General features: G+C 63.7%; 51 protein-coding genes and 1 riboswitch (2 of these 52 only partly in view). Of the genes, 35 read left to right on the top strand and 16 right to left on the bottom strand.

The features are described from left to right. From NKJ57_RS13970 to NKJ57_RS13950, 5 genes are all read left to right on the top strand, one after another. Positions 1–683 carry the 3' portion of an ABC transporter ATP-binding protein gene (locus NKJ57_RS13970; protein WP_023671390.1) on the top strand. 973 nt of this gene lie to the left of the window's left edge, so 683 of the gene's 1,656 nt are visible here — the last part of the coding sequence; its start codon lies beyond the left edge, outside the window; the stop codon is at positions 681–683. 64 nt (positions 684–747) lie between these two features. Next, a complete protein-coding gene (locus NKJ57_RS13965; protein WP_352511126.1) occupies positions 748–1,587 on the top strand; it encodes an alkaline phosphatase family protein in 840 nt (279 codons plus the stop codon). A gap of 287 nt (positions 1,588–1,874) precedes the next feature. Then, positions 1,875–2,441 (top strand): sigma-70 family RNA polymerase sigma factor, encoded by a 567-nt coding sequence (locus NKJ57_RS13960; RefSeq protein ID WP_352511124.1) that lies wholly within the window; start codon positions 1,875–1,877, stop codon positions 2,439–2,441. 14 nt (positions 2,442–2,455) lie between these two features. Further along, positions 2,456–3,124, top strand: a complete 669-nt coding sequence (locus tag NKJ57_RS13955) for an anti-sigma factor (RefSeq protein ID WP_352511136.1) — start codon at positions 2,456–2,458, stop codon at positions 3,122–3,124. After that, complete coding sequence (locus NKJ57_RS13950; RefSeq protein ID WP_352511123.1) at positions 3,114–4,529, top strand: S8 family serine peptidase; 1,416 nt, start codon at positions 3,114–3,116, stop codon at positions 4,527–4,529. The genes NKJ57_RS13955 and NKJ57_RS13950 overlap by 11 nt, the downstream gene beginning before the upstream one ends. A 25-nt stretch (positions 4,530–4,554) precedes the next feature. Here NKJ57_RS13950 and NKJ57_RS13945 read toward each other — a convergent pair whose 3' ends face one another. Beyond that, positions 4,555–5,901 carry an NAD(P)/FAD-dependent oxidoreductase gene (locus NKJ57_RS13945; RefSeq protein ID WP_352511121.1) on the bottom strand — a complete coding sequence of 449 codons (1,347 nt, stop codon included), beginning with the start codon at positions 5,899–5,901 and terminating at the stop codon, positions 4,555–4,557. A 161-nt stretch (positions 5,902–6,062) separates the two neighbouring features. Beyond that, positions 6,063–7,085, bottom strand: a complete 1,023-nt coding sequence (locus NKJ57_RS13940) for a substrate-binding domain-containing protein (protein WP_352511119.1) — start codon at positions 7,083–7,085, stop codon at positions 6,063–6,065. A gap of 364 nt (positions 7,086–7,449) precedes the next feature. Between NKJ57_RS13940 and NKJ57_RS13935 the strand changes: the two genes are divergently transcribed. The 5 genes from NKJ57_RS13935 to NKJ57_RS13915 all read left to right on the top strand — a co-directional run bounded on the left by NKJ57_RS13935 (position 7,450) and on the right by NKJ57_RS13915 (position 14,058). Beyond that, on the top strand, positions 7,450–8,805 hold the full coding sequence (locus NKJ57_RS13935) for an ABC transporter substrate-binding protein (RefSeq protein ID WP_352511118.1): 1,356 nt from the start codon (positions 7,450–7,452) through the stop codon (positions 8,803–8,805). Positions 8,806–9,040: 235 nt separating this feature from the next. After that, complete coding sequence (locus NKJ57_RS13930; RefSeq protein ID WP_023668891.1) at positions 9,041–10,054, top strand: carbohydrate ABC transporter permease; 1,014 nt, start codon at positions 9,041–9,043, stop codon at positions 10,052–10,054. Between the two features lies 1 nt (position 10,055). Beyond that, positions 10,056–11,210 (top strand): carbohydrate ABC transporter permease, encoded by a 1,155-nt coding sequence (locus NKJ57_RS13925; RefSeq protein WP_023668890.1) that lies wholly within the window; start codon positions 10,056–10,058, stop codon positions 11,208–11,210. Positions 11,211–11,215: 5 nt separating this feature from the next. Further along, positions 11,216–12,880: a beta-galactosidase BglA gene (bglA, locus tag NKJ57_RS13920; RefSeq protein ID WP_352511117.1), complete on the top strand. Its 1,665-nt coding sequence runs from the start codon at positions 11,216–11,218 to the stop codon at positions 12,878–12,880. A 65-nt stretch (positions 12,881–12,945) separates the two neighbouring features. Next, on the top strand, positions 12,946–14,058 hold the full coding sequence (locus tag NKJ57_RS13915) for an ABC transporter ATP-binding protein (protein WP_352511116.1): 1,113 nt from the start codon (positions 12,946–12,948) through the stop codon (positions 14,056–14,058). A 72-nt stretch (positions 14,059–14,130) separates the two neighbouring features. On the opposite strand, the gene NKJ57_RS13910 is transcribed toward NKJ57_RS13915, so the two are convergent. The 3 genes from NKJ57_RS13910 to NKJ57_RS13900 all read right to left on the bottom strand — a co-directional run bounded on the left by NKJ57_RS13910 (position 14,131) and on the right by NKJ57_RS13900 (position 14,911). Beyond that, positions 14,131–14,364 carry a DUF680 domain-containing protein gene (locus tag NKJ57_RS13910; RefSeq protein WP_023696902.1) on the bottom strand — a complete coding sequence of 78 codons (234 nt, stop codon included), beginning with the start codon at positions 14,362–14,364 and terminating at the stop codon, positions 14,131–14,133. Between the two features lie 70 nt (positions 14,365–14,434). Beyond that, on the bottom strand, positions 14,435–14,638 hold the full coding sequence (locus NKJ57_RS13905; RefSeq protein ID WP_023668886.1) for a DUF680 domain-containing protein: 204 nt from the start codon (positions 14,636–14,638) through the stop codon (positions 14,435–14,437). Positions 14,639–14,704: 66 nt separating this feature from the next. Next, complete coding sequence (locus NKJ57_RS13900) at positions 14,705–14,911, bottom strand: DUF680 domain-containing protein (RefSeq protein ID WP_023668885.1); 207 nt, start codon at positions 14,909–14,911, stop codon at positions 14,705–14,707. A gap of 499 nt (positions 14,912–15,410) precedes the next feature. Continuing rightward, positions 15,411–15,612: riboswitch (cobalamin riboswitch) on the top strand. Positions 15,613–15,729: 117 nt separating this feature from the next. Here NKJ57_RS13900 and NKJ57_RS13895 point away from each other — a divergent pair. The 8 genes from NKJ57_RS13895 to NKJ57_RS13860 all read left to right on the top strand — a co-directional run bounded on the left by NKJ57_RS13895 (position 15,730) and on the right by NKJ57_RS13860 (position 23,570). After that, positions 15,730–16,977, top strand: coding sequence for an aromatic ring-hydroxylating oxygenase subunit alpha (locus tag NKJ57_RS13895; protein ID WP_023668884.1), 1,248 nt, complete (start codon positions 15,730–15,732; stop codon positions 16,975–16,977). A 37-nt stretch (positions 16,978–17,014) separates the two neighbouring features. After that, positions 17,015–18,115, top strand: coding sequence for an FAD-binding oxidoreductase (locus tag NKJ57_RS13890; protein WP_352511114.1), 1,101 nt, complete (start codon positions 17,015–17,017; stop codon positions 18,113–18,115). A gap of 161 nt (positions 18,116–18,276) precedes the next feature. Then, positions 18,277–18,699: a PqqD family peptide modification chaperone gene (locus tag NKJ57_RS13885; protein ID WP_352511113.1), complete on the top strand. Its 423-nt coding sequence runs from the start codon at positions 18,277–18,279 to the stop codon at positions 18,697–18,699. 152 nt (positions 18,700–18,851) lie between these two features. Next, the gene (locus tag NKJ57_RS13880; RefSeq protein WP_352511112.1) at positions 18,852–19,901 is read left to right on the top strand and encodes a serine kinase; all 1,050 of its coding nucleotides are present in this window, start codon (positions 18,852–18,854) and stop codon (positions 19,899–19,901) included. Next, complete coding sequence (locus NKJ57_RS13875) at positions 19,898–20,641, top strand: glycosyltransferase family 2 protein (RefSeq protein ID WP_352511111.1); 744 nt, start codon at positions 19,898–19,900, stop codon at positions 20,639–20,641. The genes NKJ57_RS13880 and NKJ57_RS13875 overlap by 4 nt, the downstream gene beginning before the upstream one ends. A 33-nt stretch (positions 20,642–20,674) precedes the next feature. Beyond that, positions 20,675–21,427: a glycosyltransferase family 2 protein gene (locus NKJ57_RS13870; RefSeq protein WP_023755574.1), complete on the top strand. Its 753-nt coding sequence runs from the start codon at positions 20,675–20,677 to the stop codon at positions 21,425–21,427. Beyond that, entirely contained in the window at positions 21,412–22,104 is a 693-nt protein-coding gene (locus tag NKJ57_RS13865; RefSeq protein ID WP_352511110.1) for a glycosyltransferase family 2 protein, read from the top strand. Before NKJ57_RS13870 ends, NKJ57_RS13865 begins: the two co-directional genes overlap by 16 nt. Then, positions 22,104–23,570 carry a nucleotidyltransferase family protein gene (locus tag NKJ57_RS13860; RefSeq protein ID WP_352511108.1) on the top strand — a complete coding sequence of 489 codons (1,467 nt, stop codon included), beginning with the start codon at positions 22,104–22,106 and terminating at the stop codon, positions 23,568–23,570. Before NKJ57_RS13865 ends, NKJ57_RS13860 begins: the two co-directional genes overlap by 1 nt. 45 nt (positions 23,571–23,615) lie before the next feature. Here the strand turns inward: NKJ57_RS13860 and NKJ57_RS13855 are convergent, their stop codons facing one another. The 6 genes from NKJ57_RS13855 to NKJ57_RS13830 form a co-directional block, all read right to left on the bottom strand. Then, a complete protein-coding gene (locus NKJ57_RS13855; RefSeq protein WP_023752436.1) occupies positions 23,616–24,356 on the bottom strand; it encodes an FAD-binding oxidoreductase in 741 nt (246 codons plus the stop codon). Continuing rightward, positions 24,353–24,964, bottom strand: a complete 612-nt coding sequence (locus NKJ57_RS13850) for a sulfite oxidase-like oxidoreductase (protein WP_023684287.1) — start codon at positions 24,962–24,964, stop codon at positions 24,353–24,355. The genes NKJ57_RS13855 and NKJ57_RS13850 overlap by 4 nt, the downstream gene beginning before the upstream one ends. A gap of 134 nt (positions 24,965–25,098) precedes the next feature. Continuing rightward, positions 25,099–25,323, bottom strand: coding sequence for a PDZ domain-containing protein (locus NKJ57_RS13845; RefSeq protein WP_023702519.1), 225 nt, complete (start codon positions 25,321–25,323; stop codon positions 25,099–25,101). Between the two features lie 22 nt (positions 25,324–25,345). Then, positions 25,346–26,110: an MBL fold metallo-hydrolase gene (locus NKJ57_RS13840; protein WP_031209742.1), complete on the bottom strand. Its 765-nt coding sequence runs from the start codon at positions 26,108–26,110 to the stop codon at positions 25,346–25,348. Beyond that, complete coding sequence (locus NKJ57_RS13835; protein WP_023819473.1) at positions 26,110–27,276, bottom strand: diphosphate--fructose-6-phosphate 1-phosphotransferase; 1,167 nt, start codon at positions 27,274–27,276, stop codon at positions 26,110–26,112. The genes NKJ57_RS13840 and NKJ57_RS13835 overlap by 1 nt, the downstream gene beginning before the upstream one ends. A 99-nt stretch (positions 27,277–27,375) precedes the next feature. Then, the gene (locus tag NKJ57_RS13830) at positions 27,376–28,143 is read right to left on the bottom strand and encodes a L,D-transpeptidase (RefSeq protein ID WP_023668871.1); all 768 of its coding nucleotides are present in this window, start codon (positions 28,141–28,143) and stop codon (positions 27,376–27,378) included. Positions 28,144–28,372: 229 nt separating this feature from the next. Between NKJ57_RS13830 and NKJ57_RS13825 the strand changes: the two genes are divergently transcribed. The 3 genes from NKJ57_RS13825 to xylB all read left to right on the top strand — a co-directional run bounded on the left by NKJ57_RS13825 (position 28,373) and on the right by xylB (position 31,882). Further along, entirely contained in the window at positions 28,373–28,996 is a 624-nt protein-coding gene (locus NKJ57_RS13825) for a LysE family translocator (RefSeq protein WP_023715525.1), read from the top strand. A gap of 24 nt (positions 28,997–29,020) precedes the next feature. Further along, positions 29,021–30,346 (top strand): tetratricopeptide repeat protein, encoded by a 1,326-nt coding sequence (locus NKJ57_RS13820; protein ID WP_352511106.1) that lies wholly within the window; start codon positions 29,021–29,023, stop codon positions 30,344–30,346. 81 nt (positions 30,347–30,427) lie between these two features. Then, on the top strand, positions 30,428–31,882 hold the full coding sequence (xylB, locus tag NKJ57_RS13815; RefSeq protein ID WP_352511105.1) for a xylulokinase: 1,455 nt from the start codon (positions 30,428–30,430) through the stop codon (positions 31,880–31,882). Positions 31,883–32,073: 191 nt separating this feature from the next. On the opposite strand, the gene NKJ57_RS13810 is transcribed toward xylB, so the two are convergent. After that, positions 32,074–32,436 (bottom strand): nuclear transport factor 2 family protein, encoded by a 363-nt coding sequence (locus tag NKJ57_RS13810; protein ID WP_023689938.1) that lies wholly within the window; start codon positions 32,434–32,436, stop codon positions 32,074–32,076. A 113-nt stretch (positions 32,437–32,549) separates the two neighbouring features. Here NKJ57_RS13810 and xylA point away from each other — a divergent pair, with 113 nt between their 5' ends. After that, positions 32,550–33,875, top strand: a complete 1,326-nt coding sequence (gene xylA / locus NKJ57_RS13805) for a xylose isomerase (RefSeq protein WP_352511104.1) — start codon at positions 32,550–32,552, stop codon at positions 33,873–33,875. A 205-nt stretch (positions 33,876–34,080) separates the two neighbouring features. Continuing rightward, positions 34,081–34,284 (top strand): hypothetical protein, encoded by a 204-nt coding sequence (locus NKJ57_RS13800; RefSeq protein WP_023684278.1) that lies wholly within the window; start codon positions 34,081–34,083, stop codon positions 34,282–34,284. A gap of 61 nt (positions 34,285–34,345) precedes the next feature. Here the strand turns inward: NKJ57_RS13800 and NKJ57_RS13795 are convergent, their stop codons facing one another. Next, the gene (locus NKJ57_RS13795; RefSeq protein WP_352511103.1) at positions 34,346–35,326 is read right to left on the bottom strand and encodes a GlxA family transcriptional regulator; all 981 of its coding nucleotides are present in this window, start codon (positions 35,324–35,326) and stop codon (positions 34,346–34,348) included. Positions 35,327–35,404: 78 nt separating this feature from the next. Between NKJ57_RS13795 and bcoG the strand changes: the two genes are divergently transcribed. From bcoG to NKJ57_RS13760, 7 genes are all read left to right on the top strand, one after another. Continuing rightward, positions 35,405–36,328 carry a 3-dehydrocarnitine:acetyl-CoA trimethylamine transferase BcoG gene (gene bcoG, locus NKJ57_RS13790; protein ID WP_023668863.1) on the top strand — a complete coding sequence of 308 codons (924 nt, stop codon included), beginning with the start codon at positions 35,405–35,407 and terminating at the stop codon, positions 36,326–36,328. Positions 36,329–36,342: 14 nt separating this feature from the next. Continuing rightward, positions 36,343–36,966 carry an HD domain-containing protein gene (locus NKJ57_RS13785; RefSeq protein ID WP_352511102.1) on the top strand — a complete coding sequence of 208 codons (624 nt, stop codon included), beginning with the start codon at positions 36,343–36,345 and terminating at the stop codon, positions 36,964–36,966. Between the two features lie 2 nt (positions 36,967–36,968). Next, positions 36,969–38,063: a carnitine 3-dehydrogenase gene (locus NKJ57_RS13780; RefSeq protein WP_023703612.1), complete on the top strand. Its 1,095-nt coding sequence runs from the start codon at positions 36,969–36,971 to the stop codon at positions 38,061–38,063. Positions 38,064–38,068: 5 nt separating this feature from the next. Beyond that, a complete protein-coding gene (locus tag NKJ57_RS13775; protein WP_352511101.1) occupies positions 38,069–39,232 on the top strand; it encodes an acyl-CoA dehydrogenase family protein in 1,164 nt (387 codons plus the stop codon). 3 nt (positions 39,233–39,235) lie between these two features. Then, the gene (locus NKJ57_RS13770) at positions 39,236–41,314 is read left to right on the top strand and encodes an acetate--CoA ligase family protein (protein ID WP_352511100.1); all 2,079 of its coding nucleotides are present in this window, start codon (positions 39,236–39,238) and stop codon (positions 41,312–41,314) included. Continuing rightward, a complete protein-coding gene (locus tag NKJ57_RS13765; RefSeq protein ID WP_023819477.1) occupies positions 41,307–42,089 on the top strand; it encodes a carnitinyl-CoA dehydratase in 783 nt (260 codons plus the stop codon). Before NKJ57_RS13770 ends, NKJ57_RS13765 begins: the two co-directional genes overlap by 8 nt. Before the next feature lie 123 nt (positions 42,090–42,212). Then, positions 42,213–43,154: an alpha/beta hydrolase gene (locus tag NKJ57_RS13760; RefSeq protein WP_352511099.1), complete on the top strand. Its 942-nt coding sequence runs from the start codon at positions 42,213–42,215 to the stop codon at positions 43,152–43,154. Positions 43,155–43,160: 6 nt separating this feature from the next. On the opposite strand, the gene NKJ57_RS13755 is transcribed toward NKJ57_RS13760, so the two are convergent. Beyond that, positions 43,161–44,024, bottom strand: coding sequence for a hypothetical protein (locus NKJ57_RS13755; protein WP_352511098.1), 864 nt, complete (start codon positions 44,022–44,024; stop codon positions 43,161–43,163). Between the two features lie 6 nt (positions 44,025–44,030). Further along, positions 44,031–45,623 (bottom strand): ABC transporter substrate-binding protein, encoded by a 1,593-nt coding sequence (locus tag NKJ57_RS13750; protein WP_352511097.1) that lies wholly within the window; start codon positions 45,621–45,623, stop codon positions 44,031–44,033. A 503-nt stretch (positions 45,624–46,126) separates the two neighbouring features. Here NKJ57_RS13750 and NKJ57_RS13745 point away from each other — a divergent pair. The 5 genes from NKJ57_RS13745 to NKJ57_RS13725 all read left to right on the top strand — a co-directional run bounded on the left by NKJ57_RS13745 (position 46,127) and on the right by NKJ57_RS13725 (position 55,928). Next, a complete protein-coding gene (locus NKJ57_RS13745; RefSeq protein WP_352511096.1) occupies positions 46,127–48,082 on the top strand; it encodes a hypothetical protein in 1,956 nt (651 codons plus the stop codon). 10 nt (positions 48,083–48,092) lie between these two features. Next, complete coding sequence (locus NKJ57_RS13740; protein ID WP_352511095.1) at positions 48,093–51,950, top strand: DUF7929 domain-containing protein; 3,858 nt, start codon at positions 48,093–48,095, stop codon at positions 51,948–51,950. A 304-nt stretch (positions 51,951–52,254) separates the two neighbouring features. Continuing rightward, a complete protein-coding gene (rpe, locus tag NKJ57_RS13735; protein WP_023684266.1) occupies positions 52,255–52,932 on the top strand; it encodes a ribulose-phosphate 3-epimerase in 678 nt (225 codons plus the stop codon). Between the two features lie 493 nt (positions 52,933–53,425). After that, complete coding sequence (locus NKJ57_RS13730) at positions 53,426–54,163, top strand: GntR family transcriptional regulator (RefSeq protein WP_023694237.1); 738 nt, start codon at positions 53,426–53,428, stop codon at positions 54,161–54,163. A gap of 253 nt (positions 54,164–54,416) precedes the next feature. Further along, on the top strand, positions 54,417–55,928 hold the full coding sequence (locus tag NKJ57_RS13725; RefSeq protein ID WP_352511094.1) for a malonate--CoA ligase: 1,512 nt from the start codon (positions 54,417–54,419) through the stop codon (positions 55,926–55,928). 74 nt (positions 55,929–56,002) lie between these two features. Here NKJ57_RS13725 and NKJ57_RS13720 read toward each other — a convergent pair whose 3' ends face one another. Beyond that, positions 56,003–57,671, bottom strand: the 3' portion of a protein-coding gene (locus tag NKJ57_RS13720; RefSeq protein WP_352511093.1) for an ABC transporter ATP-binding protein/permease. 386 nt of this gene lie beyond the right edge of the window; 1,669 of the gene's 2,055 nt are visible here — the last part of the coding sequence; the start codon falls outside the window, past its right edge; the stop codon is at positions 56,003–56,005.

Here is a 57,671-nt window from a genome sequence, read left to right as displayed (position 1 = left end):
AGTCGACGCTGGCGCGCGCTATCACCGGGCTGTTGCCGCCCGAGGAAGGCACCGTCACCTTCGATGGCAGGCCGCTCGCCAACCGGCTTGCCGACCGGCCGAAGGAGGATCTGCGCCAGTTGCAGATGATCTATCAGATGGCCGACGTGGCGATGAACCCGCGCCAGACCGTCGGCACCATCATCGGCCGGCCGCTGGAATTCTACTTCGGCATACGCGGCCGCGAGCGCGACAAGCGCGTCGCCGAACTGCTCGACGAGATCGAGATGGGCAAGGGCTTTCTCGATCGTTATCCGGCCGAACTCTCCGGAGGCCAGAAACAGCGCGTCTGTATCGCCCGCTCGCTCGCCGCCAAGCCCAAGCTGATCATCTGCGACGAGGTGACATCGGCGCTCGACCCGCTGGTGGCCAACGGCATTCTCAAGCTGCTGCTCAACCTGCAGCAGCACGAGAAGGTCGCCTACCTCTTTATCACTCACGATCTGGCGACGGTGAAGTCGATCGCCGATTCGATCGCGGTGATGTACCGCGGCGAGGTGGTGCGCTACGGCGCCAAGAGCAAGGTGCTGACGCCGCCCTTCGACGCCTATACCGACCTGCTGCTGTCGTCCGTTCCCGAGATGGAGATCGGCTGGCTGGAAAAGGCGATCAAGGGACGGCGCATGGCGAGCGCGGGGAATTAGTAGGGAATTCGCGGCCTTTGTCGCGAAAACTTCCTTCAACGGCAAAAGCTTTCCGGAACCGCCCATGGCGCTCAAGACCAAACTGCTGCTCATCATTCTCGATGGCGTGCCCTACCGGAACTGGCGCCGGCTGATGGGCAATCTCGAGGGCTGGGTGCAGTCGGGCGAGGCGCAGGTGTGGAAGATGCGCTCGGTGCTGCCGTCGACCTCGGCCTGCTGCTATGCCTCGATCCACACCGGGGTTTCGCCGCAGGAGCACGGCATCCTATCCAACGAGAACCGTTTTCTCGTCAACAAGCCGGATATTTTCTCCGAGGTCAGCAAGGCCGGCGGCAAGACCGGCGCAGTGACGCATTCCTACTGGTCCGAATTCTTCCGTTCCAATCCGTTCGATCTGGTCGAGGACATGGAGTATGACGAGCCCAACGGACCGATCGCGCATGGCCGCTTCCACACCATGACCGGCTATAATGCCCGCAACCAGATGACGCCGAGCGATGTCGACCTGTTTGCGACGCTGACCATGCTGACCCGGCGCCATGATATCGACTACGGGATCCTGCACACCTGCACGCTCGATTCGATGGGCCATCGCTTCGGCCATGACTGCCACGAAATGGACCATGCCTGCTATGCGATGGACGGCATGCTGGCAGCCTTCCTGCCGGGCTGGCGGCAAGCCGGTTACGAGGTGATCGTAACCGCCGACCACGGCCAGACAGACCGCGGCCATCATGGCGGCCGCGACGATGAAATGCAGGATTTCGCGCTGTATTATTTCGGAGCCGGCAAAGGGCCGGATCCTGACACGCTGCTTGATCAGCTGCAACTGGCGCCGACGGTGCTGAAGCGGCTGGGTGTGCCGGTGCCGGAGACCATGAAGGCTAAGCCGTTTTTGGGGTGACGGAGGTCGTCGCTGAGCCGCCGTTCGCTACCCCCTCTCCCCGTCACTATACGGGGAGAGGGTAAGGGTGAGGGGCAGCGCTAACATCAAAATAAATACCCCAACGCCGGCGCCGCCCCTCATCCGCCTGCCGGCACCTTCTCCCCGTATAGTGACGGGGAGAAGGGAGACGCTCTGGCAACACTCCCTCTCTTCGGTTAGCTTCGCCAAAATTCCTTGGCGGAAGGATGAACCTTTTTGAACCTATCGGCGACAGAGCAGACAGGAGCCAGGCGGCTCGACCGGCCATGACGGCAGCGACCGAGACTGATCGCGCGCTTGTCGACCGGGTCGCGAAGGGCGACCGTGCCGCTGTTCGGCTGCTGTTCATGCGTCACCACGCGCGGGTCTACCGCTTCGTGGTGCGCCAGACGGGATCGGAAATGATGGCCGACGATATCGCAAACGAGGTCTTTCTCGAGCTGTGGCGCCAGGCGCCCGGTTTCGAAGGGCGCTCGGAAGTCTCGACATGGCTGCTCGGCATCGCCCGGTTCAAGGCGCTGTCGATGCTGCGCAAGAAAAAAGAAGACTGGATCGATGACGATGATGCGGCGCAGGTTCCCGATGGCGCCGACACGCCGGAAGTCGCCACCATGAAGGAAGACAAGGGCGCCGCTTTGCGGCGCTTCGTCGATGCTTTGCCGGAGGAACACCGCTCGGTGATCGACCTTGCCTATTACCATGGACAGTCGGTGAGGGAGATCGGCGAGGTGCTCGGCATCCCGGTCGCCACTGTCAAGACCCGAATGTTCTACGCCCGCAAGAAACTCGGCGAAGCCCTCAAGGCCGCCGGTTACGACAGGGGGTGGCCATGAGTAATCCTGAAGATATGAGCGCCGCTGGAAAAATGTCACGCCGTGACGAAATGGAAACGCTGCTGCCGTTCTACCTGAACGGCTCGCTGGAAGGCTCGGACCTCGAAGCCGTCGAGGAATGGCTGGCGTCCGATCCGGCGGCGACGGCGGCGCTTGGCGAGGCTGAGGCGGAATTCTCCGGCGCCGCCGCCGCCAACGAGGCGATCCGGCCACCGGCCGATGCGCTCAGCCGCTTTGCCAGGGCGCTCGACGCCGAAGCCGGACCGGTCCGCGCTCCCGCGGGCGGTTCCTGGCTGGCGCAGGCACTCGGCCGTTTCATGGCGGTGCCGGTCGGCGTCGCCTGGGCGGCAGCGGCGGTGCTGCTGGCGTTGGTCGTGGTGCAGTCCTACGTGCAGACCGGCGGCAAGAGCCATGATTTCGAGATTGCCGGCGCCGAGGATGATCTGGCGAAACTGCCGTTCGCGCTGGTCAAGTTCAAGCCGGATGCGAAGATGTCCGACATCGCTGTCTTCCTCGACCAGAACGCGCTGAAGATCGCCGGCGGGCCGGCCGCCTCGGGCGTCTTCCGCATTGCCATCCCGGTCAAGACCGGAGCAGACTACACCAGGCTCGTCGGCCTTATTGCCGCCCAGCCTTTCACGGAGACCGTGATCGAGGGAAGGAAACCCGTTGATGGCAGCTAGGGCGGTCATTCGATTTGCGGCGATCCTGGTGGCGGCGACGACAATCGTCGCCGTGCCGGCGTCGGCGCAGACCAATGATCCCAATGCCGGCCGGGCCGACTGCACCGACGCGGCCGGAGCGGCGGCTGCCGACTGCCCGAAAGACGGCAATAAGGCCAAGGGCGGCGCAGGCGAATCAGGCGCAGTTACCCTTCCGGCCCTGATCGTCGACCTGTTTCCCAACCCACCGGTTCCCGAAGCGCCCGTGCCGACGCCACGACCGTCAACGCCGCCTGCCGACACGCAGGCCGGGCCACCCGCCGGCGGGGCGATCGTTTCGCCGACCGATCTTGTCGCGACCGCGCCGCGGCGTGCCATCGCCGGCGAGTTCGTGCCCGACGAGGTGCTGGTGACCGTCGACGGCGATGCCGGCGCCGTCCAGCAGATCGCCGCCTCCTTCGGCCTTGAAGTGCGCTCGCAGCGCCAGTCGCGGCTGCTCGGCACCACACTGGTGCGCTTCGGCATTCCCGACGGCCGCCCGGTCGGCGCCGTGCTGGCGCAGCTGGCCGCCGATGGCCGCACCCTGCGGCGCGAGCCAAACCATATCTATTCGCTGCAGCAGGCGGCCGGCATCGTCAACTATGCCTTCGAGCGCATTCAGCTCGACAACAAGCAAGCCAGTGGCGAAAACGTGCGCATTGCCGTCATCGACACCGGCATAGACGACACCAATCCGGCGCTTTCCGGCGTCATTGCCGATCAGTTCGACGCCATGCCCAACGTGCCGGTCGAAAAGCGTGACCACGGTACCTCGGTCGACGGGCTGATCGCCGGCGTCGGCGCGCTCGAAGGCATGGCGCCCGGCGCCAGGATCTATCACGCCCGCGCCTTCGAGGACGGCAGGTCGACCATGGATGTCATCCTGTCGGCGCTCGACTGGGCGGCGGACCAGAATGTCAGCATCATCAATATGAGTTTCGTCGGCCCCAAGAACGATCTGCTCGCCACCGCCTGCCGCAATGCGCGCGGGCTCGGCATCATCCTGGTCGCTGCTGCCGGCAACAACGGGCCGAAGGCGCCCTATGGCTACCCCGCCGCCTATGACGGCGTGATCGCGGTCACCGCCACCGACGCCAAGGACGGGCTGATGCAGCAGGCCAATCGCGGCGCTTATGTCTTCATCTCGGCGCCCGGCGTCGAGATGGTGGCGCCGAGCGGCGCCGGCTCTGACGTCGTCACCGGCACCTCATTTGCCGCCGCGATCGTGTCCGGCGCAATCGCCAACCTGATCCACGCCTCACCCGAGCGCTCGGCCGACGATATCGAAAAGGCGCTGGCCGCCACCGCCAGGGATCTCGGTCCGAAGGGACGGGACAATGATTTCGGTTATGGGCTGCTGGATACGAAGGCGGCGGCGAACAAGTAAACCGGGCGAATTTCGCGCCACCAATTCAGAGCGCCGGACCCAGCCGGACAGGGCTGCCATCATAGAAGCGCGACAGCCGGAAGCGGCTGAGGTCGTGCCCGGTCTGGTTTCCCTGGATCATGTCGGCAACGACGCGGCCTATGCCAGGCCCGATGCCGAAGCCGTGACCGCTCATTCCCGTCGCGACGAAAAGACCACCGACGGCCGCCACATGATCCACGATGGGGACGACGTCGGGCATGGCGTCGATCATGCCGCCCCAGCCTGCCTTCAGGCGAACCGTCTCGAGCTGTGGAAAAAGACGTCCGAAATTGCGTTCTATCGAACGCAGACCGGCTCGTTCAGGGGGCGGGTTCAGCACCCGCATTTTTTCGAAAGGGCTGTGCGAATCCGGCGCCCAATCGCGCGGCGTCGACCAGGCATCGGGGTAACCTGACGGCGCGAACGGAAAGTAGCGTGTCCCCAGCGGATTGTCCCTCAGCGCGGGAAGGTATTTGGTGGCGTGCCGGAATGCGTCAGGTCCCAGGTAAAGCAAATGGCTGCCGCCCGCGGCGAGCGTATATCCGCCATCCTGCCTGCGCCGGAACGCGATGTGTTCGTCGGCGGCCGCACCTGCATAGACCTCAGGCATGGGCTCCGTTGCGGCTGCGGTTACTCTGACGCTGAGCTGGGGGATGGAGATGCCGTGTCTGCGCAAGAACAGAGATGACCAGGCGCCGCCGGCGACCAGCACGCTGGAGGCCTCGACATACCCCGCCTCGGTCCACACGCCCTTGATCTTGCCGCCTGAGATTTCGAGGGTTCGCGCCGCACAATTCTCGACGATTTTGACGCCTTTTCGCGCGGCGAGCCGGGCAAGTGCGGGCACCGCCAGCCAAGGCTCCGCCCGCATGTCGGAGGGCGTCGTCATCGCGCCCTTGAATTTGCGCGACATGCCTTTGACGAGCTTCGCGGTTTCATCTGCGTCCAGCAGGCGCGTGTCGAGTTCATGCATCGCTGCGATCTTCATGAACTCCTCGAAGCCGGCCATGTCCTTGTCGGAGTTCGCCAGGTAGGTCACACCTGTCTGGGTCAGGCCGATGTCTTCGCCGCACTCCTCAGCCAGCTGCCGCCACAGGCGAATAGCCTCGATGACGACAGGCAGTTCGTCCGCGTCTCGCCCCTGCTTTCGGATCCAGCCCCAATTGCGCGACGACTGTTCGGCCGCAACGCGTCCTTTTTCCAGCAGCGTCACCGGGATGTTCCGCTGTGCCAGGAAAAGCGCCGTCGTTACGCCGATGATGCCGCCACCGACAATGACCACCTCCGACGTTTTCGGCGGTGGACCAGGATGCTGGATTGGATCCGTTTCGGAGAACGGGAATGTGGGCAAGTGGCGCACCCGGGGGATTGGTTGATGGCCCTACTGGTTGCCATCCTCCCAAAGCCAAAGCAAGGGCGGCAACAGGGAGATCATTGTCCCACAACGCCTTCAGTCTACCTGCAGCCAGCGTCCGCAAGGCCGGGCTCCACCGTCGGGAGCGGTTGGGCGCCCTAACCTGGCGCGCCGGCGACCGAGCCTCTGACCACCAGGTCGACAGGCCAGACCTCACCCCGCGCCCCTTCTTCCAAGCCGGAAATGCGCGCTGCCAGGCGTTCGGCGATGCGGGCGCCGGCGAGGCGGATCGACGAGCGCGTCGTCGACAGCGGCACGGAAAAATTCTCCGGCTTCAGCCATGGAAAGACGTCGTCATGGGCAATCAACGACAGGTCGCCGGGAATGGTCAGGCCAAGGTCGCGCACCGCGCGCACGACGCCGAGCGACATGATCAGGCTGGAGCAGGCGATCGCCGTCGGCCGCTCGCTCTGTTCGAGCAGGCGCCTGGCGGCGCGGTAGCCGTTCTCCTCGGTCATGGTGAGTGAACAGACATGGCGCTCGCCGAGCGTCAGGCCGCTCGCGGCCAGCGCCCTGCGCATGCCGCGCTCGCGGTGGATGGCGAAGGTCTCGCGGTCGTCGCCATTGATCAGCGCCAGCCGGCGGTGGCCGAGCTGAACCAGGAGCCGGGCGGCGTCGTGGAAGCCGCCCTCATTGTCGATGTCGGTGAAGGGGTAGTCGAAATCGAAGCCTTCGCTGCGGCCATGGACGATGAAGGGAATGCCGAGCGTGTTGACCAGCGCCACCCGCCGGTCGGCCGGGCGCGGCGAGGAGATGTAGACGGCGTCGACCTGGCGGTTGGCGACGATGCGACGATAGGTGGTTTCCTGGTCGTCGGCATCGGCCGGCGACAGCACCAGGTCGAGCTCGTGCGAGCGGGCATAGTCGCCGAGGCCGGACAGGAACTCGACGAAATGCGGGTCGATGTCGACGGAGGCGCCCGTCGGCAGGACATAGCCGATCATGCCCGTCTTGCCGGTCGCCAATCGGCGCGCGCTCGGGTTGGGCCGGTAGCCGTGGCGCTTGGCGGCATCCACCACACGCCGGCGGGTTTCCTCGTTGACCTCCGGATAGCCGTTCAGCGCACGGCTTACCGTTGTCTGCGACAGGGCCAGCATATGAGAGAGCTGCTTCAGGTTCACTGGGAGGCCTCCAAGCCTCAAAGCGCTTTTAATTTTGAAGCCACGCGGCGCCACAATGGGCGCGGCCGAGCTGGTCGACCATACGCACTGGTCCGGCCAGTTTGAAGCTTAATACGGTGCTGCACCGCCGTAAAATTGTGCTGCAGTGCACTTTACCAAGTCTTGCGGCCCGCAATTAAATCGATTAGCCCACCGCCCTCTTGACTTCCATCCGATTCAATGGCGAGATCAAAAAGACCAAAGCGCTTTGGAAGACTCTTCGAAAGGTTGCGGTTCCTTTCTGAACGAGTCACAGTCCTGCAGCGTCGGCGGGCGGAATGGAGGTTCCGTCCGGGTGTATGTGTCCACACTGGGAGGAATACCGATGAAGAAGATGGTTCTGCTTGGCGCAGCGTTTGCCACACTCGCCTTGTCCCTGCCGGCGCAAGCCGAACTGAAGTTCAAGCCCGGGGAAGACAAGCGCTTCAACTGGGCCAATTACGAAGAGCTGAAGAAGGTCGATCTCAAGGGCGAGACGCTGACCATCTTCGGGCCCTGGCGCGGCGAGGACGAAGGCCTCATCCGCACTGTTCTCGAATATTTTCAGGAAGCCACCGGCGCCGAGATCAAATACTCCTCGTCGGAAAATTACGAACAGCAGATCGTCATCGATACCCAGGCCGGCAGCCCGCCCAATATCGCCGTACTGCCGCAGCCGGGCCTGATCCAGGATCTGGCGTCCAAGGGCCTTTTGACGCCGCTGGGCGACGACACCGCCAAATGGATCAAGGACAATTACGGCGCCGGCCAGTCATGGGTCGATCTCGGCACCTTCAAGGACAAGGACGGCAAGCCGGGCTTCTTCGCCTTCCCCTACAAGGCCGACGTGAAATCGCTGGTCTGGTATTCGCCCGACAATTTCGAGGAAGCCGGCTACAAGGTTCCCAAGACCCAGGAAGAGCTCGCCGACCTCGAGAAGAAGATCATCGCCGACGGCGGCACGCCGTGGTGCATCGGCCTCGGCTCAGGCGGCGCTACCGGCTGGCCGGCGACCGACTGGGTCGAAGACATCATGCTGCGCACCCAGGCGCCCGACGTGTATGACAAGTGGGTAAAGAACGAGATCCCGTTCAACGATCCGGCGGTGGTCAACGCCATCGACATTTTCGGCAAGATCGCGACCGACGACAAGATGGTCGACGGTGGGGCCAAGGCGGTTGCCGCGACCGACTTCCGCGACAGCCCGAAGGGCCTCTTCTCGGTGCCGCCGAAATGCTACCTGCACCATCAGGCATCGTTCATCCCGACCTTCTTCCCGGAAGGCACAAAGGTTGGACAGGACGCCGACTTCTTCTACTTCCCGCCCTATGCCTCGAAGCCCGAGCTCGGCACGCCTGTGCTCGGCGCCGGCACGCTGGCCATGATCACCAAGGACTCGAAGGGTGCACGCGCGTTCATCGAATTCCTGAAAATGCCGCTGGCACATGAAATCTGGATGGCCCAGGGCGGCTTCGTCACGCCGCTCAAGTCGGTCAACAAGGATGCCTATGCCAGCGACGCGCTGAAGAAGCAGGGCGATATCCTCGCCAATGCCTCGACCTTCCGCTTCGACGGTTCGGACCTGATGCCGGGCAAGATCGGCGCCGGCGCCTTCTGGACCGGCATGATCGATCTGGTCGGCGGCAAGTCGGCGCAGGATGTCGCCACCGACATCCAGAAGAGCTGGGACGCTATCAAGTAGTCAGCTGGCAAGCAGTCAGCTGGCAAGTAATCACTGCCAAGTAATCAGCTGCTTTGGCGGCAAATTCAGGACTTCCTCCACAGACTGGATCCGGGCCGCTATGGCCCGGATCCGACCGGCGCCTTACGCCGGACCGATTTGCGTTCGTTCGTTTCAGAATAACTTAAATCGGCGCAGAGCCACATCGCCAGGGCTGTTCAAGGCCCGGCCGATCATGCGCAGGGAAGAGGGACCCATGGCTGCTCAGATCTTATCGGCCATTTTTGTCATCATCATCGGCGTCGGCGGCTGCGTCGCCTATTTCTGGGGCGCCAACAAGCTGGTCGACCTGATATTCCCGTCGCGCGGCGTGGCAGGGGCTGCGGCCATCGACAATCTGCGCCGGCAAGGACTGGTCCGTCCGTGGCTGTTCGTCGGCCCGGCGATGATCATCCTCACCGTCTACCTGATCTATCCGGTGGTGGCGACGCTCTGGCTGTCCTTCCTCGACCGAGGCGGCCAGCATTTTGTCGGCTTCGCCAACTATGAATGGGCGTTCGGCGACCGCGAGTTCCGCAACTCGATCCTGAATAATATCATCTGGCTGGCGGTGGTGCCCGCCGCCTGCACCTTTCTAGGGCTGATAATCGCCGTGCTCACTGACAAGATCTGGTGGGGCACGATCGCCAAGAGCCTGATTTTCCTGCCGCTGGCGATCTCTTTCGTCGGCGCCAGCGTGATCTGGAAATTCATCTACGAATATCGCGGCGAGGGCCAGACGCAGATCGGTCTGCTCAACGCCATCATCCAGTATTTCGGCGGTCAGCCGCAGGTCTGGATATCGCTGCCGTTCTGGAACAATTTCTTCCTGATGATCATCCTGATCTGGATCCAGACCGGCTTTGCCATGGTCATCCTGTCTTCGGCGTTGCGCGGCATCCCCGAAGAGACGCTTGAAGCCGCGGTCATCGACGGCGCCAATCCGTTCCAGATCTTCTGGAAGATCATGGTGCCGCAGATCTGGGGCACCATCGCCGTGGTCTGGACGACGATCACCATCCTGGTGCTGAAAGTGTTCGACATCGTGCTGACCATGACCAATGGCCAGTGGAACAGCCAGGTGCTGGCCAATCTGATGTTCGACTGGATGTTCCGCGGCGGCGGCGATTTCGGCCGCGGCGCCACCATCGCCATCATCATCATGATCGCGGTCATCCCGATCATGGTCTGGAACATCCGCCAGGCGAACAAAGAGACGGGAGGACATTGAGATGGCCGTCGCGACCGGGAAGTCCTTTGCCAGCCGCTTCGGCGTCCACATCGCCGTGCTTGTCTTCGTCGCCGTCTGGACCGTGCCGACGCTCGGCATCCTGGTCTCGTCGCTGCGCGACAAGGACCAGATCATCGCCTCGGGCTGGTGGAACTCGTTCTCCAGCTCCAGCCAGACTGAAGCCGGCCGCCTGCCGCCGGCCTCGGCGCAGGTCGAGAAGGACGGCAAGTTCGTGCTTGCCGGCAATATCTTCGGCGACGGTGCTGCGCGCAACATCAGCGCCTTCGGCGTCAAGTCGGCGGCACCGACGCAATATCCGGCCGGCACCACTGCCGATCTCGGCGACGGCGTGACCTTGCAGCTCAATGCCGACGGAACGTTCGTCATGAGTTCGCCCAAGGCTTTCGAAGGCGACCGTGGCCAGCGCGTCTATTACGCCTCGTCGGCGCCACCGAAATTCACCACCGACAATTACAAGACCGTGCTGTTTTCGGAGGGCATCGGCCGCTCGTTCATAAACTCGCTGACCGTCACCATCCCGGCGACGGTCATCCCGATCCTGATCGCCGCCTTCGCCGCCTATGCATTGGCGTGGATGCGTTTTCCCGGCCGCGCCTTGCTGATCGCCACAATCATCGGCCTGCTGGTCGTGCCGCTGCAGATGTCCTTGATCCCGCTTTTGAAGATCTACAACGGCGTCGGCATCTTCTTCGGTGTGCCGTCGAAAACCTATCTCGGCATCTGGCTGGCGCATACCGGCTTCGGCCTGCCCTTCGCCATCTATCTCCTGCGCAGCTATATTGCCGGCCTGCCGCGCGAGATCATGGAATCGGCGCGCATAGATGGCGCCAGCGATTTCGAAATCTTCGTCAAGATCGTGCTGCCGCTGTCCTTCCCGGTGCTGGCGTCCTTTGCAATCTTCCAGTTCCTGTGGGTGTGGAACGATTTGTTGGTGGCAATGGTTTTCCTCGGTACCGAAGGGGACCAGATCGTGCTGACCGCGAAGCTCAACGCGCTGCTCGGCTCGCGCGGCGGCGACTGGGAAATCCTGACGACATCGGCCTTCGTCACCATTATCGTGCCGCTGATCGTGTTCTTCTCGCTGCAGCGCTATTTCGTCCGCGGGCTGCTGGCCGGCTCGGTTAAAGGAGGTTGAGACTTATGCAAGCCGCTTTGAAGGCGACCTCGAAGCCCGATCTCGCCGTCGATCGCGACTGGTGGCGGGGCGCGGTGATCTACCAGATCTATCCGCGCTCCTATCAGGACTCCAATGGCGACGGCATCGGCGACCTCAAGGGCATCATCCGCAGGCTGCCCTACATCGCCTCGCTCGGCGTCGAAGCCATCTGGATTTCGCCCTTCTTCAAGTCGCCGATGAAGGATTTCGGCTACGACGTCTCAGACTATTGCGACGTCGACCCGATGTTCGGGACGCTCGCCGATTTCGACGCGCTGGTTGCGGAAGCCCATCACCTCGGCCTCAAGGTGATGATCGACGAGGTGCTGTCGCACACCGCCGACAACCATCCATGGTTCAAGGAGAGCCGCGCCAGCCGTAGCAATCCCAAGGCCGACTGGTATGTCTGGGCCGACGCCAGGCCGGACGGCACGCCGCCCAACAACTGGCTGTCGATCTTCGGCGGCTCGGCCTGGCAGTGGGACACCAGCCGCCAGCAATATTATCTGCATAATTTCCTGTCCGAGCAGCCGGACCTCAACTTCCACAATCTGGAAGTCCAGGACGCGCTGCTCGACGTCACCCGCTTCTGGCTGGAGCGCGGCGTCGACGGCTTCCGCCTCGACACCATCAATTTCTACTTCCACAGCCAGGGGCTGGAGAACAATCCGCCGCTGCCGCCCGAAGAGCGCAACGACCAGACAGCACCTGCGGTCAATCCCTACAACTACCAGGACCATATCTACGACAAGAGCCGGCCGGAAAACCTTGCCTTCCTCGAACGGTTCCGGGCGCTGCTCGACGAATATCCGGCGGCCGCCGCGGTCGGCGAAGTCGGCGATTCGCAGCGTGGGCTGGAAGTGGTCGCCGCCTACACCGCCGGCGGCAAACGCGTCCACATGTGCTATTCCTTCGATTTCCTGGCGCCGGAAAAGATCAGCGCCGCCAAGGTGCGCCAGGTGCTGGAAGCCTTCGGCAAGGTCGCCAGCGACGGCTGGTCGTGCTGGGCCTTTTCCAACCACGACGTGATGCGTCCGGCCTCGCGCTGGGCCGCCGACGAAGCCGACCCGGCCGCCTATCTGAAGGTTATCTCGGCGCTGCTGATGTCGCTGCGCGGTTCGGTCTGCCTCTATCAGGGAGAGGAGCTTGGGCTGGGCGAAGCCGAGTTGCAGTTCGAGGATCTGCAGGACCCCTACGGCATTCGCTTCTGGCCCGAATTCAAGGGCCGCGACGGCTGCCGCACGCCGATGGTGTGGGATGCAACCGCCAGCAATGCCGGCTTTTCGACGGCCAAGCCATGGCTGCCGGTGCCGGGCAAGCACTTGTCGCAAGCGGTCAATGTTCAGCAGGGCGACGCGGCCTCGCTGCTCGAGCACTACCGGCGCTTTCTCGGTTACCGCCGCCAGCATCCGGCCCTCGCCAAAGGCGACATCGAGTTCATCGAAAGCGAGGGCGACACCGTCGCCTTCACCCGCCGTGAGGGCAATGAGCAGATCGTCTGCGTCTTCAATCTGGCCAGCAAGCCGGCCGAGGTCGATCTCGGTGGTCAGGCGCTGCTGCCATTGGCCGGGCACGGTTTTTCGGGACAATCCGGCACAGGTTCCATCCGCCTCGGCGGCTACGGCGCCTGGTTCGGGCGCATCGACTGAGTTTTTGACGAAACTGGATTTTTTGAGGAAATCCAGGTTCTCTAGGGAAATCACGGGAGGAAATTATGGCCGATGTCACGCTGAGACAGGTGAAGAAATCATACGGCAATCTGCACATTCTCCACGGCATCGACCTCGACATAAAGTCGGGCGAGTTCATCGTCTTCGTCGGCCCGTCGGGTTGCGGCAAGTCGACCTTGCTGCGGTCCATCGCCGGGCTTGAGGAGATCACCTCCGGCGAGCTGAAGATCGCCGGCGAGGTGGTGAACGACGTGCCGCCTTCCAAGCGCGGCATTGCCATGGTGTTCCAGTCCTATGCGCTCTATCCGCACATGACCGTCTACGACAACATGGCCTTCTCGATGAAGATCGGCAAGGAAAGCAAGGCCGAGATCGACAAAAGGGTGCGGCAGGCCGCCGAAATCCTGCAACTGACCAAATATCTCGACCGTCTGCCCAAGGCGATGTCGGGCGGCCAGCGCCAGCGTGTCGCCATTGGCCGCGCCATCGTGCGCAACCCGAAAGTGTTCCTGTTCGATGAGCCGCTGTCGAACCTCGACGCCGCACTGCGCGTCGCCACCCGCATCGAGATCGCCAAGCTCAAGGAATCGATGCCTGCCACGACCATGATCTACGTCACCCACGATCAGGTCGAAGCGATGACGCTGGCCGACCGCATCGTGGTGCTGAAGGACGGCCATATCGAGCAGGTCGGCACGCCGATGGACCTCTACAAGAAGCCCGGCAATCTGTTCGTCGCCCAGTTCATCGGCTCGCCGGCCATGAACATCCTGCCGGCGACGATCGACAGGACGGGCAACCCGACAATCGTCAGCCATGTCGGCGGCCGCAAGGCCACGGTGCCGATTGCAACGCCGGCGTCAGCCAAGGGTGCGGCGGTCAGCTTCGGCGTGCGGCCGGAGGATCTGTCGGTCGCCACCGGCACGGAATATCTTTTCGAGGGCGTGGTGGACTATGTGGAGCAGCTCGGCGAGGTGCAGCTGGTCTATATCGATATCGGCCGCGCCGACCTGCCATTGGTGACCAAGCTGCCCGGCAATGTCGAGGTCAAGCGCGGGGCAAAGCTGCGGCTGACCGCGGATGCCGGGGACCTGCACATCTTCGACGCCGATGGGCACTCCTTCTCGCTCAAGCCGGTGGAAGTGAAGGCGGCTTGAGATAGCTGCGTCGTACAGGCATGAAAAAAGAGCGGCGGGCTAGGCCCGCCGCTCTTTTTTAAGCTTCGGCTGTTAGTTGTTGCCGAACCGATCCCTGTCGCTGCTCTGAGGAACGAACTTCTGTTGGTCGTCCGACGAGTTCAGCAGCTTGTAGACCGCCGAGTTGGTGCCGGTCGACGAAGTGCGGGTGGTGTCGACGGCAGCGGCCGGCTGGTTGGCGCCATTGGAGCCATAATTGTCGCTGCCGGCAAAGGCAGCGCTCGAAACAGCCAGAACGGCTGCGGCGGCGAGAACGATCTTCTTCATTTTAGTCTCCTGAATTTTTCTGATGCCGCCAGCTGCAGCGGATAAGCCCGCCACGTGCTGGAAACCGGCTTTAGCGGCCGAAAAGGTTACGGTCGGCACCGTGGGCAGGCGCCTGCTCGGCTGGAGCCGACTTCTCAACCGAAGCCGTATGGCCACTATCGGTCGACGTAATCGCAGGCTGGTTGGCGCCGTTCGAACCGTAGTTGTCGCTGCCGGCGAAAGCGCTGCCGGAGATGGCCAAAACGGCGGCGGCAGCAAGGATGATCTTTTTCATTTCAAATACTCCTGAATTTTTTGGGATCCCGAGAGCGACGGGTTAGCCGCCCTTCTTTGGTCGGGATCAGCGATTGCCGTAGAGGTCGCGGTCGGCGCCCTGAACGACAGGCTGCTTGTCAGCGTGCGCCGGCTTCTGAATGGAAGCCGTATACGAGCTGTCGACCGAGACGGCTGGCTGGTTCGCACCATTGGAACCGTAATTGTCGCTACCGGCGAAGGCGCTGCCGGTGATCGCCAAAACGGCTGCGGCAGTGAGGATGATCTTTTTCATTTTTAGTACTCCAGTTTGTCTGTCCGTCTAGCGGCGTGTCTTGGGAGGAATTCGCGTCGTTCGGACAGCCCCGATGTGGGAAAGCCATAGGCTGGTTTCCAATCACGAAGTTGTTCCGTGTGGACCACGGTCCTGCACCTTGAAATTGTGCCAGGAAGTTCCTCTATGGTCATTTATCGCATTGTTTTCAGTCGCTTATGCCGAACCGAGTGGTTCGCTCCGATGTCGGTTTCCGGGCCGTCGTTCACACCGTCCTGCACGCATTGTCAACAGAAACGAACCGTTCGGTTCGATTAGAGATTGCTAATAGTAACTTTTCGATACCGTTGAGCCCTTTTTGCCCCCGATCGAACTGGATCCGCAGCGATTCGAAACGGCGATGATGGCGTCGCAAGAAACGTCTCAGCTCTTTGACCGGCGGCGGGGGGCGTATGCCGCGCGTGTCGCGCCGCATGGATATGATGTCGCTTTCATGCCGACGTCGCGATCGCTGCCGTGATTAGATGATCGCATCTCAGGTGCCGCTTCGTGACGACGCAGCGGAGAATTGGGAAGCCGGTCAGAATCCGGCGCTGCCCCCGCAACGGTGGTGGAGTTGAAGTCGCAACGGGAGACCACTGGGCAAGAGCCTGGGAAGGTGTCGCGATGGTCCGCAAGGACAACTCCAGAGCCCGGAAACCAGCCCGAGATGCATAGACTCGACTGATCGCGGTGGGCGGTCAAGAGGTGGATAGTGCATGTCCGGCGCCGCGCCGGCCTGCGTCCGATCCTTCCTCCATCACCACCAAGTTCAGTCCTTAAACCACGAGGACAGAACTATGGATACGCGCAACGACATGCTGAGGCTCCTGAACGGCCGCAAGCAAGGCTTTTCGCTGGAACAGCCCTTCTACACCGACCCGGACTATTTCAAGCTCGACATGGAGCTTATCTGGTATCGCGACTGGCTGTTCATCGGCCATGATTGCGAACTGCCGAAGCCCGGCAGCTATATCACCGTGCAGATCGGCGATTATCCGGTGGTGCTGGTCCGCGACCAGAAGGGCAACATCAACGCCTTTCACAATTCCTGCCGCCATCGCGGCAGCCGTGTCTGCAACACTGAGAAGGGCATGGCGGCAAAGCTTGTCTGCCCCTATCACCAGTGGACCTACGAGCTTGACGGCCGGCTGCTGTTTGCCCGCCAGATGGCCGACGGTTTCGACAAGAGCCAGTTCGGCCTGAAGCCCGTCGCCTGCGAGAGCGTCGGCGGCTACATCTTCATCTGCCTGGCGAAAGAACCTGCCGACTTTGCGCCGATGCGCGCCATGATAGAGCCCTACCTCAAGCCGCACCGGCTGAATGAAGCCAAGGTCGCCTTCGAGAGCACCATCATCGAGAAGGGCAACTGGAAGCTGGTCTGGGAAAACAACCGCGAATGCTATCACTGCGCCGGCAATCATCCAGAGCTGTGCAAGACATTCCCCGAAGCGCCGACGGTGACCGGCGTGCAGGGCGCCGACAGCGATCCGGAGATGCTGGCGCACTGGGCGAAATGCGAGGCGGCGGGCCTGCCGAGCAAGTTCCGCATCGATCCGGCCGGGCAATACCGCGCCACCCGCGCGCCGCTGCTGCGCGATGCCGTCAGCTACACGATGTCCGGAAAGCGCGCGGTGACGAAGAACCTGTCCGACACTGTTGCCGCCGACCGCATCGGCACCTTGATGCACTACCACTATCCGACGACCTGGAACCACATACTGATCGACCATGCGGTCACCTTCCGGGTGCTGCCGATCAGCGCCACCGAAACCGCGGTGACGACCAAGTGGCTGGTGCACAAGGATGCGGTCGAGGGGGTCGACTACAACCTTGAGGAGCTCACCCATGTCTGGACCGAGACCAACGACCAGGACCGCCGCATCGTCGAGGAAAACGCCTTTGGCATCCTGTCTCCGGCCTATGAGCCCGGCCCCTATTCGGAGCTGCACGAGGGCGGCGTGATCCAGTTCGTCGAATGGTACGCGGCCTTCATCGGCCCGCGCCTTGCCGAAGGCGGCCGGCCGGCGCTACGCAGCGTCGCGTGAGCTGGAGCAGGCGAAGAGGGACCAGAGGATGAATGCGATGACGGATCTTGGGCTCTATCGCCATCTTGACCAGATGGCGCCGTGGAACGATAGGCTGCAGGTGCTGGAAGTGATCGGCGTCAGCGACGAGGCGCCCGACGTCAAGACCTTCACCTTCCGCTCCGACAACCAGACCTGGTTCCGCTACAAGCCGGGCCAGTTCCTGACGCTGGAACTGCCGACACCGGACGGGCCGCTGATGCGCACCTACACGCTGTCGTCGTCGCCATCGCGGCCGTTTTCGATCGCGGTGACGGTCAAGGCGCAGGCCGGCAGCATCGGCACGCGCTGGATGTTCGACCATCTGGTGCCCGGTTCGCATGTCAAGGCCTACGGACCGGCCGGCGACTTCTCGTTGCACAGCCACCCGGCGGCCAAATACCTGTTCATTTCCGCCGGCTCCGGCGTGACGCCGATGATGTCGATGCTGCGCTGGCTGAACGACTGCGCGCCATGGACCGATGTCGGTTTCGTCAACTGCGCGCGGCGTGCCGAAGAGATCATCTTCCGCAAGGAACTCGAACTGCTCGGCGGCCATATGCCCGGCCTGTCGCTCGGCTTCATGATCGAGGAACGTTCCAGCCGCGAAGGCTGGTACGGCCATATGGGCCGCATCGATGCGATCCGGCTGCCCTTGCTGGCTCCGGACTTCCGCGAGCGCGAAATCTTCTGCTGCGGCCCCGATCCGTTCATGCGCGCCGTGCGCGGCATGCTGGATGCCGCCGGCTTCGACATGACGAAATACCATCAGGAGAGCTTTGCCGCGCCTGTGGTGGAGGAAATTCCGGCGCCGTTTGCCTCCCCGGTCGAGGACGGCATCGCTGCACCTGTCCAAGCCGTGACGCCGATCCGCTTCTCGCTTTCGGAGGTCGACGCCGGCTGCGTCGCCGGCCAGACCGTGCTGCAGACCGCGCGCAGCTCGGGCGTGCGGATTCCCGCCGCCTGCGAGTTCGGCCTGTGCGGCACCTGCAAGGTGAAGAAGGTCTCCGGCGAAGTCGAGATGAGCCACAATGGCGGCATCCTCGACCACGAGATCGATGACGGTTTTATCCTTGCCTGCTGCTCGAAACCATTGTCGGCGCTCGAAATCGAGGCTTGAGCCGGTCGACTTCGCCGCAACGGTCGCCGACGCAGGCGTTGTATTCGCGGGTCTTTGTCTTGCCAACCAACGGCCAAGTGATTTAGACGCACTTAGGAAGGGCTTGGCAGACCGTGAAGCCGGCGCATCCCTTCAGGGCGCATGGGACGGGGGACACAGCGATGCAACAGCGGGTCTACGCGGTCGCAAGCAAGGACATCGTTTTCGAATCATTCGATGGCGAAGCCGTCGTTCTCGATCTTTCGAACGGCAAGTATTTCGGCTTTTCCGATTCCGGCAGCCGGGTCTGGCAGGCTTTGTCGTCCGGCGTCGCCACTGAAGCGCTGGTCGGAGCTGCCGTGGGCGCCGCAAAAATAAGCCTGGCCGACCTCGAAAGCTTCGTTGCCCGACTGCTCGATTTCGGGTTGCTTGCGCCAGCCGAAACACCGGCACAACCGCTTTCGGGCGAGCTGTCGTCTGCGCTTGCTGCCAGCAATGAGCCGCTCAAGGTCGATGTCCATGACGACCTTGCCGATCTCATCATTGTCGACCCGATCCATGAGGTCGAGGAACCTCTCGGCTGGCCGGCGGTGAAACAGGCATAATCGTTTCCCTAAAGCGCGTCGCGTTTGAACGGACTCAGGCGACGCGGTTTAGATCTTTGATTTCATGCATGTCGTCGTCTCAAAACCGGGGCCACCCCGAGCGACATGCATCAGGCGACCCGGCGCAATTCTGGACGCTGAACAACCAACACATGCCTTTGATCACGCTGCAAACCCTGCCGGATTATGCCCGCCATGTGCTGGCGGCCGCGGAAAGCGCCGCCGCCTTCTATCCCGTTGCCGCCAGCGTGCGGTTGCCGGGACTGGACCTGAGTGTCCACCTCGACCATGGCACGCTGGCGGAAGCCATGAGCCATGCCTTCATACCGGCCCCGGAAAATCCGTCTGCATCTGACGGCTGCCGCATTTTCGTCGCCCACCCGGCCATCGATGGCGTCCCCGCCCCGGCCACCTGGGGCCGAGGCGATTACAACCATCATGCCTTTGCCAACCGGCTGGAAGAGGCCGGATTGCGCGGCAGCTACTATCATGACCTCGACTTCTGGCAGTTCCATGATCCGCAACGCCATGTCGGGGCGCAGCTGATGATGTCGGCCGACGCCTTTCCGCCATGGGAACAAGGGGCGCCGCTGCGCGCCTTCCTGCATTGGGAATATGCGGCGCGCGGCATGCGGCTCACCCATGCCGGCACGCTGGGCATCGATGGCAAGGGCGTGTTGCTGGCGGGCTCCGGCGGTGCCGGCAAATCGGGAACGGTCGTCGCCGGCCTGCTCAATGGGCTCGATAGCGTCGGCGACGACTATGTGCTGATCGACCGGACCGAGGGGGTGACGGCCTATCCGCTGTTTGCCACGCTCAAGCAGGATCCGGAGGGCTTCAAGCGGCTGAAGCTGGAGGGTCGGCTAAAGTCGTACCAACCGCTGAACTGGCAAGGCAAGCATGCCTTTCGCATCGACGAGATCGCGCCTCGACCACCTCCTGCAAGTCTGGACATTATTGCTTTGATAGTGCCCCATATCAGGGGAGGTGCGAGAAGCTCGGTCATGCCCATATCGCGCAAGGATGCCATGATCGCCTTGGCCCCGTCAGGAATCGTGCAGATGCCGGGCGAGCGGGAAGCGGGCTTTCGCTTTTTCAGCGAGCTTACCCGCGATCTGCCATGCTACCGGCTGTCGCTGGGGACCGAGCCGCGCGAGATCGCCGGCACGATTGCGGATTTCGTCCTTCGGGGCGCTGCATGAAGTTGAGCATCATTGTGCCGGTGTACAATCGGGAGATCTATGTCGTTTCGACGTTGCGGTCCCTGCTCAGGCAACGCGACGATGCCGATCTCGATATCATCCTTGTCGACGACGGCTCGACCGACAGCTCCGTTGAAGCAGTCCGCGCCATCATGCGGGAAGCGTCGTGCATCCGCCTGTTCCAGCAGGCAAACCAGGGCGTGGCCAACGCCCGCAACACAGGGCTGAGGCAGTTGCTGCCGCAAACCGAACTGGTGTCGTTCCTGGATTCGGACGACGTCTCGCCGGCTGGACGATTCAAGGCTGGCCTACCCCTGTTCGCGGCCGACCCTGCGCTCGAGCTGACCTACTCGCTGATGACGCGCGTCGATCTCATGGACGACGAAACCCTGCAGCCGGCACGGGGCGGCGCAGGTCCCACCGTGCGCGGCGTCAGCCTTAGCGCCGGGATATTCCGCAGGGCACTCATCGACCGTGCTGGTGCTTTCGACGAGGAGTTCCGGCAGGGCGAAGACGCCGACTATCTTCTGCGCATTTTCGAAACCAGCCCGAAGCACATTTTTCCCGACACCGTCGCGGTATACTACCGGCGCCACCCCGGCAATTTGACCAAGCAAAGGGATGTGGCGGTGCGCGAATACCTACGTGTAATTCAGAAATCCTTGCGGCGGCGCAAGGCCGATCCGTCGCGGCGCCCGGTCGAGGGGCTTTTCGAGATCAAGCGCCCGGCAGAGTGGTGAAACAATGAACAGATCACAGCCTGGGATGCGTGCGTGAAGCTGAGCGTGATCATGCCGGTCTACAACCGCGAACGCCATGTCGGCTCGGCGCTGCGCTCGCTGCTGAGGCAGCGCGATGCCGCCGATCTCGACATCATCGTTATCGATGACGGTTCGACCGACAGTTCGGTGGCGGTCGTGCGCTCGCTGATCGCGGAGGCGCCGTGCATTCGCCTTTTCCAGCAGCAGAATGCCGGGGTGACGCGGGCACGCAACGCGGGCTTGCGGCAATTGCTGCCGCAGACCGGGCTGGTATCGTTTCTCGATTCCGACGACATTTCCCCGCCGGGCCGCTTCAAGGCGGATCTGACCTGTTTCGACGCAGACCCCACCCTCGAGCTCACCTATTCGCGCATGACGCTGGTCGACGACATAGATGACGATACGCTGGAGCCGACAGCCGACAGCCACTCGGTGACGGTTCGCGGCATTCACCTGTCTCCCGCTATCTTCGTCCGGCGGTTGGTCGAACGCATCGGCAGCTTCGACGAGGATTTCCACCAGGCCGAGGACACCGACTATCTGCTGCGCACTTTCGAAAGCGGGCCGAAATTCACGATGCCCGACACTGTTGCGCTCTATTACCGGCGCCATCCCGGCAATATGACCAGGCAGGCCGATGTTCCTTTTCGCGAATTCATGCGCGCCGTCTACAAGTCGATGAAACGGCGCGAGGCCGACCGCTCCTTGCACCCTGTCGACGGCATCTTCGATTTCAAGGAACTTGCGAATTGGCGTTTCCTGTGATGGCCAGCTACGGCGTCGTCATTCCGGCCTTCAACGCGACCGCCACCATCGCCGAGACGCTGCGATCGGTCGCGGCCCAAACGGTCCAGCCCGACGCTATAATCGTCGTCGATGACGGCTCGACCGACGATACGGTCGCGGTGGTCAATGCGCTGGGCATGCCGGTGCGGGTCTTGCGCCAGGACAATGCCGGACCAGGCAGCGCCACCACCAGGGGCATCGCCGCGCTGGCGACGCCCTTCGTCGCCACGCTCGATGCGGACGATCTGTGGCTGCCGACCAAGATCGGAAGGCAGCTGGAGCATTTCGAGCGGTTTCCCGCGACGGCAGGAGTCTTTGCCCACTGGCGGACGTTTCGCGATGATAAGCCCGATGTGCAACAGGACGTGGCCGTGGCGGGCTGGTCGCGCACGACGATGATGATCCGCCGGGAGGTAGCCGAGGCCGTCGGTCCGATCATCGACCCGCAAGGCGGTCGCGGCGACATGGTCGACTGGATCGCCCGTGTCCGCGAGGCGGGCTTTGCGCTTGCCATGCTCGACGATGTCCTGACCTTGCGCCGCATCCGGCCCGACAGCATGTCCTATGGACGCGACCCCGCGCGCGATCGCGGTTATCTCGAAGTCGTAAGGCTGGCCATGCAAAGGCGAGCAGCGAAAAAGACGAGCGCCGACTGATGGCCAATGCCATGCGCCGTATCGGCCGTCGGTTTCCGGACTATGGCTGGTCATGGCCAACTGGCGGACTCGACCAGCTGCTGAAGGCCGCATTGCTGCCCGATGAAGAAGCGGCAGGGCGTTACGCGGCGCGCTGGCTCGACGAGAACGACATCGACCATGTTGCCTTCCGAGAGCATCGGCTGCTGGCCGCGATCTCCGACAGGTTCGGCCGCAAGCTCGCTGGGCATCCGGCCTATCCACGTCTTGTCGGCCTGCAAAAGATGCTGTGGACCAAATCGCGACTGGCTGCGCGCGAGGCCGAGCCGGCGCTACAGGCCATGATCGACGCCGGCTGCGCGGTGATGCTAATCAAAGGCGCCAGCCGCATCGCCGTCAACGCGTCGGCGCAGCGGGGCCGGGTGGCGCACGACATCGACATATTGGTGCGTCCGCAGGACATGATCGCCGCCTTCGACGTGTTGACCGAGGGTGGCTGGCAAATCGCCACCGGCGTCAGCCCGCAATATCTGCGCACAAGGCTGGCGTCCCTGCGGTCGATGAATTTCTTCAAGGGCAGTTTCGGCGACATCGACCTGCACCAGTCGGCCTATGACGGATCGCAGCAGAGCACCGAAGACGATCTGGCGGTCTGGCAGCGGGCGCTGTCAGCCGATTTCAATGGCGTCCGCGTGCTTGTTCCCTCTCCGGCCGACCGCATGGCGCTCGCCATCGCACATGGCGGCCTCGATGCCCACACCCACAGCGACTGGCTGGTCGACTGTGCGGTCGCCATCGAGAGTGGCGCAGTCGACTGGGGCGTGTTCGCCGATATCGTTGCCAAGCGGGGCCTCGCCGTCGCCGCGGCGGTGGCGCTCTCCTATCTCTGCCTGGAGATCGGCATTGCGGTGCCGGAGGTCGAACTTGCAAAGACGATTGAGTTGGCCGACCTCGCCGGCCTGTCGCGCTGGTCCTCGGTGCTGCAGGCGAAGCCGCGCACCGATTTCGGCGGCCTCGTTTGGCTGTCGCGCGGCTTTGCCAAGCAATTGCGCCTCAAACGCAAAAAGGGCCGCCTGCAGCAGCCGACGCCCGCCGTCTGGCGCGGCAGGCCGACATTGCGCAAGGCAAGAGCGACGTCGGCGCCGTTTGCACTTTCCCAGACCCTGCCGCGTCCGGACAGGACTGGAGCGATGGTGCTGGACGTCACCGTCAGGATCGTCGTTCCGCCATTCCGCCGCCGCATCGAGATGGAAATCAATGCCGGCAGCGGTCACGTCGCCCGCTTGCGTTCCATGGTGATCAGCCGCGCCGGCGGCGGACGTGTGCTGCGCTTTCGCGGCAAGGTAACGGTGGACGACACCGGCCGGCCTCTGGTGATCGAGGCACGGCCATCGCGCCAGTTCCGCAACTGGGACAATGAGGCCGAAGTCGCCGCCTATGGCGCGCTGCCGTTCCAATTGCTGTCGGCAAGGTTTTCACCCGCCTGAGAGCGGTTCGCTGTCTCCATGAAACGGTGAACCACTGTGGCCCTCTCAGACGCCATAGCGCTCGGTGCGGATGATTTCCGCTGGTATGCCGGCGTCGATCAGCGCCCGGGCAGCCGCCGAGACGAAGGTGTTCGACCCGCAGACGAAGGCGAGCGCCGGCGGCCGCGGCAGCCGCGTGAGCGCCTGCATGACCATTGCCGTGTCGATGCGCCTCGAATAGTCGGACGGGCGCCGTGCCGCCTCGCGCGTCAGCGTAAGCACCAGCTCGAACCCGTCGCGGCGGTCACCGAGACCGATCAGCTCGTCGCGGAAGATCACCTCGTCCCAGACCCGCACCGAAAACATCAGCGCCACCGGCACCGCCGATTTGCGCAAGGTCCGGTGACGCACCATCGCCATCAGCGGCACCACGCCGGAGCCGCCGCCGACCAGAAGCAGCGGCCCGCCATCCCCATCGGACCAGACGAAATGGCCGCCGAGCGGCCCGCGCAGTTCGATCTCGTCACCGACCGCGGCGATGTCGTGGAAGAAGGGCGAGACTTCACCGTCGTCGAGCTTCTCGATCGCCAGCTCGATCGTGGCGCCGCTCTCCGGCGCCGAGGCGATGGAATAGGAGCGGCGCGCTTGGTAGCCGTCAGGCGCAGTCAGCCTGACATCGACATGCTGTCCGGCGCGATAGGCGAATGGCCGTGACAGCGCGAAGAAGAAACTGGTGACGCGTGGCGTCCGCTTTTCGATCCGGGTGATTTTCGCCGTCTGCCAGGGAGATTGCGGCGCTTCGCTCATGGATCGCCGCTATAGCGCTGCTCGCGCCACGGGTCGCCATAGATGTGATAGCCGCGCAATTCCCAGAAGCCCGGCTCGTCGCGCTCGGTGAACTGCAGCCCGTTCAGCCATTTGGCCGATTTCCAGAAATAGAGATGCGGCACCAGGAGCCGCGCCGGGCCGCCATGGTCGGCAGTGATCGGCTTGCCTTCATAAAGGAGCGCCACCATCGCCTTCCCCGCGGTGAGATCCTTGGCCGGCACGTTGGTGGTGTAGCCGTCATAGCCATGCGCCAGCAGGAAGCCGGTCGGCGCTTCGATACCGGCATCGGCAAGGATGTCGTCGACCAGCACGCCTTGCCAGGCGGTATCGAACTTGGTCCAGGCGGTAACGCAATGGATGTCGCGCGTCATCTTGGTCAAGGGCAGCGCGTTGAACTCGGCCCAGTTCCACTTCTTGATCGGGCGTGGCCCGTGCTTGAGCGTGAACGACCAGTCCTCGGTGCGCACGCGCGGCGTCGGCCCCGCCGACAGCACCGGAAAGCCCTGTTCGAGATACTGACCGGGCGGAATGCGCGCATCGGTCTCCGTCGGAGGCTTTCGACCGGAGGAAAAACCGCGAGTGACCATCGGACTGTCCGTTTTTAGCAGGCCATTGCCGGCCTGCCGTAATGTTCTCGAAGATGTCGCGGCGGGCAACAGGAATTTTGGCGGGGCCGTGCGGCAGGCCTGCCGATCGTTCAGCGAGCCCGCCGCATCATGACTCAACCGGCGGCGAAGGGTACGGCGACGAAGATTTGCGCGTCGCCCCGGTCGACCAAAAGCAGCACCGACTTCCGGCCCGATCTGCCGGCCTCGGCGATCGCCTGGTTGGCTTGCCGCGCATCCCGCACGGGCGACCGGTCGACGGCGACGATGACGTCGCCCGGCTGCAGGCCGGCATTGGCAGCTGCCTTGTCCGGATTGACGCGCTCGACCACGGCGGCCACGCTGGTTCCAATCCCAATGTCGTCAGAGGCCTCCGGTGCGCCTGAGATAGGCTGTGGCGATCTCGCGCATCCGGTTGCCGTCGAAGCTCGGCCCATGGCCGCCATGGCCGAGGCGAACAGGCAGGTCAAGGAGCCGCTGCATGGTACGGCGATAATCAGGCCGGGAGGAATCCGGCAGGTCGTCGATCAGCGTGGAATCGTAGATGGCGTCGCCGGCAAAGAACAGGCCGTCTGCCTCGTCGAACAAAGCGATCGAATCCGGCGAATGTCCGGGCAGATGCAGGACGCGGAACTGCCGGTCGCCGAGGTCGACGATGTCGCCCTCGTCCAGCGTGCGCGTCAGCGGCGCCGGCGGAATCTTGTAGTCGGCCGCCGTCCAGCCCGGCGCCGGCAATTTCGAAACGGCGCCGTCGAGATTGTTGAACATGTAGGCGTAGGTCACCTGATCGTTCATGGTCTCGAAATGCTCGGCACTGTGCCGCGGCCCGGCGCGCAGCGGAAACTCGTGCAGCGAGCCGACATGGTCGAGATGGATGTGGGTGGCGACAACAATGAGCGGCTTGCCCTCGGGCGTGTCGATCTCAGGCGCCAGCGGGCAGATGCCCATGCCGGTGTCGACCAGCAGGTCGGCGTCGCGTCCCCTGAAATGCCAGATGTTGGCGCGCACGAAATCATGCACGAACGGCTCGGTCAGCATCGTCGTGCGGTCGTCGATGATCGTCTTGCCGAACCAGTCGCCGACAACGCGCTCGCCACCAAAACGGGTGCCGCCAAAACGGCCGCCCATCAGACGAAGGGCTTTCCCACCTTGTATTTTTCCGGCACCAGCCGCTTCAGGTAAGCCATGCCCGCTTCCGACAGCTGGTTGACATCGGGCTTCATGAAATCGTCGGGCATATGGCGCGTCTTGCCGGCGACGTTCTTCAGCGGCACCTTCTTCAGCACGGTTCTCGTGCCGTCATATTGCAGCGCCACCGAGCCACCGCCTTCGCCGGCAACGGCAACCGCGAAGGCGCCGGCGTCGAAAGCCTCCCGCGCGTCGACGGCGCTGATCGCGCCGACATAGCCGCGCGGCATGTAGCCAAGCGCATCGACGCGGGCGCGCTTGCCCGGCAGGCCTTCGGCGAGCGCACGTTCCAGAGCTGACGGCAGGTCGCTGCCCGACAGTTTGACGTTGCCATGCGCGTCGCGCTCGAGCTTGTCCGGCGGCACCAGGCTTTCGACCAGCGCCTTGCCGTCGGCGGTGCTGACTCCTTCGGAGACGGCGACGATGCAACGCTTGTGGCGGTCGAGCGTGGCGCGCACGTCGTCGATGAAACCGGCGGCGGAGAACGGCCGTTCCGGCACGTAGACCAGATGCGGGCCGCTGTCGGGATCGAGCTGCCAGGCTGCAGCCGCCGCGGTGAGGAAGCCGGCATGCCGACCCATTACGATGCCGACATAGATGCCGGGCAATGCGCGGAAATCGAGATCGACGGACAGGAAGGCGCCGGCGACGAATTCGGCCGCCGAGATGAAGCCCGGCGTGTGGTCGTTTTCCTCGAGGTCGTTGTCGATGGTTTTTGGCGCATGGACGAAAGCAATGCTGCCGCCGGCGGCGTCGGTCAGAATCTGCTGCGTGCCCGACGTGTCGTTGCCACCGATGTAGATGAAAGCGTCGGCGCCGGCCTTCTTCAGGCCCTTGAGGATGACCTCGCAATAGGCGGCATCCGGTTTGTCGCGCGTCGAGCCGAGCGCGGCACTCGGCGTGCCGGCGATCAGCCGCAGCCGGTCCTCTGGGATGGCGGAGAGGTCGACATAGTTGCCGTCACGAATGCCGCGCACGCCGTGGAGCGAGCCCAGCACCTTGGCGCCGGGATGGCGCTTGCGGACTTCCAGCGTGGCCCCGACAACCGTCTGGTTGATGACGGCGGTCGGGCCGCCGCCCTGTGCGATGACAAACGTTCCAGCCATGCTCGATCTCTCCCGGCGCTGTGGTTTTCAAGGCACCTTGGCCTAGCTTGCCGCATCGCGCAACGGGAGTTTCCAGCGGCGCCAAACCGCCGCACAGGATCAGACGACCACGACCGGGTTCTTCTTGGAAACGCGGCTGTAGAGGTCGATGATATCCTGGTTGATCAGGCGCACGCAGCCCGACGACATCGCCTGGCCAATGCTCGCCCATTCCGGCGAACCGTGTATGCGGTAGCCGGTGTCCTTGCCGTCCTGGTAGATGTAGAGGGCGCGTGCGCCGAGCGGGTTGGTGAGGCCACCGGGCTGGCCGTTTTGCCATTTCACCAGTTCCGGCTTGCGCTGGATCATCTCCGGCGGCGGCGTCCAGGTCGGCCATTCCTTGCCGTACTGGATGTTGGCGCGGCCGGACCAGCGGAAGCCGTCCTTGCCGATGCCGACGCCGTAGCGGATGGCGTCGCCGCCCTCCTGCACCAGATAGAGCTTTCGCTCCTGCAGATGGACGACAATCGTGCCGGGCGCCTCGCCGGTCTCGTTGACGACGATCTGGCGGCGGAACTCCGGCTTGACCTTCTGATAGGGCACCGCCGGCACTTCGAAGCCGCCATCGTTTAGCGAAGCGTACATGACATCGGGGCCGGTGACGTTCTTGTCGACGCTGATCGCCGGACGGATCGGCCGCACCGAGCCGGTGACCGTGTCATCCAGCTGGAATTGCGGCAGCTCGAGCGTCGAAGTGCTGCAGCCGGCCATGCCGAGCAGCGTCATGGCGCCGGCCCCTGACAGGACGAAGCGGCGGGAATAGAGATGTTCGGTCTCGTTTGCGTCGCCATTTGCTGGCGGCGTCACATTCTGCGGCAACTCACGCATGCACCCAAACCCTACGCTGTCGGCGGGAAACACGGTCCGGCCGGATAGCAGGCAGTTTCGCCAAACATGGTTGAAAAAGGGTGAAGGCCCAACGACCGGCATTAAACTTGTGCCGCCAATAGCCGCAGCGGTCGGGCGAAATGGTCCGCCGTGCATTTTTGGGAGAGGGCTCTTTACATTCCTCCGCACACGAGGATTTATCCTTTTCTTTGCGCTCAAGGAGACAAAGATGTCGTTCGAAAACTGGGCCGCCTTCGCCGCCGCCTCCACCGTTCTGCTCATCATTCCCGGCCCGACCATTCTTCTGGTCGTGTCCTATGCGCTGGGCCAGGGCTGGCGCACCGCCTTGCCGATGTCCGTCGGCGTGGCGCTGGGCGACTTCACCGCCATGACCCTGTCGATGCTGGGCATCGGCGCGCTGCTGGCCGCGTCGGCGACCGTGTTCACCATTCTGAAGCTGATCGGCGCCTGCTATCTGATCTATCTCGGGGTAAAACTATTTCGCGCCGGCGGCGCGCTCAAAGCCGAACCACGCACAGATGCCGTCTCGGCCGCCAAGATGATGGCGCACGCCTGGCTGGTCACCGCACTCAACCCGAAGAGCATCACCTTCTTCGTCGCCTTCCTGCCGCAGTTCCTCAACCGGGAAGCCGATTTCTGGGCACAGATGCTGATCTTCGAAGCGACCTTCCTGGCGCTCGCCTTCGCCAATGCCTTCGGCTACGCGCTGATTGCGGCGCGCGCCCGCAACGTCGTACGCAACCCCAAGGCGATCCGCATCTTCAACCGCACCGGCGGCACGCTGCTGGTCGGCGCCGGGATCGCCACGGTGGCGATGCGCTCGGGCAATTAGGAACTGCGGAGCATCAGGGCCGATATGGCAGTAAGAGATCCATTCGGCCTGATGTTTTCGGGCGCGACCGAGGCCGGGTTTTCACCCTACAGCCAGGCCGTTCATGAATTGCAATGCTTCGTCGGCGACCCGGTCGGCTCCGTTGACCGCGCCATATCGGCGGATCCCGGTTTCGTCATGGCGCATGTCTTCAAGGGGTATCTGTTCGGCCTCGCCACCGAACGCGAGGCAACGGCGGTCGCCCAGGCATGCCATGCTGCGGCACTGCCGCTTGCCGCGACGCCGCGCGAACAGGCGCATGTGGCGGCCCTTGGCCACCTTGCCGAGGGACGCTGGCATGACGCCGCGCGCCTGCTCGAAGATATCGCCATCGACAACCCGCTCGACGCGGTGGCGTTGCAGGTCGGCCACCAGATCGACTTCTTCACCGGCAATGCCCGCATGCTGCGCGACCGTATCAGCCGCGCGCTGCCGTCCTGGCAGAGCGGCATGCCAGGTTACCACGCCATTCTCGGTATGCAGGCCTTCGGTCTCGAGGAGATGGGCGACTATATCAGAGCCGAAAGTTTCGGCCGACAGGCGATCGAGATCGAGCCGCGAGACGGCTGGGCGCAGCATGCGGTCGCCCATGTCATGGAGATGCAGAGCCGGCAACGGGACGGCATCGCCTGGATGCGCGCCAACCCCGACGCGTGGACCAAAGAAAGCTTGCTGCAGGTGCATAATTGGTGGCATCTGGCGCTGTTCCACTACGATCTCGGCGAGACCGACGAGGTGCTCAAGCTCTATGACGGGCCGATCTATGGCGAGCGTTCGACGCTGGCGCTGAACATGGTCGATGCATCCGCGATCCTGTGGCGGCTTTATCTCGGCGGTGTCGATGTCGGCGACCGCTGGGCAGCGCTCGCCGCCAACTGGGCGCCGAAGGCTGGAGCCGGCAACTACGCCTTCAACGATGCGCATGCGATGATGGCATTTGTCGGCGCCGGGCTGGAAGGGCCGGCCAAGATCTTGCTCGAAGCCCAGCACGAGGCGATGCGCGGCAGCGACGACAATGCCGCCTTTACCCGGGATGTCGGCCAGCCACTGACTGAAGGCATCAAGGCATTCGGCGAGGGCAATTACAGCGAAGCGGTGCGCCTGATCCGACCGATCCGCGCCATTGCCCATCGCTTTGGCGGCAGCCACGCCCAGCGCGATGTGATTGATCTCACGCTGATCGAGGCGGCGTTGCGCGCCGACGACACGGCGCTTGCCCGGGCGTTGACGGCCGAGCGCGCACTGGTCCGGCCGGACAGTCCGCTGTCGGCGCTGTTTTCGCAACGCGCCGCCAATTTGTCAGAGAATTGACCCGCGGCGGATCTTGTTTTAAAAACTGGCAAGCCAGATTTTTTCGAGACCCGAAAAAATTAATGGCGATGGGAGGAATGCATGTATCTCGGCCTCGATCTCGGCACGTCGGGCGTCAAGGCGCTGTTGATCGATGCCGGGCAGAAGATCATCGGCTCCGGCCATGCTTCGCTTGACGTATCGCGGCCGCATCCCGGCTGGTCCGAACAAAACCCCGCCGACTGGATCCGCGCCTGCGAGACGGCCATCGCCGAGCTGAAAACCTCGCACCCGAAAGAGCTTGCCGCGGTCAAGGGCATCGGCCTTTCCGGCCATATGCATGGCGCCACCTTGCTCGATGCCGGCGACCAGGTGCTGCGCCCCTGCATCCTGTGGAACGATACGCGCAGCCACGCTGAGGCCGCGGCGCTCGATGCCGACCCGCGCTTTCGCCAACTCACCGGCAACATCGTCTTCCCCGGCTTCACGGCGCCGAAACTCGCCTGGGTGAAGAACAACGAGCCCGCGGTTTTCGCCAAGGTTGCAAAAGTGCTTTTGCCGAAGGATTACCTGCGGCTCTGGCTGACCGGCGAGCATATTTCCGAAATGTCCGACTCGGCCGGCACCTCCTGGCTCGATGTCGGCAAACGGCGCTGGTCCCCCGAATTGCTTGCGGCGACATCGCTCGACGAAAGGCATATGCCGTCGCTGGTCGAAGGCACGGAGAAGGCCGGCGCCTTGCGCGCCGAACTGGCCGCCAGCTGGGGCATAGCATCGGGCACCCCGGTTGCCGGCGGCGCCGGCGACAATGCGGCTTCAGCCTGCGGCATGGGCACGGTGGGCGCCGGCCATGCTTTCGTGTCGCTCGGCACATCCGGCGTGCTGTTTGCCGCCAACGCGTCCTATCTGCCCAATCCGGCCAGCGCGGTGCACACCTTCTGCCATGCCCTGCCCAACACCTGGCACCAGATGGGGGTCATCCTGTCTGCGACCGACTCGCTGAACTGGCTGTCGGAGATTTCAGGCAAGAAGGCCGGCGAATTGACCGCCGAACTTGGCGATGTGCTGAAAGCGCCGAGCGGGGTGTCGTTCCTGCCCTATCTCTCGGGCGAGCGTACGCCACACAATGATTCCGTCATTCGTGGGTCCTTCACCGGACTGGCGCATGAATCCGGCCGCGCAGTGCTGACGCAGGCCGTGCTAGAAGGCGTCGCCTTCGCCTTCCGCGACAGTCTCGAAGCCTTGAAGACGGCGGGCACGATCTTGACGCGGGTGACGGCGATCGGCGGCGGCTCGCGCTCGCGCTACTGGCTGAAGGCGATCGCCACGGCGCTGCAGGTGCCGGTGGACATTCCGGCCGACGGCGATTTCGGCGCGGCCTTTGGCGCCGCCCGGCTCGGGCTGATCGCGTCGACGGGGGCCGACCCGCTGGCGGTGTGCACGGCGCCGAGGACGGATGCGACGATCGAGCCGGATGCTGCGCTTGGCGGGGCGTATGCCGATGCCTATCAGCGCTACCGGGCGCTGTATCCGGCGATCAAAGGCGTGACCGCGTGAGTCGGCGCGAGGCACCCCCCTCTGCCCTGCCGGGCATCTCCCCCGCAAGGGGGGAGATCGGCAGCGTCGGCGGGTATGCCAGTCTTGTAAGGTGGGTGATTAGCGAAGGCGTGGATACCAGCCAATCTCCCCCCTTGCGGGGGAGATGCCCGGCAGGGCAGAGGGGGGTGTCTCGCGCCACCCTTAATCGATCACTGCGCCGGCACCTTGTCCAGAAACCCGGTGACGCTCTTCAGGCGCCCATTTTCGATAACACCGATATCGGTGCCTTCGATAACCGACGGCACGCCTTCCGGCCCAAGATTCCACGAGAAGCGGATGCGGTCGCCAAACCCGTCCGGCGTACCCTTCAGCGAGAACCGGAAGCCGGCGAAGCGCTGCTGTACGCCGTCGATCAGCCCAGCAACGCCGGCGTGGCCGTCGCCCTGCATGAGCGGATCGCGGTAGCTGACGTCTTCGGTGAAGGTGGCCTTGAGCAGTTCGGCACGGCGATCCGCATCGGCCTCGTTCCAGGCGGTGATGTAGTTCTGGGCGATCGTATTGAGGTCGGTCATGGTCTGTCTCCTTCGTTGAGTGGCTTTGACACGAGGCTTTTCACCCCAAGCGAGAGCGAAACCAATTACGCCTGAGGTAATCAGGGTGAACTATTCGAGAGAGGACAGAAATCATGAGCAGCGGATTTTTCGGCGACATCAAAGCGATCAAGTATGAGGGGCCGGATTCCACCAATCCGCTGGCCTACCGCTTCTACAATCCCGACGAGGTGGTGGCCGGCAAACGGCTGGAAGACCATCTGCGCTTCGCCGTCGCCTACTGGCATTCTTTCGCCTGGCCGGGCGGCGATCCCTTTGGCGGCCAGACCTTCGACCGGCCCTGGTTTCCCAAGGCTGGCGGCGTCGACACGATGGAACTGGCCAAGCTGAAAGCCGACGTCGCCTTCGAGATGTTCTCGCTGCTCGGCGCGCCCTATTTCTGCTTCCACGACGCCGACGTGCGGCCGGAAGGCAAGGATTTCTCCGAAAGTGCCGCGCGGCTCGACGAGATCGCCGACTATTTTGCCGCCAAGATGAAGAAGACCGGCGTCAAGCTGCTCTGGGGTACGGCCAACCTGTTCTCCAACCGCCGCTTCATGTCGGGCGGCGCCACCAATCCCGATCCGGATGTCTTCGCCTATGCGGCGGCGACGGTGAAAAGCTGCATCGACGTCACGAAGCGGCTGAAGGGCGAGAATTATGTACTGTGGGGCGGGCGCGAGGGCTATGAAACGCTGCTCAACACCGATCTTGCTCGCGAGCAGGAGCAGGCCGGGCGCTTCCTCAGTCTCGTCGTCGACTACAAGCACAAGATCGGCTTCAAAGGCACGATCCTGATCGAGCCGAAGCCGCAGGAGCCGACCAAGCATCAGTACGACTACGACGTTGCCACGGTCTACGGTTTCCTCAAGCGCTTCGGGCTGGAGAAGGAAGTGAAGCTGAACATCGAGCAGGGCCACGCGATTCTTGCCGGCCATTCCTTCGAGCACGAGCTGGCGCTGGCCAATGCGCTCGGCGTCTTCGGCTCGATCGACATGAACCGCAACGACTACCAGTCGGGCTGGGACACCGACCAGTTCCCCAACAATGTGCCGGAGATGGCGCTGGCCTATTACCAGGTGTTGCAGGCCGGCGGCTTCAAGACCGGCGGCACCAATTTCGACGCCAAGCTGCGCCGCCAGTCGCTCGACCCGCAGGACCTGCTGATCGGCCATATCGGCGGCATGGATTCCTGCGCACGAGGTCTCAAGGCAGCCGCCAAGATGGTCGAGGACAAGGCGCTGTCGGGTCCGCTGGCCGAGCGCTATGCCGGTTGGAACACGGCCGAGGGCAAGGCGATGCTGTCGGGCAAGCGCTCGCTGGAAGACATCGCCGAGCGCGTGGTAAAGAAGAAGATCGAGCCGCAGCCACGCTCCGGCCGCCAGGAGTTGCTGGAAAACATCGTCAACCGCTACGTCTGAGGGCGGAAAGCCGATTCGTTGTGCTCAAGGGTGGCTGGATAACATTCCGGCCGCCCCGGAATGGGGTTTGCGCAAGACCCTATCCGACGACAAGGGTTTGCCCTTTGGCGCCCCTCAATGACCTCGCTCTTGCCTTCAAACTGCCGTCACGTATCTCGTATAAGGATGCGGTTGTGGCGGGTGAAAAGGAAGGAGGCGAACCGATATGCAGCATGAACGCGAAATCAACGCCCTGCTCTCATCCGGCGAGACCGGATCGATCATCGACCGGCTGATGGCGCTGCCGCGGCCGACCGACAGCGTGAAAAACGAATGGGATCGTGCTGTCAGCAGCCGATTTGAAGTCCGTCTGGCGAGGCAGATGCGCTCGCAGATGGACGCCGGCAGCGATCGACAGAACGCAGCCTGATCTCCCTTTGTCTGTGCATGTCGTAATCCCAAAACCGCGACACACTTTTGGGCGACATGCATCAACCTCGGCGCAGCCTGACCGGGGCTTCGCCGAACGCTCTTGAAAACGCTCTGGAAAATGCCGCGGCGGACGAGAACCCCGTCCGCCCGGCAATATCCGCCATGGCGATCCGCGTGTCGACCACCAGCCGCCGCGCCGCGCCCAGCCGCAGCCTGAGATAATATGCGCCCGGCGTCTCGCCGATCAACTTGCGAAAAATGCTCTCCAATGTCCGCGCCGTCACCCCGGCGCGTTTTGCCACCGCGTCGATGGTCAGCGGCTGGTCGACATGCGATTCCATCAACCGGATAGCCTGCGCCAGACGCGGGTCGTAGCCGTCGAGCCGGCCGAGCGAGACCAGCGGCTGCGCGTCGGTCGCGGCGCGCGCCTGGTCGTAGATGAAGACGCTGGCGACATCGAGCGCGACGGCCATGCCGAGCCGGGTGCGGATCAGATGCAGCATCAGGTCGAAGGTCGGCGACGCCCCGCCCGAGGTGAACACCGGTCCGTCGATGACGTAGCGGTCCGGACGCACGTCGACGCCGGGAAAGGCGGAGGAAAAATCCTCCATGTCTTCCCAATGGGTGGTGGCGCTGCGGCCTTCGAGGAGGCCGGCGCGCGCCACCAGCCATGTGCCGGCCTCGACGCCGCCGCAGGCGCGAGCCGCGCGGGCCGCTCGCCGTAATCCGGAAAGCAGAGCCGATGCCGCGTAATTCTGGGTGCCGAAGCCGGCGACGACGACAAGCACGTCGGTCGGCTCGGCCGCATCGAAGCGGCCCCTGACCGCCACCGGCAGGCCGCATGTGGTGACCGGCGCCTCGCCGGTGACCGAGACCAGTTTGAAATCGAACAGCGTCTCGCCTGAGATGCGGTTGGCGGCGCGCAGCGGGTCGACGGTCGACGCCACGCACATGATGGACGAGCCTGAAAACACCAGCAGCGTCACCTTGAGCGGCGATCGCTCAGCGCGAAAGATGGTCGGTTTTTCGCTTTTGATCACGAGAGCTTCGTAAATTGCAAAACAGTTTCCGGCAAGTCGGTCATTGTTAGGGTCTGTTTCTATGGGGAGGAGATGTCCATGCCGCTCGCGATGAACCGTGAGGTTTTCATTACCTGTGCCGTGACCGGGTCCGGCGGCTCGCAGGACCGCTCCCCGCATGTGCCACGCTCGCCCAAGCAGATCGCCGATTCGGCGATCGATGCGGCCAAGGCCGGTGCCGCCATCGTCCACTGCCATGTCCGCGACCCCGAGACCGGCAAGCCGCGCCGCGATGTCCATCTCTACCGCGAAGTGACGGACCGCATCCGCGCGGCAGAAGTCGATGTGATCCTGAACCTGACCGCCGGGATGGGCGGCGACATGGTGTTCGGCTCACCGGAAGCGCCCCTGCCGCTCAATGAAAAAGGCACCGACATGGGCGGCGCCACCAACCGCATGGAACATGTGCGCCAGTGCCTGCCGGAAATCTGCACGCTGGATTGCGGCACCATGAACTTCGCCGAGGCCGATTATGTCATGACCAACACGCCCGGCATGCTGCGCGCAATGGGCGGCATGATGACGGCGCTCGGCGTCAAGCCGGAGATCGAAGCCTTCGATACCGGCCACCTCTGGTTCGCCAAGCAGCTGGTCGAAGAAAAGGTCTTGAATCCCGACGCGCTGGTGCAGCTCTGCATGGGTGTGCCGTGGGGGGCGCCGGACGACCTCAACACCTTCATGGCCATGGTTAACAACGTGCCGTCGACCTGGAACTGGTCGGCCTTCGCCATCGGCCGCAACCAGATGGCCTATGCAGCCGCTGCAGTGCTCGCCGGCGGCAATGTCCGCGTCGGTCTCGAAGACAATCTCTGGCTCGACAAGGGCGTGCTGGCCACCAATGCGCAGCTCGTCGAGCGCGCGGCCAGCATCGTCACCAATCTCGGCGCCAGGATTTTGGGGCCGGAGGAAGTGCGCAGGAAGCTCAACCTCACCAAGCGGGCGCCGATCGCAGCGGCTGCTTAAGACGGGAGCGGATCATGGCTACCGTCAAATTCACTGCGATGAAGGATGGCGACAGGCAAGACTACGAGTTCCTGACCGCCCATGAGATCGACTATGCCGCCAGGACCGGCGAGCGGCTGCTCGACGCTTTGGTGCAGCTCGACGAAGGCCTGTCCGGCTACAAGATCACCCGGCTCGGCCATTCGCTGCAGGCGGCGACTCGTGCCTGGCGCGACGGCGCCGACACCGACTGGATCGCCTGCGCGCTGCTGCACGACATCGGCGACATCGACGCACCGTACAATCACGACGAATACGCCGCCTCGATCCTGAAACCTTTCGTGCGCGAGCAATGCACCTGGGTGGTGGAAAAGCATGGCGACTTCCAGCGGCTCTATTACGCGCATCATCTCGGCGGCAACCGCCATGCTCGCGACCGCTTCGCCAGCCATGCCTATTTCGACGATTGCGACCAGTTTTGCGAACGCTGGGACCAGTCGAGCTTCGACCCGGACTTCGACACGCTGCCGATCGAATTCTTCCGGCCCTTCGTGCTCGAAGTCTTCGCCCGCAAGGCCTACGACCCCTCCGTGATCCGCGTTGGCGAGCGCGTGCCTCTCATCGACCCTCAAACCGCCAAGACAAAAACCGGAGCCTGACCATGAGCATCATCAACAAGGCAGCCGCCATTGGCGGCGGTGTCATTGGCGCCGGCTGGGTGGCGCGGCTGCTGCTCAACGGCATCGACGTGTCGATCTTCGATCCGGACCCGGAAGCGTCGCGCAAGGTCTCGGAAGTGATGAAGGGCGCGCGCCGCGCCTACAGGCAGATGGTTCCCGGCGGCCTGCCCAGGGAAGGCAGACTGACCTTTGCCAAGACCATCGCCGAGGCGGTGGCCGACGCCGATTTCATCCAGGAGAGCGTGCCGGAGCGGCTCGACCTCAAACACCGCGTACTGGCCGAGATCGATCTCTACGCGCCGGCCAACGCCATTGTCGGCTCGTCCACCTCGGGCATCAAGCCGACCGACATGCAGGTGGCGATGAAGAAGCATCCGGAGCGTCTGGTTGTCGGACATCCCTTCAACCCGGTCTATCTGCTGCCGCTGGTCGAGATCGTCGGCGGCGAACAGACCTTTCCAGAGGCGATCGAGGTCGCAAAGGAGATCTATGCATCGATCGGCATGAAGCCGGTGGTGATCCGCAAGGAGATCGAGGCCTTTGTCGGCGACCGCCTGCTCGAAGCGGCCTGGCGCGAGGCGCTGTGGCTGATCAAGGACGGTATCTGCACGGTCGAGGAACTCGACGACATCATGCGCTATGGCTTCGGCCTGCGCTGGGCGCAGATGGGCATGTTCCAGGTCTATCGCGTCGCCGGCGGCGAGGCAGGCATGCGCCACTTCATGGCGCAGTTCGGGCCGTGCCTGAAATGGCCGTGGACCAAGCTTATGGATGTGCCGGAGTTCAACGACGAGCTGGTCGATCTTATCGCCTCCCAGTCGGACGACCAGGCGCATGGCCTGTCGATCCGCGAGCTGGAAAAGATCCGCGACGACAATCTGGTCGCGATCATGGATGCTCTGTCGAAACAGAACAAAGGCAAGGGCTGGGGCGCCGGCGCCTTGCACAAGGACTATACCAGGCAGCTGGCCAAGCTGGCAGCGAAGAAGCCGGCCGCATCCAGGGCCGCCGAAAAGGCCAAGGCATCGAAGCCGGTGAAGAAGGCGGAAAAGCCGAAGAAAAAGAAGAAGGGCTGAGGACCATGGATTTCGGTCTTTCGGAGGAACAGAAGCTCATCGTCGAGACGACGCGCGCGTTCGTCGAGAATGAGCTTTACCCGCATGAACGCGAGGTCGAGCGCACCGGCGTGCTGCGCCGCGAGTTGATCGAGGAGATCAAGGTCAAGGCAGTCGAAGCGGGGCTCTATGCGGCCAACATGCCGGCCGATGTCGGTGGCGCCGGCCTCGATACGGTGACCTGGCTGCTCTACGAGAAGGAACTCGGCCGCGCCAACTATGCGCTGCACTGGACCTGCGTCGCGCGCCCCTCCAACATCCTGCTCGCCGGCACGCCCGAGCAGCGCGAAAAGTACCTGTTCCCGTGCATCCGCGGCGAGAAGTGGGACTGCCTGGCGATGACCGAGCCCGGCGCCGGCTCCGACCTGCGAGGCATGAAGGCGACCGCGGTGCAGGACGGCGACGACTGGGTCCTTAACGGCACCAAGCATTTCATCTCCCATGCCGATCTTGCCGATTTCGCGATTTGTTTCATGGCATCGGGCGAGGAAGAAACGCCGCGCGGCAAGCGCAAGAAGATCACCGCCTTCTTCGTCGACAAGGGCACCAAGGGGTTCACCGTGCGCGACGGCTACCGTAACGTCTCGCATCGCGGCTACACCAACGCCATCCTCGAATTCGACGATTGCCGCCTGCCGGCAAGCCAGGTGCTGGGTGAGGTCCACAAGGGCTTCGACGTCGCCAATTCCTGGCTCGGCGCCACGCGCCTGCAAGTCGGCGCCACCTGTCTCGGCCGCGCCGAGCGGGCGCTCGGTCATGCCATCGAATATTCCGCGCAGCGCCAGCAGTTCGGCCAGCAGATCGGCAAGTTCCAGGGCGTGTCGTTCAAGCTCGCCGACATGGCGACCGAATTGAAGGCGGCGGACCTGATGGTGTTCGAAGCCGGCTGGAAGTACGATCAGGGCACCGTCACCGATCAGGACATGGCCATGGCGAAGCTGAAGGCTACCGAAATGCTCGCCTTCGTTGCCGACGAAGCCATCCAGATCCATGGTGGCATGGGGCTGATGGACGACCTGCCGTTGGAACGCATCTGGCGCGACGCCCGCGTCGAGCGCATCTGGGAAGGGACGTCGGAAATCCAGCGCCACATCATTTCGCGGGCGCTGCTGCGCCCGTTCGGGGCATAACCCATGCACAAGCTTGAGCGTCTGTTGCGCCCAAAATCCATCGCGGTGTTCGGCGGGGCCCAGGCCGCCGCCGTCGTCGCCCAATCGATCAAGATGGGCTTTGTCGGCGAAATCTGGCCGGTGCATCCGAACAAGGACGAGGTCGCCGGCCGTAAGGCCTATCGCTCGGTCGCCGAATTGCCCGGGGCGCCCGACGCCGCCTTTGTCGGCGTAAACCGGCATCTCACCATCGAGGTGATCAAGGCGCTGGCCAAGCGTGGCGCCGGCGGCGCCGTCTGTTTTGCCGCGGGCTTTCTTGAGACCGAGGCCTATGACGATGACGGCGAGCGGCTGCAGGCCGAACTGGTGGCTGCCGCAGGCCAGATGCCGATCATCGGGCCGAACTGCTACGGCCTGATCAACTATGCCGATGGCGCGCTGCTATGGCCCGACCAGCATGGCGGCATCAGGCTGCCCGAAGGCGCCAAGGGCGTCGCCATCATCACTCAGTCCTCCAACATCGCCATCAACATGACGATGCAGAAGCGCGGCCTGCCGATCGCCTTCCTGATGACCGCCGGCAACCAGGCGCAGACCGGCCTCTCCGAAATGGCGCTCGGCCTGATCGAGGACGAGCGCGTCACCTCGCTCGGCCTGCACATCGAAGCCTTCGATTCGGTAGCCGGCTTCGAGAAGCTGGCGGCGCGGGCGCGCGAACTGAAGAAGCCGATCATCGCCATGAAGGTCGGTCGCTCCGAACAGGCGCGGCAGGCGACGGTCTCGCACACGGCATCGCTGGCTGGCTCGGACGCTGCCTCGGGCGCATTCCTGCGGCGGCTCGGCATTGCCCGCGTCGATTCCATCCCCGCCTTCATCGAGGCGCTGAAGCTGCTGCATGTCACCGGGCCGCTGCCCGGCTATCGTCTGTCGTCGATGAGCTGCTCAGGCGGCGAGGCCTCGGTGATGGCCGACAGCGCCGAAGGCCGCTGGGTTAACTTCCCGGAGCTCACCAGCAAGCACCGCGCCCATGTCAAATCGACGCTCGGGCCGCTGGTCGCGGTCGCCAACCCGTTGGACTATCACACCTTCATCTGGAACAACGAGCCGGCGATGACCGCAACCTTCACCGCCATGGTGTCGGGCGGCTTCGACCTCAACATGCTGGTGCTCGACTTTCCACGCCCCGACCGCTGCTCGGTCACCGACTGGTGGGCGACGCTGCGCGCCTTCGAATCGGCGCTGAAGACCAACAAGGCGCATGGTGCGATCGTCTCCTCGCTGCCGGAGAACCTGCCGGAGGAATACACCGCCGAACTGATGGCGCGCGGCATGGTGCCGTTGTTCGGCATTTCCGAGGCCATGGACGCCGCAGGCGCGGCAGCCTTCATCGGCTGGGCCTGGGCCGAGCCGCAGGCGCAGCCGATCGACACCACGGCTGCAGGTGCGGCCGGAGGCGACCATGTCACGCCTGATGAGGCCGAGGCCAAGGCGCGGCTGATCGAGGCCGGCTTGCCGGTGCCGAAGGCCGAACGCGCCGCCAATGCCGTCGAAGCGGTGATTTCGTCGATGGCGCTCGGCTTCCCGGTGGCGTTGAAGGCGCTTGGCGTCACCCACAAGTCGGAAGTCGGCGCTGTCAGGCTTAACCTCAAGGACGCCGAATCCGTCAGCACCGCGGCGCACGATCTCTTGCCGCTCGGCACCGGGCTCTATGTCGAGCGCATGGTGCGCGACGGCGTCGCCGAGCTGATTGTCGGCTTTACCCGCGACCCGATGTTCGGCGCCGTCATGACGCTGGGAACTGGCGGCTTGCTGGTCGAGCTGTTGCGCGACAGCGTGACCTTGATGCTGCCGGCAACGCGCGACGATATCGAGGCGGCGCTACGCGGCCTGAAACTGTTCCCTCTGCTTGAGGGCTATCGCGGCCGGCCGAAGGCCGATGTCGCCGCGGCCATCGACGCCATCGCAGGCATTGCCGGCTTCGTGCAGAAGAATGCCGGCGAGATCGAGGAACTCGACATCAACCCGCTGATCGTCTGCGCCGAAGGCAAGGGCGCCTGGATTGCCGACGCGCTGCTGGTGCTGGGAGAGAAGAAGAATGTCTGACGTCATTTCAACTCGCCGCGAAGGCACCATCCTCGAGGTCACGCTCGACCGGCCCAAGGCCAACGCCATCGACCTGAAAACGTCGCGGCTGATGGGCGAGACCTTCAAGGCGTTCCGCGACGATCCGGAACTGCGCGTCGCCATCGTCAAGACCGCCGGCGACAAGTTCTTCTGCGCCGGCTGGGATTTGAAGGCAGCAGCCGGTGGCGATGCGGTCGACGGCGACTATGGCGTCGGCGGCTTTGCCGGCCTGCAGGAGCTGCGCGACATGAACAAGCCGGTGATCGCCTGCGTCAACGGCATGGCGGTGGGCGGCGGCTTCGAATTGGCGCTGTCCTGCGACCTCATTTTCGCCTCCGACCATTCCTCCTTCGCCCTGCCCGAAATCCGCGCCGGCACGCTGGCTGATGCCGCGACGATCAAGCTGCCCAAGCGCATTCCCTACCATGTCGCCATGGACCTTCTGCTCACCGGCCGCTGGATGGATGTGGCGGAAGCGCATCGCTGGGGCCTGGTCAACGAAGTGCTGCCCAAGGACAAGCTCGAGGAGCGCGTCTGGGAGATCGCAAGGCTGCTCGCCAGCGGCCCGCCGCTGGTGTTCGCCGCGATCAAGGAGACGGCGCGGGTGGCGGAGGCGCTGACCTTCCAGGACGCGATGAACCGCGTGACGCGCCGGCAATTGGCGACGGTCGATGCGCTGTATGGCTCGGAGGACAATATGGAAGGGTTTCGCGCGTTCGCAGAAAAGCGCGACCCGGTGTGGAAGGGGAAGTAGCCTCTTTACCCTCCCCTCGATGGGGAGGGTCGGACCGAAGGTCCGGGGTGGGGTGATGCGCCACCACCCCCACCCGCCGCTTCGCGGCGACCTCCCCCATCAAGGGGGAGGTAAAGGAGCTGCATGACCGACTACAAAACCCTCATCGATGCCGAGACCTGGGCCTTCATCGAGCGGACCAATTCCTATTACCCGCCCGATACGATCGACTACACCATCGCCCAGCAGCGTGCGATTTATGACCGGATGTGCCGCGAGTTCTTTGCCGGCTATCCCAATGGTGTGACGGCGGAAACGACTTTCATTGCCAACCGATCACACGACATCCCGATCCGCATCTATCGCAGCGCTACCCCGAACACGGCGGCGATGGTGCTCTACATCCATGGCGGGGGTTTCATCCTCGGCGGCCTAGACAGCCATGACGATGTCTGCGCCGAGCTCTGCGCCCGCACCGGTTACGAGGTGGGTTCCATCGATTACCGGCTGGCGCCGGAGCATTTGCACCCGGCCGCTTTCGACGATGCTTTACGTGCCTTCGAATGGGCAGCCAAAACCTACGACCGCCCTATTCTGCTGTGCGGCGACAGCGCCGGCGGCAATCTCTGCGCGGCTGTTGCTCACGCAAGGCGTGGCCATGCCAAAAAGCCGATCGGCCAGGTGCTGATCTATCCGGGCCTCGGCGGCGACCGTTCGAAGGGCTCGTATGTCACGCACGCCGAAGCACCGATGTTGACCATGCGCGATCTCGAATTCTACAAGCACATCCGCACCGGCGGCGCTGACGGTACTGGTGACATCACCTTGTCGCCGCTCGCCGACACCGATTTCACCAAACTGCCGCCAACCGTGCTGATCACCGCGCAATGCGACCCGCTGTCGTCCGAGGGCGAGGCCTACCGCGACCGCATCCTTACCGCAGGCGGACACGCCAGCTGGTCCGAGGAGCCGGGGCTGGTGCATGGCTATCTCCGGGCCAGGCACACGGTCGGCCGGGCCCGCGCCTCCTTCAGCCGCATTGTCGAGGCGGTTTCCGTGCTGGGCAAGGGCGACTGGATCTGGTGATCCGGCTCAACCGCGGACAAAGGCGATCAGCGCCTCGGCCATGCGATCGTTGAACTCCCGGCGAAAGCGGTTTTTCTTCAGCCATTCCGGATTTGAGCCGACGGTCTTGTTGGCATCGACGACAATACCTTTGCCGTCGACGATGAAATAGTCGATGGCGCCGAAATCCAGATTGAGCCTTTGCCGCACCGCCAGCACCTCCGGCGGGACGGCGCCGCCCACCTCATTGCTCAGGATTTTTGAGCCGGCGCACAACACATCGTCGTAGACCTGCCGCATGTTGACCTCGGCACCGAGCAGGAACATGTAGCGGTGCTTGACGATGGGCAGGTCGAGCGTATCGAAAGCGAACTTTTCCACCATCAGGCGATTGTTGCGCCATACATCCCGCGGAACCTCGCCGATCGTCTGGTAGACCTTATAGGGCGGGCAAAGGCGGTCCTTGTAGCCGGGTTCGAAGAGCTTGCGGATGGCATGCGCGCTCCTGGTCAGGCCGTTGCGATGCTGCCACCAGCGCTGCTCTGGTCGGCCGCTGGAGTTGAGGACCGTCTTGACGACAACCGGCCCCTCGTGGCTGTCGCCTGCCTCCAGCTTCAGTGTCGAATAAAGGTGCCGGTGGATGGACAGCGCGCGGCCATTGATGGTGCGGTCGTAGAGGTGGCCGAGCCCGCGGTACGTTGGCGGCACGACTGTCAGGTCGACATGCAGAAAGGCCACCGGCGCCCGATCTCGGCCGGCTGGCCGGTCGAGCAGGCGCACTTTCAATCCAGCCTGTTCCAGGTAAGGCAGCAACTGCGCGATGCTATAGCTCCGCACCAGTCGGAAATTGCGCAGGCTCTCTACATAGACATCGAGATCGGCGGCAGACACCGAACGCTATTCCTTGATATCGACGCCCGAGAAATCATGGTGATCAAAGGGGTCCATGACATAGCCCGTCACCTGTTCGCGCATCGGCATCGAGACCACGGAGTGGGCGATAGCGACCCACGGCATCTGCTCCCTGAAGATCGTTTGCGCCTGCGAATAGAGTTTTGCGCGGGCAGCGGGATCGACGATCCCGGCTGCCTGCTTGAGCAGATCGTCGAAGGCCGGAAAACACCAGTTGGCACGATTGGTGGTGCCGACGCCGGCACAGCCAAGCGGCACCGACAGGAAGTTGTCGGGGTCGCCATTGTCGCCGGTGAAGCCGAACAGCATGGCGCCGTCGCGGTCGCGTGACTTCGAGCGCGCAAGGTATTCTGTCCACTCATACGTCACGACTTCCACGTTGACACCGATCTTTGCCAGGTCGGACTGGATCATTTCGGCCATACGCTGCGCATTCGGGTTGTAGGGACGCTGCACCGGCATCGCCCAGATCTTCATGTGCAGGTCTTTTACGCCGGCATCGGCGAGCCCCTGCCTGGCGGCAGCGGGGTCGAAGACATGATCGGGGCTCGTCTTGTCATAGGCCCAGGAGGTCGGCGGCAGCGGATTGCGTGCGACTTCACCGGTGCCGCGGAACACGACGTCGACCAGCGCCTGGGTGTCGATGGCCATGGCGATCGCCTTCCTCACCCTTGGATCGTCGAAGGGCTTCTGCAAGGTGTTGAAGGCGAGGTATCCCGTATTGAGGCCCTCCTGCCGCATGACCTTGATGCCGGGTGTCGCCTTGATCGCCTCCAGGTCGGCCGGATTTGGATAGGGCATGAGATCGCATTCGCCGGCGCGCAGCTTTTCCATGCGAATGCTGGCATCGGTGGCAATGGCGAAGACGAGATCGTCGATCGTCGGCTTGCCGCGCCAGTAGTCCGGATTGGCCTTGTAGCGGATGACTGCATCCTGCTGGTAGTCGACAAGCTGGAATGGACCCGTCCCGACCGGCTTCAGCGCCAGGTCGAGAAGCCGCTTCTCGGCGACGAGCTTGTCGGCATATTCCTTGGAAACGAGCGAAGCGAAATCCATCGCCAGGTCGGCAAGCATCGGCGAATGCGGCGCCTTCAGCGTCATCACCACAGTATGGTCGTCAAGCTTGCGCCAACCGGCGACAAGATCCGGCATGCCGATGCCGTCGAAGTAAATGTACTGGCGTTTGGCGTAATTGTTGAACGGGTTCTGCGCGTTGGCCTGCCGGTCGAAGGTAAACAGCACATCATCGGCGTTGAAGTCGCGGCTCGGCGTAAAACCCTCGACGCTGTGGAACTTCACGCCGTGCCGCAGGTGGAATGTGTAGGTGAGGCCGTCGTCGGAAATCTCCCAGCTTTCGGCAAGGCCGGGGCGCACCTTGGTGGTGCCGGGATCGAACTCGACCATGCGGTTGTAGAGAGCGGTGGCCGAGGCGTCGCGGGATCCGGAGGCGAGTGCGGGATCGAACGTATCGGGGCTAACCTCGGTGCAGTAGACCAAGGTCTTGGCTACGGATTGATGGACCGGCAACGCACATGGAAAAAGCGCCGCCAGCAAGAGAACGAAGTGCCTGCGTGTCATGATCCCCCCAGGGTTGGGAAGACGCTAGCAGAAGCCGGCACTGACGGTAAGTAAGCCGGCCGGTCTTTCGCGCGCCAAGACTGTTTTCCACCTTGAGTTGACACAAGGAATTAGCCGCGCCTCTGTGAAATGGCGGACAGACCCGACCGCCGTTTTGCATGAACCTTTCCGCTTCAGCCTGCGACTGACGACCAGGCGCCGCATGGTGCGGGCCGGAAAGGATGCCCCCAATGACTAGGACCCCAGAGGCTCCACGGTCTCCGGGACCAACGCAAGCTCAGCGCGACCACCGCCTTCGGGATGGAGTCGATGCGCTGGGCTTTCGGCTGATTCCGTTGACCCTGCGCAGGAGCAGGCGTATCGTGAAGATGAGGAAAGCAGACAATTCGATCAGGGACGAACGTGCCGGAACGCCGCGCCTAGCCCTGTTTCGCGCGGCCGGACCGGATGTTCCTCCCGAAAACTTCGGGGGGAGTTTTATGTCCTGCGATCGCGGCGCGTCCATGTCGTCTCCAAGCGGCGGTTTGCGCCGTTCGCTCCATCTGGCCGGCGGTTTGCTTGCCCTGGCGCTGAGCGCCGCGCTCTGGTTGGGCACAGCCGCCCAAGCGCAGGAAACCCAGATCATCTATCCCGGCTCGATGGCGGTCACCGGATTTTCCGGCACCGTCATTCCCAATTTCGACTCTGCCGATTCCGAAAGGGGGGGGCTGCCGCCCGGCGTCGACCCAGTCGACGAAACCTTCATCGACACGACGCGCGCCACCTTGCGCGTCTTCGACGTTTCGGCGCTCGGCGGACCGGCTTCCGGCCAGCTCGTCTACACGCCGCCGCCTTTCGAGGTGACGGCCGAACAGATCGGCCAGGTATTCGCCATCACCTATGATGACGGTGTGCGCGACGGCGTTCCCTCGGGCGTCCCCAACCTCTATGCCGGCGCTACCTCGCTGCACGGCATCCGTATCGTCACCCCGGACGAAGATGCCGACGGTCGGCCCGAGCGACAGCGCCGCGGAACCGCAGGCGCCGTCTTCATGGACGGCCAGTTCGGCACCGAAAGCGGTGGCGGTCCGGGCACGATCTGGAAGATCGACGGCATCACCGGCGCGGTCTCCAAATTCGCCGACATTGACACCAACAGCGGTTCCGGCATCGGCGACATCAGCTTCGACAGCAATCACCGCGAGTTCTTCGCCAGCGATCTCGACACCGGCCTCATCCACCGCCTCGATGCCAACGGCACGCTGATCGACACATTCGATCACGGCGTTGCCCGGCGGCCGGCGCATGGGCTGGCTCCCGTCGCCGATGACGGTGCGGTGATGGACATACAGGGTGCTGCCTTCGACTCGGAAGACCCCGACACATGGGGCTACACGCAGGACGAACGCCGCGTCTGGTCCGTCGCCTATCATGGCGGCCGGCTCTATTATTCGGTCGGCGAAAAGGCCGAGATCTGGTCGGTTGGCATTGCCCGCGATGGCAGCTTTGCCGGTGATCCGCGCTGGGAGCTGACGGTCAAGGCCGACAAGGACTACGCCGTCACCGACATCGCCTTCGACAACCAGGGTTTCATGTATCTGGCGCAGCGCGGCCCGGTCGAGAATCGCTACGATTACAGCCAGTTCGCCGATTCCGGCAAGGGCGAGGTCATCCGCTACTGGCGCGAAAACCCGGACGATCCGGCGACGGAATCGGTCTGGGTGGAAGAGCCGCAGGAATATGCGGTCGGCTTCCCGCAAGGCAACCGGCAGTCTGCCGGTGGGCTCGACCTGCAATATGGCTATGACGCCGACGGCAATCTCGACACCGGCGTGTGCATCGACACGCTGGTCAACACCGGCGACAAGCTGCGCGACAACCCGACACTTGCCGACCAGCTCGCCGGCGGCGGGCCGCTTGCCGTGCACGGCGTGCAGATCACGCCGACGCCGTTGGTCAAGCCGGCCAACGTGCCGCCTTTCGGCTCGTGGTTCGTCGACTTCGACGGCTATTTCGAAGACCCGGAAGTGGAAGGCCATGTCGGCGACGTCGAGGTCTGGCACCCCTGCGAAGGCCGTGCCGGCTATTATGAAGAGATCCCCGGCGGTTATCTGCCGCCGTTCTATCCGCCGGACTTCCCACCGCCCGGCGATCTGCCTCCGTGCATCGATGTCGAGGATGTTCAGTTCTACTGCACGCCTCGCGGCCTCCAGGCCGACCTCTATCTCCATGACCATGCCGGCTTTGGCGGCGATTCGATCAAGGTCCAGTCCATGACACCAGGCGTCGGGGTGACATCACCCCAGTCGCATGCTCCCGGTAAGCCTTACACGGTCGACATCACCGGCCATTCTCCGGGCGACAGAGTCGATGTTGGACTTTGCTTCTACAGGCAGTCCGACAAGGACAAGGGTGGCTACTACCCTTGCTGCAAGATGACTTTGCCGCTCAGAACCCCAGCCGTCAGCTGCGAACGTTGAGGAGGGGAAGATGAAAAATCTCGCACTTTCCCCGACCGCGAACAGCAGTCAATCCAACGTCATGGAGACCATCATGAAACCCCTGTCATATGCCAGGCGCGGCGCGCGCTGGCTGATGGCGGCCGGTATCGCGGTCGCCATGTTCACCCCTGTGGCAAGCCACGCCGAAGATGCAGTCCCGATCACTCCGGAACTGCGGCTCGACCTCGACAATTCAAAAATCGTCAACCCGAGGCCGGAACGGATCGTGCCGTTCTTCACCAAAACAGGCACACAGAGGAGCTGCGACTACGTCGTCTACTCCCTGAGCTTTGGCCTGCGCGGCGACTCGCAAGGCTTTGCCGACCCAAGCTTTTCGGCCAGGCTGAAGAAACTCCAACTCGACTTCAAGGATCAGCTTCCGCACGGTCTTGCGATCGTCAACGTCAACGTGTCCGGCGACGGCACGGATGCGTCTGGCGGACCGCTGCCGGGTGCGACAATCAGCACCTCGGCTAATCCGAACGATACGGCAACGGTTTCCGATTTCCGGATTTCCACCACCGATCTCGACGGCGCTGGGGCTGGCAATGAACGCGTCATCAATTTCAAGATCACCGCCAAGATCGACCATGCGGCGTTTCCTTCGCCGACCATCGTCGGCAACCAGGGCATGATCAAGGTGACGCCGGGCGTCGGCACGGGGGCCATCATCCCGTCGCAGGATCCGGGCAAGCCCGACGACGGCGACTACAAGACCGGGGCCAAGACCTCGATCAAGATCGACCTCACCAATTGTGACAAGCGGCCTCCGCCTCCCGACCGGGAATGTTTCAAGGTGGAGCGCGGCACGGTCGATTGCATGCAAGGCGGCGGCGCGTTCATCTACCACATGCCTGTCGGCCCGGAGATGGGCGGCAAATGGGTGCAGGTATCGACGACGACCCCAGGCATCACCATCATCCCCGACACGCAATTGGTGCCGGCGGGCGGCGGTGTGCTGAACTGGAAGATCGTCGGTGCGTCGCCCGGCGACGTCATCCACCTCATCGTCACCGGCATCGAGACCTATGCCGGCCCGAAGGAGGGCTGGGGACTATGCTGCACGCAGACCATCGACATCGTCATCCCGCGTGACTTGAGATGTCCGCCCAAGGACAAGGAACCGGACCTCAAGGTCGAGAAACGCGCCGACGTGACGCGTTGCACGATGGGGGGCGGCTGCGACTTCACCATCAAGGTCACCAATGTCGGCGACGGGCCGTATCACGGCAAGATCGTGCTCGACGAGGTGACGCTGCCGGCCGGCTCGACTCTGGATGCAGGGCCCAATCCGCCCTGGGTATGCATGCCCGGCGTGACCCCGATGACGTGCACCTATCCGGTGACCACGCTCAATCCGGGGGCCTCCATCAACCTCAAGCTCGGCTTCAAGCCGGCGGGTGGTTGGCAAGGCAGCGCGCTGCGCAACTGCGCCACCTATAACTACGGCGCCAGCGGCAAGCCGCTGTTCGGCAGCCAGCAGAACGATCGCGGCTGTGCCTCGATCCCGATCTGCCGGCGTGGCGACCGCGACCGCGATTGCCGGCCCCCGGTCGACAAGAAGGTCGACCTGATCCTGAAGAAGCGTGCCCGCATCCCGGTCTGCACGCCCGACGGCATCTGCTACTTCGTGATCGACATCATCAACAATGGCAGCGTCCCCTATAATGGGCCGCTGACGGTTATCGACAATTACCCGGGCGGCGCGCCGGCCTCTTCGACCTTCGGCCCGTCTCCGCCCTGGACATGCGGACCGAACGGTCCCGGCCAGTTCCGCTGCGACAATGCAGGCATCGTGCTGATGCCGGGCGCCTCGACGCCGATCGTCGTCAAGGCGGTCATGCCGGCCGGCTACCAGTCGGATTCGGTCGAGAACTGCGCGGCGCTGAAGCCCGTCCCCGGTGAGGTCGACCTCACCAACAACAAGGCCTGCGCCAAGGAACGCTTCCGTCATCCCAATGGCGGCAAGCCGACCCTGCGCATCACCAAGGTCTGCAATGGCTCGCTCGCCGGTGCGGCGGTGGTTTCCTGCCGCATCACCGTCATCAGCCTTGGCACCTCTGCCCCCACCGGTCCGGTGCGGGTCAACGATGCTGCCACGCTGATATCGGGTGGCGCGCCGGTCCAGATCCAGACCGTCACACCCGACGGTGCGGAATGGGCCTGCGGAGCGGTTCCGGCCAATGCGCTGTCATGCCAGATACCCGGCGCCGCGATGACGCCCGGAACCTCCAGGCACTTCGACGTGACGGTCTTGGCCAATGGCGCGTTCGAGAACTGCGCACGCGGCTCATACGGCCCGGCCCCTGGAGACGATATCGTCTACCCGATCGGCCAGGCCTGCGCCAAGGGCGGCGGCACGTCCACCATTAGCGTCAAGAAGACCGGCGATGCCGAGTGCCAGCCCGGGCAACCCTGCTCGTTCGAGATCACCATCACCAATGATGGCCAGACCGCCTTCTCCGGTCCGGTCCGCATCGGCGATGCGATCGGGGTGGACGGGCTGGGGCGGCTGCAAGGCGTCGCGATCACCGCGATCGAGCCGCCCTTTGGCTGCTCGCCCGAACCGACGACCTTGCCGTTGACCTGCATTGCCAACCTGACGCTCGGCGCCGGGGAAAGCCATGTGCACAAGGTCACGGTGGTCCTTCCCGACGCTCCCCTGGCCAATCTGCGGGGCAACGTCAGCGGCCGGAACTGCGTCGGCGTCTTGTCTCCCGACACCAGGGTGCAAGGCGGCGGCGACGTACTGCCCGGCGACCTGACCAATATCCAGGGGGATCGCGGCAAGGCCTATGCCTGCCATCCCTTCACCATCAAGCGCGAGGTGAAGAAGGAATGCTCGCCGGGGTTCGTCATGAACGATGCCGGTCGGTGCGTGTGTCCGGAAGGCACGACGTTCCGCAACGGCCAGTGCTCGCCCGACGGCGGCGTCATCATCCAGCCGAAGGATCCAAGGCCCTGCGTGCTGCTCAAGGGCCAGATCCGCACCGAGGATGGACGCTGTGTCTGCCCGCGCGGAACCGAGCTTGAGAACGGCGCTTGCGTCAAGACCGACAAGCCTGGCTGCACCATCCCCGGTTCGGTCCCGACGTCGGACGGCAATGGCTGCTACTGCCCGGAAGGTACGCATCTCGACCGACAGGCAAACGCCTGCGTGCGCGACAAGCAGAAGCCTCAGGAGTGCAGCATACGCGGCCAGGTTCATGACGCCGATGGCGATTGTGTCTGCCCGCGTGGGACAGAGGTGCGCGATAGAGCCTGCCGGCCGATCCGGCCAAAGCCTGAACAGTGCTCGATCCGTGGTCAGATCCACAACGCCAACGGCGATTGCGTCTGCCCGGACGGCACAGAAGTCAGGGGCAAGGTCTGCCGGCCGATCCGGCCGAAGCCCGAGCAGTGCTCGATCCGCGGCCAGGTCCATGACGCCAATGGCAATTGTGTCTGCCCGCGGGGTACCGAGGTGCAAGGCAATGCCTGCCGGCAGAAGAAGCCTGTGCTGGAACAGTGCGACATACGCGGCCAGGTGCACAACAAGCGCGGCGAGTGTGTTTGCCCGCGCGGCACCCAGGTGATCGACGGCGCATGCCGCAAGCCGAGGCCGCAGGTGGGAGACTGCGCCCCGGGCTCGCAGATGGTCGGTGGCCAGTGCGTGCCGATCATCAAGCGGCGCTGCCCCGAAGGCACGGTTGGTCGGTTCCCGAACTGCAGGGCGATCCGGCAGCAGCCGTCGCTGGACCCGAGCCTGTTGCTCAATCCGGGTGTCCTTCAGCAGTTCATACCGAAGCGCACGCCGCAGACGCAGGTACAGCCGCAAAGGGATCCGGCGGCCAACTTCAAGCCATAGGATCTGAATACGAGTCAAAAGTCAGAACCCCGCCGGAGCGATCCGGCGGGTTTTTTCCTTGGGCGCGCTGCGGCGATCGGGCGGCCAGGTATTCGCCGAACCCGCTGCCGGGCGCAGCAAATACCGACTTTCCCTTTTCGGGATCATGGTCTAGAGCAGTTCATCGTTTCGTGGAAACGCCGAACCGCTCTATCTCTTTGTTTTCACGCAATTCCGGACGGAAAGCCGTTCCCACTTTTCCTGGAATTGCTCTAGCAGTCGTCAAGGCCGCGCCCGCAAACAGGGCGCCCAAAGGGGCCGCATCATGAGCAGGAAGACCCTGATCGCGCCATCGGTGCTGGCGTCGGATTTCTCGAAGCTCGGCGACGAGGTCGAGGCGGTGGCGGCGGCCGGCGCCGACTGGATCCATCTCGACGTGATGGACGGGCATTTCGTGCCCAACATCACCTTCGGCCCGCCGGTGATCAAGGCCATCCGCAACCGCACCAAGGCCTTTTTCGACTGCCATTTGATGATTGCGCCGGCCGATCCTTATCTGGCCGCCTTTGCCGATGCCGGCTGCGACGGCATGACCGTGCATGCCGAGGCCGGACCGCATCTCGACCGCTCGCTTCAGACCATCAAGGGTCTCGGCAAGAAGGCCGGCGTATCGCTCAATCCGGCGACGCCGGAAAGTGCGATCGAATATGTGCTCGACCGGCTTGACCTGATCCTGATCATGACCGTCAATCCGGGCTTTGGCGGCCAGGCCTTCATCCCGGCCATGGTCGACAAGGTCAAGCGGGTGAAAGCGCTGATCGGCAACCGGCCGATTCGCATCGAGATCGACGGCGGCGTGTCGCCGGAAACCGCCCCCCTGGTCACATCAGCCGGCGCCGATGTGCTGGTGGCGGGCGCCGCCATCTTCAAGGGCGGCAGCGTCGAAGCCTACCGGGCCAATATAGAAGCCATCCGAACCGCGGCCGACCGGGCTGCCGGCTGACATCAGTTCCAGGGCAAGTTCCCGGCTGGTCGGTTCTCCTCGGCCTGATCTCCCTGCCTGATCCTTCGATCTCCCAAAAAGCCGTCAACGGGTGGCAGCCGCAAGGGCATCGCGGCAAGCGACAGGATCGCGGCATCCGGCACTAGTTTTGGCCCATAAATCTAGTGGATAACTGCCGAGGGATCTGCATGCGGGGAGAGGTCAATCCGGCGGCATGACGCGCGTTAAGAAAAAATTATCCGTATTCGGGATCTCGAAGCTGTTTCTCGAGGGCGCCTGCCATGCTGGGAGACAAACTTTCTTCAGAAGAACAAGTTTTTCACGATTTTAGTTACTTCCGGCGGATAAGATGCGGTCAACCTTCCTCTTTAAGTCGAATATCGTGATCTTTCGCTTGAGGGGCGGATGCCTTAGGAGTTACAGTAAATTTACAGGGGAAATCGTTTGCTTCGCGAACGGGCTAGCGGAGCATGGGAGAGCTACAGGAGTCATATTGACCTACGGATCTGCCGATGTGAGCGAAGGCGCGGGACCCAAGAGCACACTCGCTAGTACGGTCTATCAACAGCTTCGCGACGATCTCCTGCGCGGCGTGTTTGAAAGTGAAAGCAAGCTTCGTGTCGAATGGGTGGTTTCCCGTTACGGCGCCGGCGCCTCACCGGTTCGCGAGGCCCTCAACCGACTTGCTTCGGAAGGCCTGCTCGGCCGCCACGACCAGCGCGGTTTCTTCATCATGCCGGTCAGTGCCCCGGAACTCGAGGAATTGACGCGCACCCGCTGCTGGCTGGAAGAGCGGGCGCTGCGTGAATCCATTGCCAACCGCACCGGCGAATGGGAAGAGCAGCTCGTGCTGGCCTTGCATCGCCTGGCGCGTGCCCCGCGCCGCTTGCCGGAGGACCCGTCCTCGAACAATCCGGAATGGGAAAAGCTGCACCGCGCCTTCCATAGGGCACTGATCGCAGGCTGCCGATCGCATTGGCTGACCGGCTTTTGCGACCAGCTTTCGGATCAGGCCTCCCGTTACCGGCTGATCTCCCAGGACGGCAGCGAGCGCGACGAAATCAGTGAACATCGGCTGATTGCGGAGCGCACGGTGGATGGCGATGCCGACGGCGCCGTTGAAGCCCTCCTCAACCACTACCGTCTGACGGCAGCCATGTGCATGGAGCGCTTCAACGACAGCGGCGATCCACGCGTGAGCGCCACCAAGGCGCTGCGCAGCCGCAGATAGAAGCGCTTCCGGTCCGCTATCCAAAATCCGCCCGCTATCCAAGTCCGCTTGCCTTCATCTGATCGGCGGCAAACCCGATTTCACTTTTTTTGCCGGACGGAGGCGAAATCGTTTCCTTTGTTCCAAGGCCATGCGCTGGAGCCGGATGATTTCAGGCCGAATCGACCTGAAATCATCCGGCTAAATCAAAGGGTAGAGCATGTCCTCCGAAAACCGCTTCACACTTTTCGGCATCATGCTCTAGGGAAGGCGCATGACCAATCACCTGTTCGACGCGTTCCGCAGCCGGATTTCAGCCTCCGAGCGCATCCTGATGGCGACCGATGACGGACGCGCGATCGCCTATCGCGACATGCTGGCGCAATCGGCACAGCTGGCACATGCGCTGAGGCATTTCGGCGTCGAGCCTGGCGACCGCGTTGCCGTGCAGGTCGAAAAAAGCCCCGAATGCATTTTCCTTTACCTCGCCTGCCTGCGCGCCGGCGCGGTCTTCCTGCCGCTCAACACCGCCTACACGCTGGCCGAACTCGGCTATTTCTTCGGGGATGCCGAGCCGCGGCTGGTCGTCTGCGACCCGGCCCGCGCCGGCGCTATCGCGCCGTTGGCGCAGGCGTCGGGTGCTGCCACCTTCACGCTTGGCAGCAATGGTGAGGGCTCGCTGACCGAACTGGCGGCACAACAGCCCACGGATTTCGACGCCGTGGCGCGCGGGCCGGACGATCTGGCCGCAATCCTTTACACATCCGGCACCACCGGACGCTCCAAGGGCGCCATGCTCAGCCACGAAAACCTGGCCTCCAATGCGCGCGTGCTGGTCGAGCAATGGCGTTTCACCGGGGATGACGTGCTGATCCATGCCCTGCCGATCTTCCACACGCATGGCCTGTTCGTCGCCACCAACGTCACCCTGATGGCCGGCGCCTCGATGCTGTTCGAGCAGAAGTTCGACGGCGCCCGCATCGTCTCGCTCTTGCCGCGCGCGACAGTGCTGATGGGCGTGCCGACCTTCTATACAAGGCTCCTGCAGCAGGACGGGCTGGATGTCCAGGCGGCGAAGAACATCCGCCTGTTCGTTTCCGGCTCGGCGCCGCTGCTCGCCGAAACGCACAAGGCCTGGCGCGAGCGCACCGGCCACGACATTCTCGAGCGCTACGGCATGACCGAGACCAATATGAACACGTCGAACCCCTATGAGGGCGAGCGTCGGGCCGGCACGGTCGGTTTCCCGCTGCCCGGCGTTTCGCTGCGCATCGCCGACCCTGACAGCGGCGATGCGCTTGGCCAGGGTGAAGTCGGCATGATCGAGGTCAAAGGTCCGAATGTCTTTTCCGGCTATTGGCGCATGCCGGAAAAAACCAAGGCGGAGTTTCGCAAGGACGGCTTCTTCATCACCGGCGACCTCGGAATCATCGACGCGGACGGCTACGTCCACATCGTCGGCCGCGGCAAGGATCTCATTATCTCCGGCGGCTACAACATCTATCCCAAGGAGATCGAGAGCGAGATCGACGCGGTTGCCGGCGTCTTGGAAAGTGCCGTCATCGGAATTGCCCATCCCGATTTCGGCGAAGGCGTCACCGCTGTCGTGGTGCGTGCGCCGGCATCGCAGATCACCGGGGCCGAGATCGTTGGCGCCATTGCCGACCAGCTGGCCAAATACAAGCATCCGAAGCAGGTGATCTTCGTCGAGGAGCTCCCGCGCAACACGATGGGCAAGGTGCAGAAGAACCTGCTGCGCGAGACCTACAAGGGTCTCTACGGCTAATCCATAGCCGGCTAATGTCTTTGCCCAAGCGCTTCGCCTGGACATCTCTGTTCGCGGTTCGGCAGTGGCGCCTTTTACCTGCGCGGCTTTTTCACCCGAGTGCTGGAACCCCACAAAGCGCGGTTCAGCAGGCTGCGTTTGCGCTTGCGCGGGATGAGGTCGACGTCGCTGACGAGCTTGGCGCCGCCCTCCCGCCGCTCCAGGGTGATCTTGCGGCTGTGGAAGGCTTCGAGCTCCGCACGATGCGCCACGCTGATGATGGTGACGTCAGGCAGTTCGCGGATCACCGTCAACATCATCGTGTCCTGGCTCTTCTCGTCGAGCGCCGAAGTCGCTTCATCCAGCACCACGATATCGGGGCGATGCAGCAGCAGGCGCGCGAAGGCGAGGCGTTGCTTTTCGCCGCCCGACAGCGTCTGGTCCCATGGCGCCTCTTCCTTGATCCTGCCGGTGAGATAGCCAAGCCCCACCTTGTCGAGGGCAGCCTTGATTTGCTTGATGGTCCACTTGTCCGCCGCCGCGGGATAGGCGACCGCGCGGCGAAGCGTTCCGGAAGGGATGTAGGGGCGTTGCGGCAGCATGAACAGGCGCCTGTCGGTGTGGAAATTGACGCTGCCGCCGCCCCATGGCCACAGGCCCGCGACGGCCCGCACCAGCGTCGACTTGCCTGAACCGGATTCGCCTGAAACCAGCACCCGCTCGCCCGGCTCGATCACGACCTCGGTTTCCTTGACCACGGAGGTGCCGTCGTCGAGTGTCACGGAAAGATTGTCGAGGCTGAGGATGGCGCCGTCTTCCGCTTCGCCCCGGTTGATGCGTCCGAGCGCATCGCTCTGCTCGGCGCGCTCGAGCCCGTCGAGCGACATCATCAGCGAGGCAATGCGCCGCGCGGAGGCGTTCCAGCCGGCGAGGCGCGGATAGTTGTCGACCAGCCAGCCGAACGCGCCTTGCACGATGCCAAAGGCAGACGCCGCCTGCATCACCTCGCCAAGCGTCATCGAGCCTTCGAGGAATTTTGGCGCGCACAAAAGGATCGGCACGACCGGCGCAAACAGGCTCGATCCCTGCGACACCGCCGCCGTGCGCATGTGCTGTCCGGTCAGCAGCGCCCATTGCCTCAGCACGTGGCCGAAATTCCTGTCGATGCCGCTGCGCTCCTCGTCCTCGCCTCCCAGCAAGGCGATGCTTTCGCCGTTTTCGCGCACGCGCGTCAGCGTGTAGCGCAGCTCGGCCTCCGCCTGGTTCTTCCGCTCGGAGAGCTGGACGAAGTCGCGGCCGATGACCACCATCGAGGTCGAGGTGATGGCGGCATAGATGATCGCGGTGATGACCAGAAAGCCGGGAATGGTGATGCTCTCGCCGCCGACCGGCAGGGTGAGCGCGCCGCCGATGGTCCACAGCACGACGATAAAGGTCGAGGCCGACAGGAACGCGTTGAGGACGCCGGCGGTGAAATCGACCGGCGACTCGGTGGCGATGCGCAGGTCCTCGGTCATGCGGGCCTCGGGGTTCTGGTGGTCGCCGCCCACGAGGTTCAGCTGGTAGTAGCGGCCGTTTGCCAGCCAGCGCGCGACCACCCCGGTGGTCAGCCAGGAACGCCAGCGGCGCTGGATCGTCATGCGCAGGTAGACCTGCGCGACGACAAGGCTGCCGCTGCAGATCACCAGCGGCACGAATACGGCGCTGAGGAGATAGACCGTGCGGGCGTTGCGCTGCTCGAGGGCATCGAACATCGAGCGGTTC

The sequence above is a fragment of the Mesorhizobium sp. M0077 genome (assembly GCF_040322955.1).
Lineage (GTDB): Bacteria > Pseudomonadota > Alphaproteobacteria > Rhizobiales > Rhizobiaceae > Mesorhizobium.
This window is presented reverse-complemented; position numbering and strand designations above follow the sequence as displayed.

Bases quoted from the DNA above. Each gene is read 5' to 3' on its own strand.
- NKJ57_RS13750 (WP_352511097.1), bottom strand. From the start codon at position 45,623: ATGACACGCAGGCACTTCGTTCTCTTGCTGGCGGCGCTTTTTCCATGT.
- NKJ57_RS13895 (WP_023668884.1), top strand. From the start codon at position 15,730: ATGGATACGCGCAACGACATGCTGAGGCTCCTGAACGGCCGCAAGCAA.
- NKJ57_RS13950 (WP_352511123.1), top strand. From the start codon at position 3,114: ATGGCAGCTAGGGCGGTCATTCGATTTGCGGCGATCCTGGTGGCGGCG.
- NKJ57_RS13935 (WP_352511118.1), top strand. From the start codon at position 7,450: ATGAAGAAGATGGTTCTGCTTGGCGCAGCGTTTGCCACACTCGCCTTG.
- xylA (WP_352511104.1), top strand. From the start codon at position 32,550: ATGAGCAGCGGATTTTTCGGCGACATCAAAGCGATCAAGTATGAGGGG.
- NKJ57_RS13965 (WP_352511126.1), top strand. From the start codon at position 748: ATGGCGCTCAAGACCAAACTGCTGCTCATCATTCTCGATGGCGTGCCC.
- NKJ57_RS13760 (WP_352511099.1), top strand. From the start codon at position 42,213: ATGACCGACTACAAAACCCTCATCGATGCCGAGACCTGGGCCTTCATC.
- NKJ57_RS13765 (WP_023819477.1), top strand. From the start codon at position 41,307: ATGTCTGACGTCATTTCAACTCGCCGCGAAGGCACCATCCTCGAGGTC.
- NKJ57_RS13740 (WP_352511095.1), top strand. From the start codon at position 48,093: ATGAAAAATCTCGCACTTTCCCCGACCGCGAACAGCAGTCAATCCAAC.
- NKJ57_RS13875 (WP_352511111.1), top strand. From the start codon at position 19,898: ATGAAGTTGAGCATCATTGTGCCGGTGTACAATCGGGAGATCTATGTC.
- NKJ57_RS13725 (WP_352511094.1), top strand. From the start codon at position 54,417: ATGACCAATCACCTGTTCGACGCGTTCCGCAGCCGGATTTCAGCCTCC.
- NKJ57_RS13810 (WP_023689938.1), bottom strand. From the start codon at position 32,436: ATGACCGACCTCAATACGATCGCCCAGAACTACATCACCGCCTGGAAC.
- NKJ57_RS13775 (WP_352511101.1), top strand. From the start codon at position 38,069: ATGGATTTCGGTCTTTCGGAGGAACAGAAGCTCATCGTCGAGACGACG.
- NKJ57_RS13840 (WP_031209742.1), bottom strand. From the start codon at position 26,110: ATGGGCGGCCGTTTTGGCGGCACCCGTTTTGGTGGCGAGCGCGTTGTC.
- NKJ57_RS13925 (WP_023668890.1), top strand. From the start codon at position 10,056: ATGGCCGTCGCGACCGGGAAGTCCTTTGCCAGCCGCTTCGGCGTCCAC.
- NKJ57_RS13820 (WP_352511106.1), top strand. From the start codon at position 29,021: ATGGCAGTAAGAGATCCATTCGGCCTGATGTTTTCGGGCGCGACCGAG.
- NKJ57_RS13885 (WP_352511113.1), top strand. From the start codon at position 18,277: ATGCAACAGCGGGTCTACGCGGTCGCAAGCAAGGACATCGTTTTCGAA.
- NKJ57_RS13785 (WP_352511102.1), top strand. From the start codon at position 36,343: ATGGCTACCGTCAAATTCACTGCGATGAAGGATGGCGACAGGCAAGAC.
- NKJ57_RS13930 (WP_023668891.1), top strand. From the start codon at position 9,041: ATGGCTGCTCAGATCTTATCGGCCATTTTTGTCATCATCATCGGCGTC.
- xylB (WP_352511105.1), top strand. From the start codon at position 30,428: ATGTATCTCGGCCTCGATCTCGGCACGTCGGGCGTCAAGGCGCTGTTG.
- bglA (WP_352511117.1), top strand. From the start codon at position 11,216: ATGCAAGCCGCTTTGAAGGCGACCTCGAAGCCCGATCTCGCCGTCGAT.
- NKJ57_RS13830 (WP_023668871.1), bottom strand. From the start codon at position 28,143: ATGCGTGAGTTGCCGCAGAATGTGACGCCGCCAGCAAATGGCGACGCA.
- NKJ57_RS13880 (WP_352511112.1), top strand. From the start codon at position 18,852: ATGCCTTTGATCACGCTGCAAACCCTGCCGGATTATGCCCGCCATGTG.
- rpe (WP_023684266.1), top strand. From the start codon at position 52,255: ATGAGCAGGAAGACCCTGATCGCGCCATCGGTGCTGGCGTCGGATTTC.
- NKJ57_RS13825 (WP_023715525.1), top strand. From the start codon at position 28,373: ATGTCGTTCGAAAACTGGGCCGCCTTCGCCGCCGCCTCCACCGTTCTG.
- NKJ57_RS13850 (WP_023684287.1), bottom strand. From the start codon at position 24,964: ATGGTCACTCGCGGTTTTTCCTCCGGTCGAAAGCCTCCGACGGAGACC.
- NKJ57_RS13905 (WP_023668886.1), bottom strand. From the start codon at position 14,638: ATGAAAAAGATCATCCTTGCTGCCGCCGCCGTTTTGGCCATCTCCGGC.
- NKJ57_RS13900 (WP_023668885.1), bottom strand. From the start codon at position 14,911: ATGAAAAAGATCATCCTCACTGCCGCAGCCGTTTTGGCGATCACCGGC.
- NKJ57_RS13860 (WP_352511108.1), top strand. From the start codon at position 22,104: ATGGCCAATGCCATGCGCCGTATCGGCCGTCGGTTTCCGGACTATGGC.
- NKJ57_RS13770 (WP_352511100.1), top strand. From the start codon at position 39,236: ATGCACAAGCTTGAGCGTCTGTTGCGCCCAAAATCCATCGCGGTGTTC.
- NKJ57_RS13910 (WP_023696902.1), bottom strand. From the start codon at position 14,364: ATGAAGAAGATCGTTCTCGCCGCCGCAGCCGTTCTGGCTGTTTCGAGC.
- NKJ57_RS13955 (WP_352511136.1), top strand. From the start codon at position 2,456: ATGAGCGCCGCTGGAAAAATGTCACGCCGTGACGAAATGGAAACGCTG.
- NKJ57_RS13780 (WP_023703612.1), top strand. From the start codon at position 36,969: ATGAGCATCATCAACAAGGCAGCCGCCATTGGCGGCGGTGTCATTGGC.
- NKJ57_RS13960 (WP_352511124.1), top strand. From the start codon at position 1,875: ATGACGGCAGCGACCGAGACTGATCGCGCGCTTGTCGACCGGGTCGCG.
- NKJ57_RS13855 (WP_023752436.1), bottom strand. From the start codon at position 24,356: ATGAGCGAAGCGCCGCAATCTCCCTGGCAGACGGCGAAAATCACCCGG.
- NKJ57_RS13835 (WP_023819473.1), bottom strand. From the start codon at position 27,276: ATGGCTGGAACGTTTGTCATCGCACAGGGCGGCGGCCCGACCGCCGTC.
- NKJ57_RS13800 (WP_023684278.1), top strand. From the start codon at position 34,081: ATGCAGCATGAACGCGAAATCAACGCCCTGCTCTCATCCGGCGAGACC.
- NKJ57_RS13890 (WP_352511114.1), top strand. From the start codon at position 17,015: ATGACGGATCTTGGGCTCTATCGCCATCTTGACCAGATGGCGCCGTGG.
- NKJ57_RS13915 (WP_352511116.1), top strand. From the start codon at position 12,946: ATGGCCGATGTCACGCTGAGACAGGTGAAGAAATCATACGGCAATCTG.
- bcoG (WP_023668863.1), top strand. From the start codon at position 35,405: ATGCCGCTCGCGATGAACCGTGAGGTTTTCATTACCTGTGCCGTGACC.
- NKJ57_RS13745 (WP_352511096.1), top strand. From the start codon at position 46,127: ATGTCGTCTCCAAGCGGCGGTTTGCGCCGTTCGCTCCATCTGGCCGGC.